48 protein-coding genes, 4 tRNA genes and 3 pseudogenes (2 of these 55 running past the window's edge) are annotated in these 57,671 nt (G+C 54.8%); 36 read left to right on the top strand and 19 right to left on the bottom strand.

What is annotated here, in order from left to right; translation table 11 throughout:
* Positions 1-775, bottom strand: partial view of an IS5-like element ISPsy2 family transposase gene (locus LJU29_RS03900; protein WP_054078085.1) — the 5' portion only. 206 nt of this gene lie to the left of the window's left edge; only the first 775 of its 981 coding nucleotides appear in the window; it begins with the start codon at positions 773-775; the stop codon falls past the left edge of the window.
* 548 nt (positions 776-1,323) lie between these two features.
* Here LJU29_RS03900 and LJU29_RS03895 point away from each other — a divergent pair.
* A pseudogene (locus tag LJU29_RS03895) lies at positions 1,324-1,836 on the top strand (helicase-related protein); the annotation flags it as partial.
* A 581-nt stretch (positions 1,837-2,417) separates the two neighbouring features.
* Here LJU29_RS03895 and LJU29_RS03890 read toward each other — a convergent pair.
* Entirely contained in the window at positions 2,418-2,816 is a 399-nt protein-coding gene (locus LJU29_RS03890; protein ID WP_257111681.1) for a type II toxin-antitoxin system death-on-curing family toxin, read from the bottom strand.
* Positions 2,817-3,523: 707 nt separating this feature from the next.
* Here LJU29_RS03890 and LJU29_RS03880 point away from each other — a divergent pair.
* The 7 genes and pseudogenes from LJU29_RS03880 to LJU29_RS03850 all read left to right on the top strand — a co-directional run bounded on the left by LJU29_RS03880 (position 3,524) and on the right by LJU29_RS03850 (position 10,451).
* Entirely contained in the window at positions 3,524-4,225 is a 702-nt protein-coding gene (locus LJU29_RS03880) for a hypothetical protein (protein ID WP_257111680.1), read from the top strand.
* A gap of 8 nt (positions 4,226-4,233) precedes the next feature.
* Positions 4,234-4,980: a TIGR03759 family integrating conjugative element protein gene (locus LJU29_RS03875; protein WP_257111679.1), complete on the top strand. Its 747-nt coding sequence runs from the start codon at positions 4,234-4,236 to the stop codon at positions 4,978-4,980.
* Positions 4,965-5,522 carry a lysozyme family protein gene (locus tag LJU29_RS03870; protein ID WP_257111678.1) on the top strand — a complete coding sequence of 186 codons (558 nt, stop codon included), beginning with the start codon at positions 4,965-4,967 and terminating at the stop codon, positions 5,520-5,522. The genes LJU29_RS03875 and LJU29_RS03870 overlap by 16 nt, the downstream gene beginning before the upstream one ends.
* A complete protein-coding gene (locus LJU29_RS03865) occupies positions 5,519-6,025 on the top strand; it encodes an integrating conjugative element protein (protein WP_054068164.1) in 507 nt (168 codons plus the stop codon). The genes LJU29_RS03870 and LJU29_RS03865 overlap by 4 nt, the downstream gene beginning before the upstream one ends.
* 11 nt (positions 6,026-6,036) lie before the next feature.
* A complete protein-coding gene (traD, locus tag LJU29_RS03860) occupies positions 6,037-8,196 on the top strand; it encodes a type IV conjugative transfer system coupling protein TraD (protein ID WP_257111677.1) in 2,160 nt (719 codons plus the stop codon).
* Between the two features lie 38 nt (positions 8,197-8,234).
* Positions 8,235-8,984 (top strand): annotated as a pseudogene (locus LJU29_RS03855) (TIGR03747 family integrating conjugative element membrane protein).
* A gap of 9 nt (positions 8,985-8,993) precedes the next feature.
* The gene (locus LJU29_RS03850; protein WP_134930870.1) at positions 8,994-10,451 is read left to right on the top strand and encodes a UvrD-helicase domain-containing protein; all 1,458 of its coding nucleotides are present in this window, start codon (positions 8,994-8,996) and stop codon (positions 10,449-10,451) included.
* 22 nt (positions 10,452-10,473) lie between these two features.
* On the opposite strand, the gene LJU29_RS03845 is transcribed toward LJU29_RS03850, so the two are convergent.
* Positions 10,474-10,905 (bottom strand): hypothetical protein, encoded by a 432-nt coding sequence (locus LJU29_RS03845; RefSeq protein ID WP_019741562.1) that lies wholly within the window; start codon positions 10,903-10,905, stop codon positions 10,474-10,476.
* Positions 10,906-11,074: 169 nt separating this feature from the next.
* Between LJU29_RS03845 and LJU29_RS03840 the strand changes: the two genes are divergently transcribed.
* From LJU29_RS03840 to LJU29_RS03780, 13 genes are all read left to right on the top strand, one after another.
* Positions 11,075-11,407 carry a DUF4177 domain-containing protein gene (locus LJU29_RS03840; protein ID WP_019741563.1) on the top strand — a complete coding sequence of 111 codons (333 nt, stop codon included), beginning with the start codon at positions 11,075-11,077 and terminating at the stop codon, positions 11,405-11,407.
* 79 nt (positions 11,408-11,486) lie between these two features.
* Complete coding sequence (locus LJU29_RS03835) at positions 11,487-11,852, top strand: integrative conjugative element protein, RAQPRD family (protein WP_074801173.1); 366 nt, start codon at positions 11,487-11,489, stop codon at positions 11,850-11,852.
* Entirely contained in the window at positions 11,849-12,088 is a 240-nt protein-coding gene (locus LJU29_RS03830) for a TIGR03758 family integrating conjugative element protein (protein WP_005740038.1), read from the top strand. The genes LJU29_RS03835 and LJU29_RS03830 overlap by 4 nt, the downstream gene beginning before the upstream one ends.
* Positions 12,089-12,107: 19 nt before the next feature.
* Entirely contained in the window at positions 12,108-12,476 is a 369-nt protein-coding gene (locus LJU29_RS03825; protein WP_003347754.1) for a TIGR03745 family integrating conjugative element membrane protein, read from the top strand.
* 15 nt (positions 12,477-12,491) lie between these two features.
* A complete protein-coding gene (locus LJU29_RS03820; RefSeq protein ID WP_004663515.1) occupies positions 12,492-12,884 on the top strand; it encodes a TIGR03750 family conjugal transfer protein in 393 nt (130 codons plus the stop codon).
* Positions 12,881-13,549, top strand: coding sequence for a PFL_4703 family integrating conjugative element protein (locus LJU29_RS03815; RefSeq protein ID WP_004663513.1), 669 nt, complete (start codon positions 12,881-12,883; stop codon positions 13,547-13,549). The genes LJU29_RS03820 and LJU29_RS03815 overlap by 4 nt, the downstream gene beginning before the upstream one ends.
* A complete protein-coding gene (locus tag LJU29_RS03810; RefSeq protein WP_257111676.1) occupies positions 13,546-14,469 on the top strand; it encodes a TIGR03749 family integrating conjugative element protein in 924 nt (307 codons plus the stop codon). Before LJU29_RS03815 ends, LJU29_RS03810 begins: the two co-directional genes overlap by 4 nt.
* On the top strand, positions 14,459-15,955 hold the full coding sequence (locus LJU29_RS03805) for a TIGR03752 family integrating conjugative element protein (protein ID WP_257111675.1): 1,497 nt from the start codon (positions 14,459-14,461) through the stop codon (positions 15,953-15,955). Before LJU29_RS03810 ends, LJU29_RS03805 begins: the two co-directional genes overlap by 11 nt.
* Complete coding sequence (locus LJU29_RS03800) at positions 15,933-16,388, top strand: TIGR03751 family conjugal transfer lipoprotein (protein ID WP_257111674.1); 456 nt, start codon at positions 15,933-15,935, stop codon at positions 16,386-16,388. Before LJU29_RS03805 ends, LJU29_RS03800 begins: the two co-directional genes overlap by 23 nt.
* On the top strand, positions 16,388-19,345 hold the full coding sequence (locus LJU29_RS03795) for a conjugative transfer ATPase (RefSeq protein ID WP_257111673.1): 2,958 nt from the start codon (positions 16,388-16,390) through the stop codon (positions 19,343-19,345). Before LJU29_RS03800 ends, LJU29_RS03795 begins: the two co-directional genes overlap by 1 nt.
* Positions 19,342-19,641, top strand: a complete 300-nt coding sequence (locus tag LJU29_RS03790; protein WP_057453723.1) for a hypothetical protein — start codon at positions 19,342-19,344, stop codon at positions 19,639-19,641. Before LJU29_RS03795 ends, LJU29_RS03790 begins: the two co-directional genes overlap by 4 nt.
* Complete coding sequence (locus tag LJU29_RS03785) at positions 19,638-20,336, top strand: DsbA family protein (protein WP_257111672.1); 699 nt, start codon at positions 19,638-19,640, stop codon at positions 20,334-20,336. Before LJU29_RS03790 ends, LJU29_RS03785 begins: the two co-directional genes overlap by 4 nt.
* 310 nt (positions 20,337-20,646) lie before the next feature.
* The gene (locus LJU29_RS03780; RefSeq protein ID WP_007247268.1) at positions 20,647-21,192 is read left to right on the top strand and encodes a hypothetical protein; all 546 of its coding nucleotides are present in this window, start codon (positions 20,647-20,649) and stop codon (positions 21,190-21,192) included.
* Between the two features lie 222 nt (positions 21,193-21,414).
* On the opposite strand, the gene LJU29_RS03775 is transcribed toward LJU29_RS03780, so the two are convergent.
* The 3 genes from LJU29_RS03775 to LJU29_RS03765 are packed head-to-tail and all read right to left on the bottom strand — an operon-like array spanning position 21,415 to position 25,593.
* Positions 21,415-22,596: a GIY-YIG nuclease family protein gene (locus LJU29_RS03775; RefSeq protein WP_019740128.1), complete on the bottom strand. Its 1,182-nt coding sequence runs from the start codon at positions 22,594-22,596 to the stop codon at positions 21,415-21,417.
* A complete protein-coding gene (locus LJU29_RS03770) occupies positions 22,589-24,709 on the bottom strand; it encodes a DEAD/DEAH box helicase (RefSeq protein WP_019740127.1) in 2,121 nt (706 codons plus the stop codon). Before LJU29_RS03770 ends, LJU29_RS03775 begins: the two co-directional genes overlap by 8 nt.
* The gene (locus LJU29_RS03765) at positions 24,706-25,593 is read right to left on the bottom strand and encodes a type IIL restriction-modification enzyme MmeI (protein WP_306459388.1); all 888 of its coding nucleotides are present in this window, start codon (positions 25,591-25,593) and stop codon (positions 24,706-24,708) included. The genes LJU29_RS03770 and LJU29_RS03765 overlap by 4 nt, the downstream gene beginning before the upstream one ends.
* Positions 25,594-26,013: 420 nt before the next feature.
* On the opposite strand from LJU29_RS03765, the gene LJU29_RS03760 reads away from it, so the two are divergent.
* From LJU29_RS03760 to LJU29_RS03750, 3 genes are read left to right on the top strand one after another with little or no spacing between them, the layout of a single operon-like run.
* Positions 26,014-28,209, top strand: a complete 2,196-nt coding sequence (locus tag LJU29_RS03760; protein ID WP_257111670.1) for a tetratricopeptide repeat protein — start codon at positions 26,014-26,016, stop codon at positions 28,207-28,209.
* 8 nt (positions 28,210-28,217) lie between these two features.
* Positions 28,218-28,574: a hypothetical protein gene (locus LJU29_RS03755; protein ID WP_257111669.1), complete on the top strand. Its 357-nt coding sequence runs from the start codon at positions 28,218-28,220 to the stop codon at positions 28,572-28,574.
* Entirely contained in the window at positions 28,571-31,072 is a 2,502-nt protein-coding gene (locus tag LJU29_RS03750) for an Hsp70 family protein (RefSeq protein WP_257111668.1), read from the top strand. Before LJU29_RS03755 ends, LJU29_RS03750 begins: the two co-directional genes overlap by 4 nt.
* Positions 31,073-31,292: 220 nt before the next feature.
* Here LJU29_RS03750 and LJU29_RS03745 read toward each other — a convergent pair whose 3' ends face one another.
* From LJU29_RS03745 to LJU29_RS03725, 5 genes and pseudogenes are all read right to left on the bottom strand, one after another.
* Complete coding sequence (locus tag LJU29_RS03745; protein ID WP_257111667.1) at positions 31,293-31,727, bottom strand: hypothetical protein; 435 nt, start codon at positions 31,725-31,727, stop codon at positions 31,293-31,295.
* Complete coding sequence (locus LJU29_RS03740) at positions 31,727-33,775, bottom strand: integrase (protein ID WP_257111666.1); 2,049 nt, start codon at positions 33,773-33,775, stop codon at positions 31,727-31,729. Before LJU29_RS03740 ends, LJU29_RS03745 begins: the two co-directional genes overlap by 1 nt.
* On the bottom strand, positions 33,772-35,706 hold the full coding sequence (locus LJU29_RS03735) for a hypothetical protein (RefSeq protein ID WP_257111665.1): 1,935 nt from the start codon (positions 35,704-35,706) through the stop codon (positions 33,772-33,774). The genes LJU29_RS03740 and LJU29_RS03735 overlap by 4 nt, the downstream gene beginning before the upstream one ends.
* Positions 35,699-37,174: a site-specific integrase gene (locus LJU29_RS03730; RefSeq protein WP_257111664.1), complete on the bottom strand. Its 1,476-nt coding sequence runs from the start codon at positions 37,172-37,174 to the stop codon at positions 35,699-35,701. The genes LJU29_RS03735 and LJU29_RS03730 overlap by 8 nt, the downstream gene beginning before the upstream one ends.
* A gap of 198 nt (positions 37,175-37,372) precedes the next feature.
* Positions 37,373-39,167: pseudogene (locus LJU29_RS03725) on the bottom strand (DNA methyltransferase); the annotation flags it as partial.
* 441 nt (positions 39,168-39,608) lie between these two features.
* Here LJU29_RS03725 and LJU29_RS03720 point away from each other — a divergent pair.
* From LJU29_RS03720 to LJU29_RS03700, 5 genes are read left to right on the top strand one after another with little or no spacing between them, the layout of a single operon-like run.
* Entirely contained in the window at positions 39,609-40,082 is a 474-nt protein-coding gene (locus tag LJU29_RS03720) for a TIGR03757 family integrating conjugative element protein (RefSeq protein WP_181135199.1), read from the top strand.
* Entirely contained in the window at positions 40,082-41,020 is a 939-nt protein-coding gene (locus LJU29_RS03715; RefSeq protein ID WP_116894603.1) for a TIGR03756 family integrating conjugative element protein, read from the top strand. Before LJU29_RS03720 ends, LJU29_RS03715 begins: the two co-directional genes overlap by 1 nt.
* Positions 41,017-42,408, top strand: coding sequence for an integrating conjugative element protein (locus tag LJU29_RS03710; RefSeq protein WP_257111663.1), 1,392 nt, complete (start codon positions 41,017-41,019; stop codon positions 42,406-42,408). The genes LJU29_RS03715 and LJU29_RS03710 overlap by 4 nt, the downstream gene beginning before the upstream one ends.
* A gap of 2 nt (positions 42,409-42,410) precedes the next feature.
* Positions 42,411-42,785, top strand: a complete 375-nt coding sequence (locus LJU29_RS03705; protein WP_257111662.1) for a hypothetical protein — start codon at positions 42,411-42,413, stop codon at positions 42,783-42,785.
* The gene (locus LJU29_RS03700) at positions 42,782-44,320 is read left to right on the top strand and encodes a conjugal transfer protein TraG N-terminal domain-containing protein (RefSeq protein WP_257111661.1); all 1,539 of its coding nucleotides are present in this window, start codon (positions 42,782-42,784) and stop codon (positions 44,318-44,320) included. Before LJU29_RS03705 ends, LJU29_RS03700 begins: the two co-directional genes overlap by 4 nt.
* 41 nt (positions 44,321-44,361) lie before the next feature.
* Here LJU29_RS03700 and LJU29_RS03695 read toward each other — a convergent pair whose 3' ends face one another.
* Positions 44,362-44,763 carry a DUF3742 family protein gene (locus tag LJU29_RS03695; RefSeq protein ID WP_122298467.1) on the bottom strand — a complete coding sequence of 134 codons (402 nt, stop codon included), beginning with the start codon at positions 44,761-44,763 and terminating at the stop codon, positions 44,362-44,364.
* Positions 44,764-44,976: 213 nt separating this feature from the next.
* Between LJU29_RS03695 and LJU29_RS03690 the strand changes: the two genes are divergently transcribed.
* From LJU29_RS03690 to LJU29_RS03680, 3 genes are all read left to right on the top strand, one after another.
* A complete protein-coding gene (locus LJU29_RS03690; RefSeq protein WP_005741488.1) occupies positions 44,977-45,108 on the top strand; it encodes a hypothetical protein in 132 nt (43 codons plus the stop codon).
* A 266-nt stretch (positions 45,109-45,374) separates the two neighbouring features.
* Positions 45,375-47,303 (top strand): MobH family relaxase, encoded by a 1,929-nt coding sequence (mobH, locus tag LJU29_RS03685; protein ID WP_257111660.1) that lies wholly within the window; start codon positions 45,375-45,377, stop codon positions 47,301-47,303.
* Positions 47,300-48,739, top strand: a complete 1,440-nt coding sequence (locus tag LJU29_RS03680) for a site-specific integrase (RefSeq protein WP_257111659.1) — start codon at positions 47,300-47,302, stop codon at positions 48,737-48,739. Before mobH ends, LJU29_RS03680 begins: the two co-directional genes overlap by 4 nt.
* A 329-nt stretch (positions 48,740-49,068) precedes the next feature.
* Here the strand turns inward: LJU29_RS03680 and LJU29_RS03675 are convergent.
* From LJU29_RS03675 to rluD, 7 genes are all read right to left on the bottom strand, one after another.
* Positions 49,069-49,145: transfer RNA gene (locus LJU29_RS03675), tRNA-Pro, on the bottom strand.
* A 95-nt stretch (positions 49,146-49,240) separates the two neighbouring features.
* Positions 49,241-49,316 (bottom strand) — tRNA-Lys (locus LJU29_RS03670).
* 5 nt (positions 49,317-49,321) lie between these two features.
* Positions 49,322-49,398, bottom strand: a tRNA-Pro gene (locus tag LJU29_RS03665).
* 29 nt (positions 49,399-49,427) lie between these two features.
* A tRNA-Asn gene (locus LJU29_RS03660) sits at positions 49,428-49,503 on the bottom strand.
* A 295-nt stretch (positions 49,504-49,798) separates the two neighbouring features.
* Positions 49,799-52,363: an ATP-dependent chaperone ClpB gene (gene clpB, locus LJU29_RS03655; protein WP_004663469.1), complete on the bottom strand. Its 2,565-nt coding sequence runs from the start codon at positions 52,361-52,363 to the stop codon at positions 49,799-49,801.
* 170 nt (positions 52,364-52,533) lie between these two features.
* Positions 52,534-53,262 carry a peptidoglycan editing factor PgeF gene (pgeF, locus tag LJU29_RS03650; protein WP_257111658.1) on the bottom strand — a complete coding sequence of 243 codons (729 nt, stop codon included), beginning with the start codon at positions 53,260-53,262 and terminating at the stop codon, positions 52,534-52,536.
* Positions 53,259-54,221 carry a 23S rRNA pseudouridine(1911/1915/1917) synthase RluD gene (gene rluD, locus LJU29_RS03645; protein ID WP_002551999.1) on the bottom strand — a complete coding sequence of 321 codons (963 nt, stop codon included), beginning with the start codon at positions 54,219-54,221 and terminating at the stop codon, positions 53,259-53,261. The genes pgeF and rluD overlap by 4 nt, the downstream gene beginning before the upstream one ends.
* A gap of 149 nt (positions 54,222-54,370) precedes the next feature.
* On the opposite strand from rluD, the gene LJU29_RS03640 reads away from it, so the two are divergent.
* From LJU29_RS03640 to LJU29_RS03625, 4 genes are all read left to right on the top strand, one after another.
* Complete coding sequence (locus tag LJU29_RS03640) at positions 54,371-55,393, top strand: outer membrane protein assembly factor BamD (protein ID WP_005733851.1); 1,023 nt, start codon at positions 54,371-54,373, stop codon at positions 55,391-55,393.
* Between the two features lie 129 nt (positions 55,394-55,522).
* Positions 55,523-55,762 (top strand): PP0621 family protein, encoded by a 240-nt coding sequence (locus LJU29_RS03635; protein ID WP_002551997.1) that lies wholly within the window; start codon positions 55,523-55,525, stop codon positions 55,760-55,762.
* Positions 55,752-57,344: a two-component system sensor histidine kinase NtrB gene (locus LJU29_RS03630; RefSeq protein ID WP_057423588.1), complete on the top strand. Its 1,593-nt coding sequence runs from the start codon at positions 55,752-55,754 to the stop codon at positions 57,342-57,344. Before LJU29_RS03635 ends, LJU29_RS03630 begins: the two co-directional genes overlap by 11 nt.
* Before the next feature lie 2 nt (positions 57,345-57,346).
* Positions 57,347-57,671, top strand: the 5' portion of a protein-coding gene (locus tag LJU29_RS03625; RefSeq protein WP_005758474.1) for a sigma-54-dependent transcriptional regulator. It continues 1,013 nt past the right edge of the window; only the first 325 of its 1,338 coding nucleotides appear in the window; the start codon lies at positions 57,347-57,349; its stop codon lies off the right edge, out of view.

Here is a 57,671-nt window from a genome sequence, read left to right as displayed (position 1 = left end):
TCGCCTTGTACAAAATACTGCGTTTTCCGTGCTTTTTGTAAGTGCTGCGGCGGGCGGCAATCTGCCAAATGACCTTGCGCCCAGCGTGTTCTTCGCGCTTCTCGACCCCGGTGTAACCTGCGTCGGCGCAGACTACGTTTTCCTCGCCGTGCAGCAGTTTGGCAACCTGCGTGACGTCTGCCACATTGGCCGCTGTTACTACCACGCTGTGCACCAGGCCTGACTCGTCGTCGGCGCCGATGTGAGCCTTGGCGCCGAAATAGTACTGGTTACCTTTCTTGGTTTGATGCATCTCAGGATCGCGTTTGCCATCCTTGTTCTTGGTCGAACTGGGCGCGTGAATCAGCGTGGCATCGACGATGGTGCCTTGACGCAACGACAAGCCACGGTCGCCCAGATAACCATTAATTACGCCGAGAATCCCGGTCGCCAACTCGTGCTTTTCCAGCAGACGACGGAAGTTGAGAATGGTGGTTTCGTCTGGAATTCGCTCCAGGCTCAGGCCTGAAAACTGACGCAGGATGGTCGTCTCATACAGCGCTTCTTCCATCGCCGGATCGCTGTAGCCGAACCAGTTCTGCATCAGATGAACACGCAGCATCGCCATCAGTGGGTAGGCGGGCCGGCCACCTTCTCCTTTTGGATAATAGGGCTCAATCAGGGCAATCAAACCTTTCCAGGGCACCACCTGATCCATCTCGATCAGGAACAATTCCTTACGGGTCTGCTTGCGCTTGCCGGCATACTCGGCGTCGGCGAAGGTCATCTGTTTCATCATCGAAAAGCTCGGCGACTGGTGTCCGGAGATTTTGCCAAATTAGGAAGTCTTTTTCAGAGTTTCCCTAACTACTCAGCGTCCGTTGAATGATACTCTTCGGACAGCGTATCGAGCGGATTACCGTGAGCGCAGGAGAGTCCTGCGGCTCCTTAAGTCGGTTCGCTGTTCCATTGCTCCCCGGCCCCCTACGTTAAGCACTGCCGACAGGAGGCATGCCTTCGCGCAACCTGGACTGTGTCCGATTGAAGCTCAACCCGGCGTCAGGCTGCTCACCAGCCCACTGTCAGACTAGGATGGTTTTGGGGAGCCAGCAGAATTCGGACAAAATCGTACGTTATGCCATCGTTTGCGGTTAGATTTTTAGCAAGATCACAATACTTTTCAGAGACTTATGGTTTTTAGGCTTGTCCGTTTGAAGTACACCTCAGCCCGGCGTCAGGCTGCTCACTGGCACCGCGTCAGACGCCGAGGCGTCTATCTCTATGCTCTTAACCTGACAGGTCGAATGCTTAACGTACGATTTTGTCCGTTTTCTCTATCGACCCCTTGCTGAAAAAGCCCGCAACCGCAAGGTTCTGGCCTACTCGGTTTACACGGGTACCAGAGACACCACGAGCCGCATGAAGCGGGTGCTCGAGCAATCGGGACTGAAGGTGGCAGTGCTGCGTGCATCGGTGGACACCGCCAGGCGTGAGGACTGGATCCTTGACCAGGTTGATCGAGGCGTCGACGTACTGATCACCAATCCGGAGCTCGTCAAAACCGGCCTGGATCTGCTCGACTTTCCGACCATTGCGTTCATGCAGACGGGTTACAACGTCTACACGGTGCAACAAGCGGCGAGGCGGTCATGGAGGATCGGACAGAAGCAGGACGTGAGAGTGATCTTTTTCGGCTACATCGGCAGCTCTCAGATCACCTGCCTGCAGCTGATGGCCAAGAAGATCGCCGTATCGCAGAGTACGTCAGGAGATGTTCCAGAGTCTGGATTGGATTCACTGAACCAGGATGGTGATTCTGTAGAGATGGCACTGGCCAGACAACTCATCAACGCTTGACCACGGCCACCTTCGGGTGGCCTTTTTGATGGGTATGGACGAAGCAACGCTGTCCAATCGATTTTCAATTTCGTGATCAATGCTGACGGGGGCTGTTCGATATGATCGGCTTGAAGCCCAATTTCACGGGCCGTACCGGCTCGATAACACAAGCCAAGGGGGCAATTTTAAGTCGGCGATTTAAAACATAGGCGGGTCAGTTTTCGGCCGACGTTGACAGTCTATGACGCACTCAGCTTGGCGTCTGACCAGTCAACACAAACCAACCATCTCCCACTCAGTTATTAATAGGCGGAAAGAGTCTATACAAATCAATATTATAATTCAGACTTAAATCAAAGAACCATGAATAATACCATGCCGAAAAATACATTATTCATGAGACCAAGCCAGCGCCTTACATAGAAATGGCAGCCGGTAGCTGATGCTCCGGGACGGGCGGGCATTAATCTCAATGGCCTTCACGGACAACTTCAGCCAGCACCTCAACTGCATATGACGGATCAGCCTGGAAAACTCTGCTATTGCCTAATCATGACTGCGGCCAATCGAGCCAGTGAATTTTACAGGCCTTCCTAGTGCTAAACCTGATTTTGAGAAGCGATGAAGCAGGAGTAAAGAATATCAGCGAAATCATGCTCGTTGATATCACCAACAACCAAGTCCCTAACGGCATCCGCTATCAAATCATTATCTAGAGTAATTTCATAATCATTGAGCGAAAGGTACTCCAAGCCAACTGCAAGTCCGGTGCGCTTGTTAGCATCAGGCAGTGCGTGGCCTTGCGCTATACTGGCAGTATACTCGGCGGCAATTTCAAATACATCGTCAAGGCCATTATAGGCGATCGCATTATCGATTCGAGCCAGCGCACCTTGCAAGGTCGGAATATTTACCGCCCCCTTCATGCCGGGCTCGGTAGTCAAGATCTGAGTGTTTATCTCAATGACACGTTCAAATGGAAAGAAGATTAATTCCATTACATGTCAGCCAACTTTTTAAAGGTCTTCTTGTGAGTCCTGAGAACGAGCTTGGTTTCTGAATAAACGATCTGCTTACCCGAGTCGCCACCCAAGTCTAGCTTCTTGATGGCTTTAACTTTAGGCCTCTCTACTATGGATACGCCATAGGTGTTCAGCTTGTGGTTCATGACTTTAGTACCCCAAACGGCTTGATCAATTCTGCCCTCAAGGTAGCACACTGAGAGGCAAGATACACCGAGCTGTGGACAGCGTCGTACGCCGCTTGCCGATTAGCATCAGTGCCACGCCAGCGCGCCACATCATCAGTTATTACTGACAGAAAAAGCTTCTACAGCGGTAGTGCGTCGATGCGTTCAATCACGCTGGCCTCAGGCGAACGCGGTAACGGCTCCGATCGGCAGACGCCATACCCGGTGCTGCATCTTGTTGTCGCACTGATAAGGGACGCTCACCCTAGCGTTTGGTGAGGGCGATCAAAGCCGACCTCTTCTGCCAATATCGCAACGACCACAGTGAATGGCTCGGATAGTGATAGCCGACAGACAGGGCGAGAATCGGGGGTGTCAATAGAGTGCGATTTACCTACAGGGAACTTTTTGGAGAAACGATCAACCCTTGAAACCCATTTCGATTGAAAAATGGTTTCCCACTGCCTCGGATCACATTTTTTGCGAACGTGCCTCACATCTTGAGTGAGGTCCTCCATGAAGCTGCCACTGCGCCCTTCTCTTTCCCGCGCTGCCATCCTGCAAATCCTGGCCTTGATCGTCCTGATCGGCATGCTGGTCTACCAGCAGTGGCAGATTTTCCACCTGAAAACAGGTTTTGAGTCAGCTGCAAACCTGGAAACCGTCAACGCCATCACCCAACGCATCAATGGCGTGGATGACCGGCTCGATGCCGCCAGCCAGCTGAAGTCCGTGACCATCGATGATTTCAGGGCCGGCCAGCAGGCACTCTCCAATCGAATCGACGCCGTCCAAGCTCTCGTCAAGCAGGCGCAGGACGCAGCCCAGCAAGCGGCGGCCACGATGCAAGAGGTTGTGGTCATGGGGGCTCGCATCGAGGAGCTGCAGGTGAAACTCCAGGACCTGCGTGCGGCTAAACCAGCATCTGTTCAAATCTCGGCAGCCAAGCCAAAGACTCCACCCCCCTCCCGCAAATCAACAGCACAAAGCAAAGTTCCGGAGGCTCCTCCACCGTTTTCGGTGGTGGGTGTGGAGTATCGCGGAGGCGAACGTTTCCTGTCAGTTGCCCCGCCTGGCAGCACTCAACTGAGTCAACTGAACCTGGTGCGCCCGGGCGACACGGTCGCGGGGAGCAACTGGCAGCTCAACAGCCTGGATGACTCGCGCGCCCTGTTCAGCATCAACGGCTCAACCCGCATTCTGCCCTTGCGCCCTTAGAGGTTCACATGACCGTTTACAACCTGCGAATGTTCACAATGACGGGAGTCATCCTGATCACAGCAGCTGGCATGGCCAACGCTGCGAACAACACCTCCGCACAGTCCACCAGTAGAGAGCACCAGAGCGCCTTGCTGGACAGCCAGTCGCAATCGAGCGACGAGATGCTGGCACGAGACTGGAACCTCAGTCCTCAGGAATGGCAGCGCTATCAAACGCTGATGCAGAGTTCACGAGGTGTGTATTCCCCCGGGCTGGATCCGCTGACTGCATTGGGTATCGAAGCCCGCAATGATGAAGAGCGCCGGCGGTATGCAGAGCTCCAGGTCAAAGCGGAGGCGCAGCGCACGGCAAAAGAGTTGGCGTATCAACGCGCATATGACGAGGCCTTCAAACGCCTCTATCCCAATCTGATGCCCATCGCCAGTTCGGCGTCCCAAGGGGCGACCGCGAGCCCTGCTAACCAGAGCAATGGCCGATTGGCAGTGTTCGTCAAGGACGATTGCCCGGAGTGCTCAGTTCGGGTTGAGGCCCTTCAAGCTCAGAAGCAGCCGTTTGACGTGTACATGGTGGGTAGCCAGAACGACGATGAGCGAATTCGCAACTGGGCCATTGTCTCGGGGATCGACCCTGTGAATGTCAGAACCCGACAAATCACCCTCAACCATGACGGTGGACGTTGGCTTGGCCTGAGCTTGGGTGGCGAGTTACCGGCCGTTGTGCGAGAGGTGAATGGGCAATGGCTGCGTCAGTGACGTGGGCAGGCCTTGCCCTGCTGTGTTTCGCGTTGACAAGCAATGCAGCCGAGCTTCCGCCGCCGGCTTATCAGCTGGCGGCCCACGCCGCGAGTATTCCATCGGAAGTGCTCTATTCAGTTGCACTGCAGGAAAGCGGGGCGAAGTTGCGTGGTCAGCTTGTGCCGTGGCCTTGGACACTGAATGTCGCCGGCGCGGGTTACCGTTTTGCAACCCGCGCAGATGCCTGCACCGCCCTACTCATCGCACTGGTTCAGGCAGGCCCAAAGCGTGTAGACGTGGGCCTGGGACAGGTGAATATGGGCTGGAACGGCCACCGCTTCCATTCCAGTAATCCGTGCGACTCGCTCAACCCCTACAAGAACCTAGATGTGACCGCGCAGATCCTGGCTGAACAGCGAGCGCTCGGCGGTGACTGGATCACCGTAGCCGGACGCTATCACCGGCCTGCCGGCGGCGCTCCAGCCGCCAATTACCGCAAGGCCTTTGCCAAACATCTCAGCCGGGTAACCGGCATCCAAATGCTGGTGACCAATCCATGACCCGATCAGTGATCCTCGGCACAGCGCTCTGCCTGCCATTTATGATCTGCCAGGCTGCAGAGCTCACAGTGGTTGAAGACAAAGGTGGTGACTCAGCGCTGCCTTACTATCGATCTCTCAATCCAGAGCCATCCTCTTCTGTCTCAAATGACCTGACCTCACACCTGAATCCTGTAGCAGCACAGGGATTGCCGGTACGCACCACTCGAATGACTCCAGGATCCGTTCAGGGCCGAATCATCAACGCGCCAGGCATGCAGCCGTTGTTCCTGATAGGGGACGATGAAACATCACGCCGATGGCTCCAGGAGCGCGGCGCGGTGCTTGAACAGATGCAGGCCGTAGGACTGGTGGTCAACGTAGCCACGCCAGAGCGACTTGCTGTAGTCAGGAGCTGGTTGCCCAACACGCTGGTATCCCCCGCCTCTGGCGATGACCTGTCTCAACGACTCGGCCTGAACCACTACCCGGTGTTGATCACCCCAACTGCCATCGAGCAATAGGAGGTTGGGTTATGGCTCATGAATACGCCATCGAATCCCTACTCAGACCCGCCGTTGAGCTGTACACCGTGTACGTGTGCGCTGCCGGTGCTTTTCTATGCGTGTTCGCGCCTTGGGCGTTCGCGCTGACTCCGCTGTTCGGCATCGTGACGGCTGCGGGCTTTCTGGCTTTGGGGTTAGTGCGCCTGAAACAGGCATGGCATGTGCTGCGCTATCGACGAAATATCCGTCGTCTGCCTCATTACACGATGACCAGTAAAGAAGTGCCGGTGAGCAATCAACGTCTATTCATTGGTCTTGGCTTTCGCTGGCAGCAACGCCATACCCAGCGACTCATGGACACTTACCTCCCGCAGTACGCCAGCTATGTGGAAGCCACTCCGTGGTTCCGGGCAGCGCGTCGTTTTGAGGAAAGAGCGGAATTTGCTCCATACCCCGTCCGGCTTCTGGCCAGAGCCACCTCATGGGACGTGCCCATCAATCCCGTTCGACCTCTGCCACCCGTCGGCGGCTTGCCAAGGCTGCACGGCATCGAGCCATACGAGGAGAACGTCTCTCTCCCTTTGAGTGAGCGGGTAGGCCATTCAATTGTTCTGGGCACCACCCGTGTCGGAAAAACGCGCCTGGCTGAATTGTTCATCACTCAGGACATCCGGCGGAAAAAGCACGGCCAGCACGAGGTCGTCATCGTCTTCGATCCGAAGGGCGATGCCGATCTGCTCAAGCGCATGTATCTGGAAGCCAAACGCGCCGGCCGCCTGAACGAATTTTATGTGTTCCACCTGGGCTGGCCGGATCACTCGGCACGCTACAACGCCGTTGGACGTTTTGGCCGGATTTCGGAGGTGGCCACCCGGATCGCTGGCCAGCTCTCGGGCGAAGGTAACTCGGCAGCATTCCGTGAATTCGCCTGGCGTTTCGTGAACATCATCGCAAGAGCCCTTGTCGCTTTGGGCCGTCGACCTGACTATCTGCAGATCCAGCAGCACGTGATCAATATCGAAGGGATCTTCCAAGAGTACGCCTCTAAATACTTTGATGAGGTTGATCCAAAGGCTTGGGAGGCGATCGTCGCCATTGAGGGCAAACTCAACGAAAGAAACGTACCGTTCAACATGAAGGGCCGGCCGTTTCGTGTGGTGGCCATTGATCAATACCTGTCTCAGACGCGCGTGGCAGATCCAGTGATGGATGGACTGCGCAGCGCGGTCCGCTACGACAAGACCTATTTCGACAAGATCGTCGCCTCGCTTCTGCCACTGCTTGAGAAGCTGACAACAGGCCGCATGGCGGAACTGATCTCGCCGGACTATCAGGACGTGAACGATCCTCGACCGATCTTTGACTGGATGCAAGTGGTCCGCAAAAAGGCCGTGGTCTATATCGGTCTGGACGCCTTGTCGGACACCGAGGTCGCCGCTGCCGTCGGCAACTCTATGTTCTCCGACCTAGTCTCGGTCGCTGGCCATATCTACAAGTTCGGTGTCGACGACGGACTACCGGGCGGCGTCCCTGGCACCAAAGTGCCTATCAACCTCCACGCCGATGAGTTCAACGAGCTGATGGGTGAGGAATTCATTCCGATGATCAACAAGGGTGGCGGTGCCGGCATGCAGGTAACTGCCTACACCCAGACCATGAGCGATATCGAAGCGAAGATCGGCAACAAAGCCAAGGCCGGCCAGGTGATCGGCAACTTCAACAACGTGTTCATGCTGCGCGTCCGCGAAACGTCCACCGCCGAGCTGCTGACAAACCAGTTGCCTAAGGTTCAGGTTTTCACATCCACCCCGGCCAGCTCGGCGAATGACAGTGCAACGGGCAATACCGCGTTCACTTCCTCCAGTCATGACCAGGTGCAGCAGGTCAGCGTGCCAATGATTGAGCCCGCGCATGTCGTGGGCCTGCCCAAGGGCCAATGCTTTGCGCTCATGGAAGGCGGCAATCTGTGGAAAATCAGAATGCCTTTGCCAGGGCATGATCCTGATGAGGTGATGCCGGCAGATCTGCAAGCCCTAGCTGAAAGCATGCGTCAGACCTATCAGGTGGGCAAGGTCAACGACACTGGTTGGTGGTCAGCGCCTGGTTATCAGACGCTCAACGAGTCGCTGCCTGCTGATCTGCTCGACGACTTCAAAAAAATTGCTGTAGCTCCCGAGGACGCGGCATGACTCCCGGCGGTTTGAGCGATCGGCAGGGGAGCATCTGAATGGCTGACGTTGCCGATCGTGCGAAACAGCAACAAGACCACGAACAGTCGTTCATAGGATCTCTCTTCACCCTGCCATTCCGATTCGCGGCAGTAATGTTTCTCTCTCTGGGGGGAGCCATCATCGTCGAATGGATCTGCATGTACTTTTTCTGGCCGGAGGCCGGTTGGCAGCACGCTCGCGCAATGCTCGATCATGAACTCAGCTGGCTCTCCAAGGGGTTCCTGCAGAGTGTGGTTGTTCAAGAGCCTGGCCGAACAGCTACATGGCTGGTCCAAACCACGTATGACTGGCTGGTGGTCAAGACTGGGCTTCAGGACTGGGTTCAACACACATCTGATTATGCTGCGACAGGACAACGATCACGCGGTTTCGATATGCGCTACATGCTCGGCGTGGGAGTCAGCAAGTTTCAGGATTATGGCCTTGCGGCTCTCTACACGACACTCGTGTTTTGCGTGCGCCTGGTGATCCTGACCCTCGCAATTCCGTTATTTGTGATGACGGCGTTCGTTGGTTTTGTGGACGGACTGGTGCGCAGAGACTTGCGGCGGTTCGGTGCCGGCCGTGAGTCCAGCTACCTGTATCACAAAGCTCGAGCAACGATGGTGCCGCTGGTGATCATCCCCTAGAGCCTATACCTGGCTTTGCCATTCAGCGTGAGCCCATTGTTGGTACTCCTGCCATGCGCAGCACTGCTTGGCCTGGCGGTCAGCATTACGGCGTCCAGCTTCAAAAAATACCTTTAGGTGCCCTCCATGCAATGGACAGAAGAACAACTGCCAGCTATTCACTCCTTCGCAAAGAAGCTACTGGTCCAGGCATTTGCCGGTACCGGGAAGACTACGACACTCGTCGGTTACGCCACGCATAACTCGTCGGTCAAAATGCTGTACCTCTGCTACAACAAAGCTGTTGAGATCGCGGCAAAGAACCGTTTTCCACGGAACGTGACCTGCAAAACAGCTCACGGCCTCGCTTACGCTGTCTATGGCAGCCAGTACAAACACAAGCAGGCTGGCAATCTGCGTTTGACCGATATCGCCAGGACAATCAATACCCAGGATTGGGAGCTGGCCAAAGACATCGTTTCGACCCTCAATGCCTTCATGGCCAGCAAGGATCTGGAGCTGCTGGAGGACCACTTTGTGCGATTCCAGAGCAACCGCACACTGACCTCGGTCCAGCAACAGTACATGAGTAAAGCGCTCAACCTGACCAGAGACGTTTGGGAGAAGATGGTCGATATCAATGATCGCTCAGTCCCCATGACACACGATGGCTATCTGAAGCTGTATCAGATGAGCCAGCCAGATCTGAGCCATCGTTTCGGTGCGATTCTGCTCGACGAAGGGCAGGACGTGAACCCGGTCATCGCGAACCTGGTCCAGATCCAAACAATAACTCAAGTCACTGTAGGTGATCGGCATCAGCAGCTGTATCGGTTCAGAGGCGCTGTGGATGCTTTAAACAGCCCAGCAATGGGAGACGCCGAGAAACACTTTCTGACTCAGAGCTTCAGATTTGGACCGGCTGTTGCCTACGTGGCCAACGTCATCCTGTCCTTCAAGGGTGAAAAGATCCCCCTCCAAGGCCTGGGACAGCCGACGTTGGTGAAACGAGCCTTACCGGACGATCTACCTCACCGTACCTACCTGCACCGCACGGTGAGTGGTGTCATCGAGAACGCGCTGCGCCTGGTCAACCAAGACCACCGCATGCAGTGGATCGGAGGGATCGACAGCTACTCCTTGCGCGATCTGGAGGACCTGTTCTATTTCAGCCGGCATATGAATGACCAGGTTCAACAGCGCAAATTGCTGAACGACTATGCCGATTACGACCAGTATGTCGTGATCGCGAAGGCCACGCAGGATCCTGAGATGCTGCGCTCAATCAAAATCATCGAAAACTACCCCGACCTGCCCAAACGAATCGAGCAGCTGCGTGCTGCTTCTGTCACCTCGGAGCTCGATGCAACCGTGACCCTCAGCACCGCGCATAGAGCCAAAGGTCTGGAGTGGGACTTCGTTGGGCTTTATGACGACTTTTCTGCGGATCCGCTCTCGCCTGACATCGACGCCGGCAAACGCGACGATGAGCTGAACCTTCTATACGTAGCTGTCACACGAGCCATGAAGATTCTGGCCGTCAACTCGCTGGTGATCGACATCATGCAACGCTTCAAGGACATGAGACAGAACTCAAAACATTGATGCGCCGCGCCCTCCCAGCCAGCTACCTTTTAAAACGTAAGTCATCTTCGGTCAGTGTGAAGAACTCGGGTACTACATCGGTATGAGCAACAACATCATCGAGGCTCATATATTCCCAATCAGGTGTATTGCTGGCATCAAGTGTGACGATGGCCCACGACCCTTCAGAAGAGATTCCAATGCCAGGCGCGTAGTGTTCGACCCAAGTAAATTGCTCAAGAACTTCGTACATCGAAGAAAACGCCTTGGGTAAAGCCCGCTCGGTATGAAGGCGATGAATCACACCGCTGATGATCTCTTCGATGTCATTCGTGACAGAGGTACCGTCATAGTCTCGCAACTGAGCGATCAAACCGAACAGCATTCCTCCATCGGTGATACCCACACGTACAAAGCAAGCCCCCGACGCGTAATCGCCCTTGTATTCAAATCTTCGATAGTCAATCGTCCGCACTGCACTTGTCCTTCTAGAACAAAATTTACGTAACGCAGCTTTTCCCCATCTTCTAACGAACATCTCACTGCAGGTTACATTTTCCAACCTTGAGGTTTATCGTTGCAACTGGCTGTTGCAGCCTGAAGACACACCTGATTCATCATTCCCTGCCTGGCATTTGGTACTTATGACTACATTTGAATACACCCAGACCTTCGTCCCCCTTCCCTATAAAACCGTGACCAGCGGCGTGCTGATGTTCAAGTCAACGGACGACACTACCGAACCGGACATCCACGGATATTTGAGCAACCCTGAAACGCTGGCCATATTGAATCGCCACGGCAGAGAAGGATGGGAGCTGGTCAGCGTTCAGCCGATCAATCGTGGCCACGAGCGTTTTGGTAATCAAAACGCCCAAGCCTGGGCGGTTGGGTATGCAATCAGTACCGGGTTCCTGTTCTTCTTTAAACGCAGCATTGTCACACCGACCCGTTTGGATAAACCCTCTCAGACCTAAAAAGGGTTTCGTACTGATTCAAACCGAGCCCTTGGTCATGCTGTGGACATAGATTCCTACAGCTTCCAGGGCCCGCGACGTGAACTTCAATCCCCCCGCGCTCAGATCAACGTCTTCACGTGTGCAGATCTGCTTGACCGCAGTCATGCTGTGCATACCCCTGCTGTTTTCCGCGCATGCCGGAGCAGCCGGCACGGCTTCTGAACAAGCCAATGTGGAAGTCATGATTCGTCAGCTCAACGCGCTCGAGGCCGTTGCGCAACGCAGTGTCGATCTTCCACAAGACCCGGCCCAACGCTATCACCTGGACTATCCCAGATTGGTCAGCGACATCGCGCGCATCCGCCAAGGTTTGCAGGACTACCTGTCGCCCTCCCGCGCACAGCCCCGCGACCCCGTAGACATTTCCGGCCAGTACAACGTCAGCGGTGATCACACGCCATGACGATGTCTTCCACCCAGACCAGTGCCTTTCAGGCCGCTGCCGGCTTTTCACCGGCCAACAGCAACACGCTGTGGACCGGAATTGCAGTGGGGATCCTCCTGCTGTGGGGCGTCTGGGTGTTTTCAAGCATTTATCGCGGCTGGGCTACCCGAAACCTGGCAGCTCCGGCGGCGGCAGTCGCTGCCGCTCGCTGGGCGGTGCTGTTCATGATCATGACTTTCATGTTGTTGAGTTGATCTTTCCAAGGAGATAAAGATGACGCTGCTTTCATTGTTCACCCAGGCACGTACCTTTTTGAAACATCGGCCTTATCCGGTCCTGCTGATGGCTGCCACCCCCGGTAGTAGTTTTGCAGCGCTACCGGGCGCCCAAGCCCCCACGCGTGGCACCGGGACCAGCTTCCTGCAGACGTTCCAAAACTATGCCTTCGACGGTTTTACTCTGCTCGGCTTATGCCTGTGCGCGTTCGGCATCATTCTGGTGGGCCGACATGCCCTGGGCGTCTATCACGAAATCCACATGGGCAAGGCCAAATGGGCCGATCTGGGCAGCACCGCTGTCGTCGGCGTCTGCTTGATTGGTGTCACGATCTACCTGGTCACCACCGCGTCCAACATCCTTTAAGGCGGTGAGGCTTGCATGTCTGAGCTCCAGCACGACCAGCATGAAGACGGCACCCTGCGTTTTCTGCCCAGTCGCTTGAACAACCAGCCCGTGGTGATCGGTGGTCTTACGGCAGACGAGATGTGGGTCACCGTATTTGGGTGTAGCGGGTTTGGATTTGTGATCGGTCTGCCGCTGGCTTTCATGATCACGCCATCCATGCCCGTGGTCTGCGCACTTATCGGAGGAACATTGGGGCTGCTCATCGCAGCTCGGGTCTTGCGACGTCTCAAACGCGGTCGACCGGAAACCTGGTTCTACCGCAAGTTGCAGTTGCAGCTCGCCACATTTGGCCCCGTGTCATTGAACAACGCCAATCTGGTCATCCAATCGGGCAACTGGACGTGCCGTCGGAGGACGCAACAATGAGCCGTTATTTAAAGCTGGCCGACTCACAACGTGCGCACATCACCAGTTTGAGGATGGCCATCGCCCTGCTGGCGCTCCTGGCCCTGGGGCTGGGTATCGGCTGGTATCGAGCACCGCAGAACATGACCATTCACGTTCCGCCCGACCTGCGTTCCGGCAGCACACGCCTTTGGTGGGACATCCCTCCTCAGTCGGTGTACGCCTTTGGCCTGTACATCTTTCAGCAAATGAACCGCTGGCCGGTCGACGGTGAACAGGATTATCAGACGAACATCACGCGCCTGGACGCTTACATTACACCGGCTTGCAAGCAATACCTGCAGAGCGATTTTGATCTGCGCAAGTCCAGCGGTGAGCTGCGCAAGCGTGTCCGCGGTGTCTACGAGATTCCCGGCCGAGGCTTTGGCGACTCGCCTGAACTGCGGACGGTGACCAACTCCATCGACGACTGGACGGTGACGCTCGACATCTCAGCCGACGAGTATTACGGCGGTCAGCTGGTCAAGCGTGCCCTCGCACGATACCCGCTTCACGTTGTACGCATGGACGTCGACCCTGAAACCAATCCCTTCGGCTTGGCATGGGACTGCTACAACGGCGCGCCACAACGCATCGAGGGCAACGTCGCAACTCCCGCAGCTCCATCGAAAGGAGTCTTCAAATGAGGATTTTGCGTGTACTCACGGGATCGGCATTACTGATGGTGTTGGTCGGCACTACACAAATCGCCTCGGCGGTCGAAATTCTCCGCTGGGAGCGTTTGCCGCTGGCCATTCCACTGCGCATCAATCAGGAACGCATCGTCTTCGTCGATCAGAATGTCCGAGTCGGGCTTCCGAGGTCTTTGACAGACAAGCTGCGCGTGCAGAGTACGGGCGGCGCGATCTACCTGTTTGCCAAGGATGCGATCGAGCCGACACGTCTCCAGCTGCAGAACGCCAAGACTGGTGAAATCATACTTGTCGACATCGCGGCTACAGAGGCCCCTACGGATCAACCGGCGCTGGAGCCGGTGAAGATTGTGGAAGGTGAGACATCATCCGCACGCTATGCAGGGGCTGCTACAGCACGCTCAGCCAAGGCCACTACAAAGCGCACGGATTCAACTAGCCGGTCGAACGATGAAGACGATGAGCCAGAGGACGTGGTCAAGCGGGAAACGCCTGTCCCAGTGGTTCTGACACGCTATGCCGCGCAGATGCTTTATGCACCGTTGCGCACCGTCGAGCCGGTGGACGGCATTGCCCCGGTGAAGATCGATCGCCGCCTGGATCTGACCACCCTGCTCCCCACTCTGCCTGTGAAGGCCACACCCTTGGGCGCTTGGCGTCTGGACGACTTCTGGGTAACTGCTGTCAAACTGCAAAACCAGACGGCGCAGCGCGTCACGCTCGACCCTCGGGAACTGATGGGTGAGTTCGCGACCGCAGCATTTCAGCACCCGTATCTCGGACCTCTTGGTGATGCCAGTGACACTACGACCTTGTACCTGGTCACGCGGGGACACGGGCTGACACAAGCGACCGTGTTCTCCGCCGCCCCCGCAGATCCGCGTGCAACCCGGGGAGCCAAGCATGAAGAGTAACCCGCTGCTCAAGTACCTGGTGGTTCCGCTTCTCCTGCTCACGGTGTTCATCGGCATCAAGATGATGAGAGGTGGACCCGAACAGCAGGCTGACAACGCACCAGCCCCAAAACTCACAGCGGAACAGGCCAAGGCTCTGGGTGTGGAAGGCGACACGCCGAGCGACACGCTGCGCACGGTCGTGGCTGAAGGGCGCGAACTCAAGCAGCAGATCACCGATGTGATGGCGCAGAACTCGGCCGTCAAGCAGGACAACGAGGCGCTCAAACAACGATTGGCGAACATCGATCAGACGGTAGAGCAGCGTCTGAAGAATGCCCAGGAGCAGTTCAAGCTCGACAGTCAGCAGCAACAGCAGAGCGTGCTGGATGGCTTGCGCAAACAGATGGATGAACTGACCCGGATGGGGCAGAACAGTGCCTCGAACTCGGACCTGCCCATCGGGCTCGGCGTTCAGCAAGGAGATGGCCAACAGTTCAAGTCCGACTCAAGCGGTTCAGACATCGTTTGGATCGATCCGCAGGACGCGACGGCCCTGGACAGCAACGGTAAACCGATCGCCGCTGGCACGAGCGTCTCTCCGAGCGGCTACAGTTTTCCTACGGCCTTCGGCGAGTCCGTAGACCGAGGCCAGAAAGCCCTGACGACAGGCGCTCAGTCTGTCCGCGATGACATGGGTGGCCAGCAACAGGAGCGTAAGAAGGTACGTCGTGCCTACACCCTGCCTCAGAACTCGACGCTGATGGGATCAGTGGCCATGTCAGCGTTGATTGGCCGGGTTCCCGTGGATGGGACGGTTAATGACCCCTACCCGTTCAAGGTGTTGATCGGTCCGGACAACCTGACGGCCAATGGCATCGATCTCCCAGACGTGGCCGGTGCCGTGGCCAGCGGTACAGCGTCCGGCGACTGGACCCTCTCATGCGTGCGGGGGCAGATCAAAAGCCTGACCTTCGTGTTCAACGATGGGACTGTCCGCACGTTACCCGCCCCAGCCCAGGGCGGTAATCAGCAGAATAATAACCAGAAGAACCAAAACAACTCTGGCGACCAACAACCCATCCAGGGTGGTCTGGGCTGGATCAGTGATCCCTACGGCATTCCGTGCATCGCCGGCGAGCGACGCAGCAATGCGCAGCAGTACATCGGTTCACAAGCCCTGATTACCGCAGCAGGTGCTGGAGCAGCCTCGTTGATCAAGACCGAGGGCAGCACCTCCTCTTACGTCTCGAACGCTTCTGGGACGCTGGGTAGCACCGGTTTGTCTGGTAACGAGGCGATGGGAAAGATCCTGACCCAAGGCGTCACGGATGTTTCGAGCTGGGTTAACAAACTCTACGGACAAGCGTTCGCGGCCATTTATGTCCTGCCTGGTGCGCAAGTCTCACTGCACATCGATCAGGAGCTGGAAATTGACTACGAACTCAAAGGCCGCAAGGTCAAATACGCCTCAGGAGCGAGCCATGCCACTGCCAACCTGGATTGATCAATTGGGGTCAGCGCGCAGCGCGCTGATGTTTTGCCTTCTCACGGCGGGCTTGCTGGCTGGATGCTCGACAAACAAAGAGCAAATGCTCCCGCATGGTCAAAACACCATGATGGATGTCTGGAACCAAGGGACGACCGGTTCGGCCGGGAGCGCTAGTGGCCGGCAATTGCTCGATGCACGCTCGGAGTTGCGCCGTCCAATCGATGTACGCGCTACCCAGCCCTTACAGGATAGCGCGGCCTACACCCGTACCGCTCAAAACGAGATCTATAGCCAGTTCAAGCGCCTGCCCAATCCGGACCTGGTCATGTACGTATTCCCTCACCTGGCGGGCTCCGATCCCGCGCCAGTACCGGGGTATACGACCGTATTTCCGCTGTATCAACGCGTGCAATACGCGATGCCCGGCGAGCGGGTGGAGGATTATTGATGGGACTTTTGAAGCGTTTGACAAAGCGTCGGGATCGAGGCACTGACACCGTGGTTGATACTCCAGTCGAGACGATCGCCGATCAGCTACGAGATGAGGCCCTCTTCGCACAGGCCAGAGAGCGTTATCTGGCTCGCCTGGCGGCTGAGGGCATACCAGAGCCTGGCGCGTGGCTAGATCCCAAGCGCAAACCTGCGACGGTCGACGATATCGAAGCCCTGTATGCCGTCAACCCGTCATTCGTCGACATGCTGCCCTGGACGGAGTACCTCCCTCAGGAGCAAGCGATGCTGCTCGAGGACGGCCAGTCACTGGCAGCATTCTATGAACTGACCCCCATAGGCACCGAAGGCCGGGACCCTGAGTGGTTACGCAAAGCGCGCGATGCTCTTGAAAATGCGCTGCAGGACAGTTTTGACGAACTGGATGAGTCGCCTTGGGTGGTGCAGTTCTACGCCAAGGATGAAACCAGTTGGGAAGATTATCTGGAGACGTTGCATGATTACGTCCAGCCTCGCGCTCAGGGTACGGCGTTTACAGAAATGTACCTGCAGCAATTCAAACATCACCTAGAGGCAATCTCCAAGCCGGGAGGTTTATTTGAAGACACCAAAGTGTCTCAACTGCCCTGGCGCGGCCAGCAACGCAGGGTTCGCATGGTCGTCTACCGGCGTTGCACCGGAGATGGACTGGTTCGTGGCCAGACGCCGTCGATGTACTTGAAAAACATTTGCGAGCGCCTGACGGGAGGACTGGCCAACGCGGGCATCAAAACCCGGCGCATGGATCGCCATGACATTCGTCACTGGCTGTTGCACTGGTTCAACCCGCATCCCGAACACTTGGGATCAAAGCGCCAGGACATCGATCGTTTCTTCGAAATCGTCAATAACCGCACGGTCGGACCACCAGAAGAGGGCACGCTGCCGCTGGCCAGCGGCGATGATTTCTCTCAGTGCCTGTTTTACAGCGAACCGCAATCGGATGCCAAGAAGGGTCTCTGGTACTTCGACTCGCGCCCTCATCGGGTCATCGTCCTCGATCGCTTACGCGATGCGCCAAAGACCGGGCACCTGACGGGTGAAAACCGTAAAGGCGGGGACGCGCTGCATGCCTTGTTCGACAAGTTGCCCGAGGACACAGTGCTCAACATCACGCTGGTGATCACTCCCCAGGATGTTCTGGAGGCCCACCTGGAAAAACTGGCACGTAAATCAGTCGGCGACAATCAAGCCTCCGCCCTGACCCGTGAAGCGGTCGACGAAGCCCGGAAACTGATCGGTCGAAAACACAAGCTGTACCGGGGCAACGTGGTTTTTTACTTGACCGGCAAGGATGAGCAACAACTGGAAAGTCGAAGCATGGAGCTTGCCAATGCCATGCTTAGCGCCGGTATGGAACCTGTCTATCCTCGTGATGAAGTCGCCCCTCTCAGCAGTTACCTGCGGTGGCTGCCCGCCAGTTTTGATGTGAACAAGAAACATGCTTTGGACTGGTACACGCAGATGATGCTCGCCCAGCATGTCGCGAACCTTTCGCCGATATGGGGGCGTGCCAGCGGCACGGGCAACCCCGGCATAACCCTGTTCAACAGGGGCGGTGCACCGCTGACGTTCGACCCATTCAACAAGCTTGATCGGCAGATGAATGCCCATCTGCTCCTGTTTGGCCCGACAGGTTCAGGTAAGTCAGCCACGGCCAACAATTTGCTGATGCAGTTAATCGCCATCTACAGGCCGCGCCTGTTCATCATTGAAGCCGGTAATAGTTTCGGCCTACTGGGAGATTTTGCCCAAAAGCTTGGGCTGACGGTCAACCGGCTCAAGTTGGCGCCAGGGTCGGGCGTGAGTCTGGCCCCCTTCACTGATGCCATTCGCCTGGTGTCAACACCTGACAAAGTCACGATCCTGGATGCCGATGACATTGAAGGATCCGATGAGCATCTGCAAACAATGCCTGAACAGGGCGAAGAGGAGCGTGATGTTTTGGGCGAAATGGAGATCGTGGCCAGACTCATGATCACCGGCGGCGAAGAGAGAGAAGAGGCTCGACTCACTCGCGCAGACCGCAGCGCCATTAGGCACTGCATTCTGACGGCAGCCAGAACATGCTTTGACGCTGAACGAGCAGTCAAGACGGAGGATGTGCGTGATGCGCTGAGTGACGCTGGCAAGGACACCACCCTTCCGGAAAAGCGCCGAGAACGCATGTTCGAGATGGCTGAAGCCATGGACATGTTCTGCATGGGGGCTGACGGTGAGATGTTCAACCGGGAGGGTACGCCTTGGCCTGAGGCCGACATCACAATCCTGGACTTGGCCACCTACGCCCGCGAGGGGTATAACGCCCAACTGTCGGTCGCCTACATCTCGCTGATCAACACCGTGAACAACATTGCAGAACGGGACCAATTCAAGGGGCGTCCGATCGTCAACTTCACTGACGAAGGTCACATCATTACGAAAAACCCCCTTCTCTCGCCCTACGTCATCAAGATCACCAAGATGTGGCGAAAACTCGGTGCCTGGTTCTGGCTTGCCACTCAGAACATCGACGACCTTCCGTCAGCAGCAGCACCGATGCTTAACATGATCGAGTGGTGGATCTGCCTGAACATGCCACCGGATGAAGTGGAGAAAATCACCACGTTCCGTAAGCTGACGCCAGCGCAAAAGTCACTGATGCTGTCAGCCCGTAAAGAGAGCGGAAAGTATACTGAAGGGGTTGTGCTTTCCAAATCGATGGAGGTTTTGTTTCGAGCCGTGCCCCCAAGCCTGCTCCTGGCATTGGCCATGACTGAGCCGGAAGAAAAAAAACAGCGGTACGATCTAATGCAGTCGTTAGGGGTAGACGAGCTGGGAGCCGCAATGGCGATCGCACACGACCTCGACCGCCTTCGCGGGATTGAACCGACAACCATTACATTCCCCTCTTCACCCTTGGAGAACCTGGCATGAGAGCCATGGATGCCCTGACTCAAAATCTGATCGACAGCCTGACTCAACTGCTCAAAAACCCACAGGAAGATGCTCTGCTGGCCTTGAAAATTTGCGCACCGGTCCTGATCGAACACCTGGAAGTCGTGAAACATGTAGCGGTTGATCGTCGAGAGATCCAGTCCCAACTGCACAAAGCGCTTGACCAGTGGCTTGAGCATCACCCACAGCCTGAAAGCGCGCAGAAGGCTCTTCTGACGTTGCTGAATCAGGAGTTACTGGCCAAACAGTTCATCGATAAAGAGGCCTCCGCATGATGCGCCCCACACGTCGCCAGATGCTGTACGGCATCGGTGCGGCAGCTTTGGCTCTCACACCTTTTCTGCTGGCAGAACTGAGGCAGAACACGCTTGGCGTCTCAGGTGGCCCCTTGGAGCAGGCAGTCGATCAGCAGAAGCAAAGTGGCGGATGGGTTTACGGGAGCCGTAGTGCCCGATTCACCATCGTCGAGTATGCAGATCTGGAATGCCCGTACTGCAAAGATTACTTCCCACGGCTCAAAGCATGGATTGATCAGCATCCAGACGTGAACCTGCAGTGGCACCATCTCCCTCTTCCCATGCACGAGCCGGCCGCGAGCTATGAAGCTCGCTGGGCTGAGTGCGCAGGGATTGAGCGCGGCAATGACGCTTTCTGGCTCGCCGTCGAACTCATTTATCAACGTACTCGGTCGAACGGTGCTGGAACTGCTGGCAATCCGCAGATCCCGGGGCTTGAGGATCGACAGCACTATATTGATAACTGCGCTTCGAGTAACCCGGCTGTCCGACAGACTGTTGTTAGCCAGGCGCACAAGGCCAGCCAGGACGGCATCACTGCCACACCGACGTTGGTCATCAAGGATAAAGTCTCTGGACGATCGATCAAGCTGCAGGGAGCACCTGACGGTAACGTGCTGCTTTCCGCAATAGACTGGCTGGCTGCTGGTTCAGTTGCCGGTGGCGACAAATGAGCGCTCAGGTTTTGAAGCGCGAGGTACTGGTCAGTTCTCGCCACCCGGCTCTTTATCTAGTTTACTGGAGCTTCGTCTGGAACCGCGACTGCAGCTCCCTGATATTATAGCTACTGATTGTTAATGCCGGACTGACCCACGTACTGACGCAAAACTATCCCATCTCCATATCGGCAGTAGGCGCAATGGTTTGCAGGGCGTCCGACTGAGTCAGCGACATCTCGGCAACAGGGTCAATTCGACCTCAGCGTCAACAGGGTAAGCGGCTGTAAGCGCCGCCAAGGATCACTGTCAACCCAAGAGGATTGGTATGGAACCCTTTGAACCGATCAGAGATTTTTTTCACCGTCGGCATGCTCACCACCTGGATAAGATATTCCCTTTTGTACGGCTGTTATTGCTGGAAACGGCTAGCCACAGGACCTACGCTTGTTACCCCTCACCTTTTATTAAAATGGCGATCATGGTCAATGCCCTTGAAGTCGGTGAAATAAGCTACACAATCAGCCCACTCCAGGATCGACTGTTCGTTTACGGAATTGAGATCTCACGCGAGTACAAGCGTCGCGGCTACGGATTGGCCGCCTTGTGGAGACTTCACCGAATGCACAGTCTGCCGATCGTTCCGGTCTCCATTATCAGTAGCAATGAAGCCCACCGTTTTTGGCATCGCTCACGCCAGATTCTTAGCGCCGCAGGTGCGTTAATCCAGCCTGACATACACCGAGGCCATGTCTACCAGGAACAGCAGAGCTGGAAGCACTTGATACCGGAGTCGTCGATTGATCGGTCTATCCGTGAACACGAAGAATGGATGGCTCGGGAGGCCATAGCGAACCGAAATGCGGCAACCTAATGGTGGCCGCCACGAGCCTCAAGTCCGTTGGCTGTTCCATTGTTGCGCAGTGATACCGGTTTCAGCGAGGATTACGGGTAGCCTCGGGTAGCCTACAGAGGAGGCCACAGAATTCGGAAAAATCGGTAAGCTCCACGCTGTTATGAAATCAGCTTAACGCACTATAAAGTCCGTTTTCTGATGTGCCCCCTCGTTGCAGTCTTCTGTGCCCCTTCAGTGGCCTTAGCTGACCAAACGAGCTGTTTGGGGGTCGTAGGCCACATCAGTAATCGATCCATCCCGAATACGCCCAACCGCTTCGTCAATCACCTGAAGCGGCACCAGGAACCACTCCCTCGGTTTCACCGGATGGCCGAAGCGGTCTTCTATGGTCAAGTCGAGCTGTGCTGCACCGAACACGCGATGGAAGATGTTTTCTAACCTGGTGCGGTTCAGGTTGTGAAGCTTGTAGGTTGCGACTACCTCCACGTCGGCTAACAGATAAGTGGCATCTTTTTCCGCGCCTGCGATGCGCGCCTCCACCTTGCCGCCGGTCACGCCGATCTTGTGTATCAGCTCGCGGTGCTCGGCGACGAAGGGGTGACTAGACAGGCTGCGCAGCACATAAATGGTTCCGCTTTCAATATCGTCAGGTTCCGGCGCATTACCAAAAAGCGGCCCCATGTCTGGGTCGGTCAGGCGACGGCCGGTGTCGTCCTTGTACAATGCTCGTTGTAGTGAGCGGCGCAGTAAATTGCTTTCCGTGCCGTTGGCGTAGATGACCCGCAGGCGAGCATCGCTTTCGCCATTGGGAGCTTTGATGGTTTCGCCGATTTCCGCCACATAGGCTAGCTGCCCACCCACGATGAAGTAGTTCCCGATTTCAATGCTGGTATCGCGTCCAAAACGCAGGGTTTTGCGAACGCCAGACTTTAGATCCCGCTCCACTTGCTCGAACAGAGGTTGGAACTGGTCAAAGTCCGCACACGGCGTACGGTCGGCTATTTCCTCGGCTGCGCGCTTTTCAGTGCTAGAACGTACATGGCGCAGCACGGTGATATCGTTCTGGTCGGCGGGCTCATCGCCAACACCCAGCTCGGCCAGTAAGGCGTCTTCGTCCATATCATCCATGTCAGTGGAGGCCGCTGCGGCAACAGATAGCAGGCCGGAGCCATCCAGCCCGGCCAGCAGGGTCTGTGCTTCTGGCAACTTGCGTAGCTGATCCAGGCGCACTGCGTAGAGGCGCTCGAAGATGTCGCCATCCTCGCCATGCAGCGGAGCGCGTCCATGGTTCTGATGAAAGCGCAGAATGTCCTCGAAGCCGGCGATGATACGTTCCTCGCGTGGAGTTCGGCTTGCGGCCTTGAGCGGTTTGACTTCTACGCCCAGAGCGTCAAGCAGTTCGTCATCGTTCATATCAGCCATTGCGGGAGTCTCCCGACGCCTGTGCCGCCTTGGCTTGAGCACGGTAACGTGCCAGCGCGGCCACGCCTTCAGCCATTCGTTTTTCCCATGCATCGGCGGAATTTATGTCTGGCAGACGACCGCGCTCGTTCTTGAACTGCAACGCGCGTTTTGCCAACTCGCGAGCTTCGTCTTCGGGGAGACTCACTTTCTTGGCCGCAATGCTGGCTTGCACTTGGCGCAGTGATTTCTCATCCATCGCTATCGCCAGCACCGCATAGGCGGCATCGAAGGGGTTGATGCGGTCGATCAGGTCAATGTCCAGGTCGCGCACGTTAACGAACTTGCGTACACCATCCAGTAATGCCGTACTGCCTTGAGGCATGCCGTCGTCGTTAGCATCGGCTTGTGCCAAGGCCAACTTGGCCTGCTGGGTAATGTTCATGGCTGCGATGGCGTGCTGGCGGATGGCTTCCTGGTCGGCCTCGCTCAAGTCCGGGTAACGCTCGCGCACGATCTTGCCCATACGCAACTGGGTCAGCTCTTCGGGCAGGGTGTTGTCCTTATCGAACAGGCCGCGCTCCAGCACGGTTTTATCCTGCAAAAAATTGGTGACGACTTCGTTCAGGTCTTCCTTACAAATGCGAGTGGCCTCCCTGCTTTGCGGCGTGGTCAGCCCATTGATCTCCACATGAATCTGGCAGGTGTCTTTGTTTACGCCGACGTTGTGGCCGTCGCTTTTGTAGCCTTCTTCACCGTAATCGAAGCCCTCTTTCGGACCAGTGTGTTTGGGGGTGAACTCATAGCGAGGGGCTAGCACCTGCTCCATCAGCAGGCTGGCGGAAATGGCTTTGAGCATGTCGTTCACCGCCTCAGCCACAGCGGCTTGTTCAGCCGCGGGCTCCGCGATCAGGTTGGTAAAGCGCGATCGTTCCTTGCCCTCGGCATCACGGGTAGCGCGGCCAATGATCTGCACGATTTCGGTCAGGCTGCTACGGTAGCCAATGGTCAGTGCATGTTCGCACCAGATCCAGTCAAAGCCTTCTTTCGCCATGCCGAGCGCGATGATGACATCCACGTTGTCACGGTTATCCTTCTGCGCCGGATCTTTCAACGCAGCGAGTACTCTGGTTCGCTTGGCCGGATCGCTGTCATCCACCAAGTCAGCCACCCTCAGTGTGCGGCCATCATTTGCCTTGATTAGATGGAAGCCCGTGGCCAGATCTACCCCTTGCCAATCCCCCAGCGCGCTCATGATTTCATTGACCTCGCGCTCCTTGTCCTTGAGGCTTTCGCGGGCGTTCACATTGGGAATATGGATGATGGTTTTCAGTGCCGGGTCCAACACCTTGACGACGGCATCAACGTAGCGGCCTGTATAGAAGAAGTAGCCGATATCCAGCGACTTGAGCCAGCGGTAGCCGTTGAGCTGCTCATAGTAGGTGTAGGTAACCGTCTCAAACTTGGCTTCATCCGCCGGGCCCAGCACCGCTTCGCTATCGCCACGGAAGTAGGAGCCAGTCATGGCAACCAGATGCACCTTGTCGCGGGTGATGAAGGTGCCCAGTTGGCTCCCCAGTTTGTTATCTGGGTTGGAAGAAACGTGGTGGAATTCGTCGATAGCGATCAGACGGTTATCGAAAGCTTCAATACCTAATTCTTCCACGGCAAAGCGAAAGGTGGCATGGGTGCATACCAGCACTTTGTCAATGCTGCCCAGGAAAGCGCGTACGGCATCTACCTTGGATTTGGCCATGCGTGGCTCATCGATGCCTGGGGCATTACATAGGTTCCACTGTGGGGCCACCTGCCAGTCCCAATTGAAGCCATGTTGACTCAGCGGTTCATCAGCAAAGCTTCCTCCGATTGAGCGCTCTGGTACTACTACAATAGCCTGCTGCAGGCCCTGGTTATTCAGCTTGTCTAGCGCGATAAACATCAGGGCGCGGGATTTCCCTGATGCGGGGGGCGATTTGATCAGCAGGTACTGCTCGCCGCGCTTGGCATAGGCGCGCTCCTGCATGGCGCGCATGCCAAACGCGTTTGCCTTGCTGGATGCGCCGGTACGCGCGGTGGTGATTGACACCGACGGCACGGTGTAGGCATTGGTCGGATTGCTGGCTGGTTCCGTCAAGTTTTCACTCCCTTTTTTGCTTTGGGTGCAGCTTTGGCCGCATCCACCGTCATCTTGGTGTAAAGGTCAAACAATTTTTCCAGCCGCTCGGTGTCGTTTTTGAAGCGGCGGCCGATGTAGATGCGCTCCAGCACTTCGTCATTGCGCTCGTGAGCGTGGCGTAAGTTGTCCGGCATAGTGTCCGGGTTGTAAAGGTCGGCGATGGTGGCGGGGAAATGTACTTCGCGGGCCAGCAGGATCGCCTCGGCGCAGGCTGTCAGGTCGGCCTTGTTCTGCTCGGTGAGCAGCGGCACGGGGAAGGTGTTCCAGCCTAAGGTATTGGAGTAGCGAAAGTCGGTTTTGAGTTTACCGCAAACCGTGCCCACCCATACTAAATGGAGGCGTGATGAGAGTAGTGCCAACAAAAAACCATCGTCTTGGTAGATCACCAGCGACGGAGCCATGGCAACAGCCGCTGCTTCGTAAACGTCGCACGGGTAGTAATTACGATTCTCGGATGATAGCTGGGCGATAATGATTTTTCGGCACGCTATAAAGCGAGATTCGTCAAAGCGATGGGGGGTTTCAGCCAATTCCTGTGTGGCCTTTTTAGTGCTTGACGCTCGCATTGTGGCAACAGCTCGTAGTCGCTCTTCGACGCCAGGCATCCTAGAGGCCTGATCGAGTTCATCGTCAGGGATCACAAGTGCGTACCGAAGTACGCCACGGATGAGTTCTTGCCCCCCTACTAATTTTCCGAGAAAACGTTGTGCGCCAGGCACACTGCTCAATAACTGGTGCCGCTCTTCTGCCGAAAGTACAAGGTTTCCGCCATCGGTCAACTTATCTCCCGAAAGCATTTCGGCTAAGCCCGCTAATTGCGTGTCCCTTGCTTTCACGATCACATCAGGGGCGTTAACCAGATATGGCTTCGCAGCATCTTGACGCCCCGATGTTTGACAGGCTCGACCCCTCGAAAAAACTGCTATTGGACACCGTTCCCTTGACAATGCTTGACTGTCAAACCTTTTGCGCAGGATTGACACAACGCGAAGGAACGCCAAGGCAAGATTGACGGAAATCCCATCGAGAATTTTCTAGAAACTCATACTGAGATTGACATAACCCTTAAGGGCAAATTGCATTGGTGCTGACCTTCGTTTGCATCCGATTTGACCAATGCACGCCGAAAAATTGACCGCCAGTGAACGGCTAAAAGCACAATTTCTACCTGCCTTCCATCGGCGCGAGGATTGCAACCATGCAACTTTAGGTGCTCCAATTATTGAGCGACAATCAACCGGCAAAGCTGTCCACGTGATCAGATGAACCCTCGCAAACTCAACTGCCAGAATCATGGCAATTTCGCCAGCGCCCCGGACGGGATTCAAAATTTTAATATGGACGTAGAAGAGTTAATAGAAAAGGCTAGAGATCAACGTAGACGCGACCGATATGAGGAGGCAGTCATTTCTGCCAAAGCCGCCACGGTCCAGGATCCTGACAATGCTGATGGCTGGTGGCTTTTGGCTCTCAACAATATTTCCCTAGGCAGGAAAGAGGCAGCCCTAGAAGCCCTCAAAGGAACCAACGACAAAGCCCCATACTTTGCCCAAGCGTGGGCAAAGCGGGGCAGCTTGGAGCTTGAACTGGGAGCTTCTAAGGAAGCAGAAAGCTCGCTCGAAATGGCACTTGACTGTGACAGCGATGAGATTGAAGCGCTACGAGGTCTTGCGCACATCTACGGGCAAAACAACGCCACGGAGAAGCGAGCGGAAGAAATCCGCGTACTCACCAAGCTCGATGAACTTGAGGGTCTCAATTCCTGGGACCTGAATCGATTAGGTATTCTCCATTTCCTTAACAAGCATGGCTTTGATGCCATCAAATACTGGTCGCGCAACGCGCACCAAAGCGATGATACCGCGTCGTTGTTCAACCTTGGCCTCGCCTACAACATGGATGACGTCTCCCAAGACGTTGATGCTGTCGACTGTTGGCGCTCAGTCATGCGCAGAGACGTGTCTCACGAAAAGGCGCCAGACTGCATCCAATCTGTCAAGACTCGACTCTTGGAGTTGGCTTGCAAGGTTCAGTCTTCCCGAAAGTCACTCTGCCAGCCGGAAGATCAGTGGTACTCGATCTACATCAACCCTTTCCAGCTCCTGAATTGCCCGAACGACTTCGATTTCGGTGATCTTGAACCCAAGGTTGTCCAGAAATGGAAAAAGACGTTACTTCAGGAAATTGAGCTTGAGGAGGGAAAACTACATTGGATGCCTGGGATAACTGTCGATCGTTCAAAGGCGATTGAGTTAGCGGAAAAGCTGTCCAACATAGAGGTCGCTTCCCATAACTGGGAAGTATATAAGTGCAAGCCTCTTCTGGAGTTTCTGTCCAAAGGCGATATCAACCATTTCCTTCTGGACGAAGAATGGTCGCCCCTCGATTTTATCGAACGCGTGAGTGTTTCCGAAGAGCTCAGGGAGTGGTTAAGCGAGCCATTTGCAGCGCAGTACGACCGCATCTTTAGCAAGGCCGTTGCCGCCAGGGATGTTCCCGTCATTGAAGCATTGCTCGATGGTCGTCGCTGGGTCATGCCCTCCTATGCCGATCGCTGCTTTGAAAACGCATTACGAGAGGCGGATTCCATATTAATCCCGCTACGGGAGCTCAAAAATCGGGCAGAGGCCATTAAAGTAACTGTCGAGCAGATCAAGGAGGTTCTGGAGACGCATAAGATCATCAGCATCCTTAATCTGCTGCCACCCTACTTCCGCAATTTGCAAAATGAAGCGGTAAATTTGGTCAGAAGCATTGCCATTGATGCGCACAACGTTCATGAAGACTCGGAACTCTCTTTGGCGATTATTGAGCAAAGTAAAGAGTTTTCCTTCAAATCGATTGAGCTCACACAGCGCTTGAAAGAAGACTTCGAAGCAATCTCGGAGATGATCAAAAAGCAACGAGAGCACGAGTCTCACTTGAGCTTCGGGAATGCTCGCCACTGGAAAGTTACGAAGGAAGGAGTTTCCGATAACGGTGACCTGTGCCCAGCAAATGAGATCCGAGCCCTACGCTGGGGAATCATGGTCGAGCAAGATGGCTCACACAACTACCTATTCTCCGCTAAGCGACGGACTGGCAAGGAGTACATGCTCGCATGGACATCTTCCGACCGCGACAAACAGGATGAGCTGTTCGAAAAGCTCGTCAATGCCGCATTCCACTACATCATTCCAGACTTGATGGAAAACCTCCTCGGCGAGTTAAAGCGTGGCGGAACCCTGACAATCGGTCCGGTCCAGGTCACCCAATCTGGCATGAGCTTCGATTCAAAATGGCTGGTTTTCACCAGCCAAAATAAAGTGCCTTGGGATCGGGTAGATATCGTGCTTCACAATGGCTCAGCCATAGTAGTAGACAAGCTCAGAGGAAAAAAGTCTCCCCCTATCAGCTTACGTGACGTTCCAAACGCCATGATGCTCCGCTTATTTCCAATGTCATTCAACCGCGATTAAGGATAGTCATGGCCATTTCCCCGCCAATTGAAATACACCGCTGGACTCTTGTTGTACTGAACAGCCTTTATGAAATAGAACGCAAGCTGGAAGTTCACGGCGACCTTGGGCACGCTAAACGCAACGTTGACCGAATCAAAGCGGAATTCGAACAGCATGAGTCCTTGGTGATCGAGGATCCGCTGGGACAGCCCTTCAAGGAGACACGCACTGACCTCGAAGCCACCATCGTCGGCGCAGGCACCGAGAACCTGATAGTGACCGAGGTCATCAAGCCTGTGATTCGACTGGTAAATGGCCCGGTCTCACGGGTCGTGCAAAAAGGGATCGTTGTAGTACAGAGCAAGGAGGAGGCATCACAATGACAAAGATGATCAATTTCGGGATTGACCTGGGAACCAGTAACTCGCTCATCGCCAAATTTGACAAAGGATCAGTCGAGGTATTCAAGAACCCCAACGGCTTCAAGGAAACGCTCCCGTCGATCGTAGGCTTCCGAAATGACCGGATCATGGTCGGTGATCAGGCTCGCACGTATGCCGAAAAGGACCCGAAGAGCGTTGCCAGTCGCTTCAAGCGAAAAATGGGCACTACAGAAACCATCAAGATTCAGTCACTGAAGGCATCCAAGACTCCGGTCGAGCTTTCTGCTTTTGTTCTCAAGGAGCTAAAGGAATTCGTACATTCCGGCGAAGCAGTCGAAGCTGCGGTAATCACCATACCCGCCTCGTTTGATACCGTGCAGTCAAACGCCACCAAGGACGCAGGAATTTCAGCCGGCTTCAAGCACGTGGTCCTGCTCCAAGAGCCGATCGCAGCCAGTTTGGCGTATGCGAACAAGGAAAAGAATGATGACCTTCGGAACAGCCAGTGGATTGTTTATGACTTGGGCGGCGGCACCTTTGACGTAGCGTTGGTCAAGATTGTCGAAGGCGAATTAACGGTGGTTGATCACGAAGGTGACAACTATTTAGGTGGATCTGACTTTGACTCGATGATCGTTGAGAAGATTCTGGTTCCGGAGATCAACCGCCGCGGAAAGTTCGAGGACCTTCTCGCCCAAATGAAAAGCGAGAAAGGCAAATACAACAAGCTTTGGACTGTCTTGCTACACAAGGCGGAGGAAGCCAAGATCGAATTGAGCACCAAGGCATCGGCGGAAATCGATCTGGGCATGATTCGTGATCTTGAGGATGACGAGGGTAATGCCATTGACACCATCCTGACCATCACTCGCTCTGAGTTCGAAAGTGTCATCAAGGACGCGGTGGACGGCACTGTCGATATGATGAAAAAGATACTGACGCGTCACTCCCTGCAATCGAGCGATCTCAAGTTCATCTTGATGGTTGGTGGCTCGACCTACAGCCCCTACGTTCGCAAGCGCGTCGAGGAGATGATGAGCATACCGGTCAATACATCGATTGATCCGACCAGCGCGATTGCCATCGGAGCTGCTTACTTTGCGGGCAGCAAGGAATTCAAGCCGGAAGGCGCTGCACCAAAAGCCCCCATGAATTCACAGATTAAGTTTCGTGCTGTTTACAACCGCAACTCCCAGGAAAGCGAAGAAACCTTTACCGCCAAGGTTGAGGGAAATACCGCCGACCTGTTCTATCGGATCTCAAATGACGACGGCTTTGATAGTGGTCTGAAGCCCCTCACGACCCGCATCGCTGAAGATCTGCCGCTGCGCGAAGGATTCTTCAATCGGTTCACTTTCAAAATTCTTGACGGCCAATCCAACATCATCGATGTCGGCTTTGACTCGATCCAGATTGCACAGGGTCGCTACAGCGTCGCCGGCCAAATGCTTCCAGAAGACATTTGCCTAGTTAGGGACGATCTTTCCACCAAGGACACACGACTCGACCTGATTTTTGCAAAAAACTGCGTACTACCTACTAAAGGGAAGCGTACCGTTGAGATCGCCAAGACCATCGTCAAAGGCTCTCGTGACGCCATCGTCACCATCATGGTCGTTGAAGGACCATCCGAAAAACATTCATCGACCAATAAGCCGATTGGAATATTGGCCATCACCGGTGAGCAAATCAGCCGTGACCTTCTTCGCGGCACAGAGGTGGATCTGACCTTCGAAATGTCAGAGTCCCGAGATTTGACGGTGTCAGCATACCTGAACGGTACGGGACAGGAGTTCTCTCAGGTCTTCAAGGGCCAGGCCCGCCACGTCGATACCCGCTTGTTGGCCACCGAGGTGCTTCAGCTCGAAACGAAGATCCAGTCCGAGATTGAGGACGCGCAGGCGAACAACAACCATGATGGCGCAGCTAAGTTGGAGAAACTGAATGACGAAATCCAGTCGCTTATCGTTGAGAGCGCATCGCTTTCTAGCGACGACGTGACCGACGATCGCTTCAAGCTCGAAGACAAGAAGTGCAAGATTGCTCAAGGGATTTTTGAGTTGACAGCATCCAAGCGGATCGATGCTGCAAAAGCAAACTATCTCAAGGTCAAGTCCGATACGGCCTCCATAGTTCAAGAGTCGGGCAACGATCGCGAGCGGCATCATCTGAAGGAAATCCTGGCGCGAGAGGAGTTGCATATCCACTCAACCAACCCAGAGCGTATCGACGCTGCGACGAGCGAATTACAGCGACTTCACTTCCAAATCCTAGCTCGCCAGCCCGACTTCCTAGTCGGTATGTTCCAGCACCTGGAAGAGATACGGCCCACCATGAACGATCAAGCGCAGGCCAAGCAACTGATCGACCATGGACGCCGGCTAGTTGCGACCAAGAACTGGGACGATTTGCGTGACGTAAATGGTCAATTGTGGATGCTTGTTCCGGATACCGAGCGCGCAGAGGAAGACGTGCGCCTCTATACTGGTATCGTTTAAGCACGCCGTTTGCGACGGGTCTTCACCGACCCGTCGCCCCGCCACGAGGCCGACTCACCGATGAAAACTAAGCATCGGCCAACCCATATCATGGCACTATGCTATGGATCAACCGGTGCCGCCGTGTTTCAAACAGGCACAAGTGCAAACCAATTGATCCAGACATACTTTAAAACAAACGGCAGACTGCGCTCAACGGGTAATCCATATCAATAAATTACTACCCCATACTTCGGTTGCTTCGACCTACTTGTTTTAGAGAGTTTCTTTGGCGCTCTGACAGTTCCAACTCCCTAACACGCTCCCACAATTGAATATTCTGCGCAAGCACCCGATCGCGTTGCGTTTGGGCGATTGAAAGCTCGCGCCCCAATAGCATTAACTTATCTTCAAGGCGCTGAATTTTTTTCCCGCTTGAGGATCCTCCGCCGTTATTAGCTTTCGCACGACATGCCTCAATTTTTGCCAATATTGGTAAGTGGGCTCTTCTCGACTTTTTCAAGTAGCCTCGGTCGAAGCCGGCTTCCAAACTAACAATGCTGGCCGTGAGCTTCGAGAAATCCAATCCCACATGCACCGCCACTACAGGTTTGCCATCCAAAAGACGCTGCAAAGCGTCCTCGCACGCTATCAGACCGCTGCTCGTAGGTTCCATTAACGCTCCACTCTGTTGATCTGACGCGCCTTAAAGTAAGACAACCGCTCAAGATCGCCCTTTGTGATTTGATACTCGCCAGTATTATCTGCATACCCAGCCAGCTCGGCAGTTGTAACTTGAATAGCATCATCGACCAGTTCAGGCTTAATTATCGCGCCCTCACAAGAGAGACACTCAGTAAAATCACCTAGCATAAAGGAGTCGCATCGTCCGACTTTTGTACACCCGCCTAAGAGTGTGTCTCGATAGCTAATACTCCCACTCTTTACCTGAACAACAGTTTCAGCCCGCACATCCTCTACACATACCTCGCCTTTTTCTACGCGAGTCTTTTGTTTCTCCATATAGGATCCAGTACCGCCAAATAAGGGGTCATCTCTAAATAGCACATCAGATAGAAGTTGATTCGCAACAGCCATGGGAATTCCCATTTGAAATTCCAAAGCAACGTGAGAAGGAGGCAATACAAACTCTTTCCTTCCAGGATCGTAGTAACCAAAAATTGTCCTGAGGTTTTCGAAACCATTGCTGTAATACCGAGACATTTCAATGGTCATATGTTTGTACTGTGACTTCAGACTGGGCAATGAGACAAACCCGCTATTGCTTGCATAAAATGCCAATGAACGGCGAAATTGATGACTGGTCAAAGGCCAGGATTGTCCAACTCCAAATTTAGACTCGTGATAAAAGTCGCGCTTAGTGTCGGTTTGAGACAACTCCTGCAAGTCAGACGATTCAATTACAAAAGATTTGAAAGCTGCAAGCCTCACATTTGAAGCAGTTAAGCTACCAACTCCAACCTCGGCTCCCTTATGCTTTAGGATAGACGGATTGAGAAATAAGGGACAGTTCGGGCCCGTTGCGATCTTGTACAATTTTGCAAGACCGCGACAGATGGCCTGTGCGATCTTCACTGCCTTGACGACATCACTTGGCGCAAACCACGACTCTGCTTTTCTGTAACCGGTAAATTTGGTCGTAGTAGAAAGTATGCTTACTGCTCTCGTCCGATCACGCACCACGCCGATATCGTCAACGGTTTCCTTTATATATATCTGCTCTGCAAGACAATTATACGGCATACGCAGCACTTCCTGATCGCGCATTCCAGTATATAGGTGAATAACCTGCTTTAACGCATACTGCATTTTTAGCAGTGACGAACTAAAATATCTTTTATGCTCACACAAAAATTCACCAGAAAAAACATCAGCCAATCCATGATGCTCAAGCGCATCAATCATAGCTGGCCTAAAGTAGGTTTTACCGCCAAACCCTGCCGCACTCTGAGTTGAGAAATTAAGCCCGTAATATTTATCATCAAACTTAGCTATGAATGATTCGAAACGACCTATACCAACGTGCATCTGATCTAATAGATCGGCCAAGCCATTTATCATCCCCAAATAAATCCGAGTAGGAATTACCGGGTGTTGATGGTAGCTACCCCTATCAAATTTAAGATCACCGCTATTAACTACTCGATAACCTAGGCGGTCCTCACCAACGAGAATCAACCCCCTAAGGATGCTGGAAACCAACCTAGCGATCAAGCAACTATCTTTATTATCCTCAAGGAATGCAGCTAAATAAATGGGGGTAGTTAGTAACTGCCGCAAAGTAAGCGAGCCAACGGCTGGTTTTTCCTTTTGTCGATCACAGAATTTAATAGCTGCACGAATTACAAACCAATAGTTTACTACTGTTCCAACGCTGAGCTTGCCGGCTCGCCCACCACCCACAAAATAGATCAGGCAGTAAATCACATACTTCGCCTCATCAATTAGCGAATACTGTTCAGAGCCATTAAACTCAAAAACCGTTTCAAAATAAAACTTATTGACCTTTTTCGAACTGAGCCTATAAGGATTAAAATCCCAAACCTGTTCTTTATAAACAGCTGTTGGAGCGCCGCTATTGTCGCGGCACAAGACAAAATCTGGGTTCGGTACAAAGGCACTAGTAATCAGGGCTTTATCCGGAGCAAAACTACCCAATCGTTCAGCACCAACAAAAAGACTACTTACGGCTGCCAAACTCAAAATACAACCCCCATTTTCTCAAAACGCTGCAAACGCCTTTCCCAAAATGGTGTTAGTACACCAAGTTCGAAAACTTTTTCTCTCGTCTCTGCAACCATTTTAGCTGTAACTTCAGAGCGAGCCGCGATTGCATCCAAAACAAATTCGATCCTGATACATAAATCTTTATATAAAGACTCTGCATGACTGCTATCACCCGCCGTATCACGCACAACGTTAATCACATAATGTAGACTAAGGACTTTATGAATATCTTCCTGATCAGAGTGACAAATATAGTGTGCGCAATACAAGCAGCCATATTGAGTTCGACAATTCGGTTCAATCACCACCGTTCCAGCATCGCATACTGCCCTCGGCAAATTGAAGACCTCGCAATGGCCGGATGCCGTGGAAGTCCCTGCTTTTAGCGCAGCTTCACTTCGTTCACGCACCATCTGCGCGGCGTGGCGCACAGACTCCCAATATGTGCCAAATTCCGTTTCCTGCTGCTCGATAGTCGCTTCAGAGTACACCGCCAAATTAACCGCTTTGGTATGGTTTAGTGACTGAGCTACAACCTCTGGATCGAAGCGTGCCGAGTGCTCGGTATTACTTTTATGTTTGCGAACTTTCCGTGACGTTATGTTGGGAAACGTCGGATCCAAAAAAACTCCCGAGATAGAACTGTAAAATGTTTGCATTGCGGTAGCCGCATAAAATCTGGAAAATACTCGACCAAATTCACCACCTTTACTACTAACAGTAAAAAACAAACTATCAACGTACTGGCCATCAAGAACCCATTCGCGAAGCTTCAGATACTCCTTGAGAATATGTAGCCCTTCTTTGCGGCCAATGACATAGCCTGCTTTCTTTCCCCCCGCGCGAAATTTAATTGCTACCAGTTCTTTTTTTAGCGAAGAACTTGCTAACTCCAGAGCATCCTCATATTTAAATTGCTCTAGTTCTGTGGGGGAGGCACCGGTTATAAGCAACATCAGGGCTGCATAGGCTTTCGCTGCCAGAACAGCCATTAGAATCCGATCATAACAACGTCGATTCGTATTAGCAGCATCAAAATTAACTTGCACTTTTTTAAGGTCAAACTTGATGTTGCCCAGGTTAACATCCCGCCTTTTTTCCACAAGACGCGAAAAATACTCATCGATAGTAGAAATACGCCGGGCGTCAGCATTATAACAAGCGGCGCATTGAGTGAATGGGCCGGACGTACCCGACTTCGAAGGAAATCGCACTACCTCATAATCTCTTATTTTCACCACGCACGGATAATGCTCATTTTTAAGGAGGAACTCGCTATAGCGACGGCCAATGGCCAAGCAAGCATCCTTAAACATTTGTACATCCGACACCCTCGGCGGTCTAGTAGAACTCCTTTCGGGAGAAATCAATACCGCACAACGTATGACGTATTTATAATCTTCTGGCAGTTGTAACTCTATAAGTTTCTGGAACGCCTTTTGAAGGGCATTCGCATGCCTAGAAGAAAACCTCTCCTTTAGAAGCAATTCATTCAGATAGTCAGTATATCCCACATATGCACTAGACGCTTGGTCAGCATCGCTGAATACTTCCATATATCCATTTTCATTCAACCAATTAACAACACCCTCAAACAACCTAAAGCGAAGTAAAACTGTTGTACCTCGAAAACCCAAAAAATAATCTAGCAGATTTATAATCAGCTTGCGGCGGCTTTTGACCAATGATGATTCCATTACCGGAATACCTTTATCTGAGTCAAGTCCGAATCCAGCGATCTTCCCGCGATTGCAATAGGCAAAACTTCCAATATCTAATGGAGATTTACGCCCTCCCGCTTCAGCGAGTTGCAAGCGCAGGCGCTCTGGGCGCAAAAACTCCGTGCCAATCTGTTCTAGCGTGATGATATCCGTGTCCCGCTGCACCATTTCTACTTCTTTATCCATCTTGTGGATCCAGCCCCAGATCAGCATAACTATTAAAAAAAAGCTTTGCCTCATAAAACTCTTGAGCAACTAGTTTCTTAGGCAGCATCTTGAATAGCTGAAGATAGTGCTCCGTCATTTCTCTCGAAACGTGGTGCATACGTTCCCTAATAAAATCAATGTCGTTCCCCGGCTGCATAATGCCGGCTTCAATGAACTCTTGCAGGCGCTGATATAGCTGGAACGCGAAAGTTGCACGCAACCAGTGATACGTAAAATCTTTTGGAAATATATGAGATACTTTCTGTAGCAGCTTGCGCTTGATAGTGTCCGTCACTTGGCCTGTAGGACGGGATTTTACAACCGGGTAACGCGGATCGTCTTTCGCCATGTAATAGCATCCGCCTTGGTCGGAGAGGAAGATATACATATCATCATCACTCATGAAAAAGCCGGGGTATTGTGTTGCCAGATGCACGCGCAACTTGGCTCGCCGCTCCTTCATCATAGAGCTGTTTGCGAGCACCAGCAATTCCTCTGCAAGCTGCTTTGGCACATGCAACCGCTGACTGCGATCCTTCTTAGTATCAATTCCCGTACCAGGGCCCGCATGCAAAAGATAAGTGCCATCGCCTTGTAATTTATCCGGCGTAAAATTCTTCAAATGCTTAATACGCATGGTCAAAACAGTCTGCTTGCGCGCCCCCGTGATTAACGCAGTAAGTAGGATAACGCGCTCCAAGGCCGACCATTCTTTACCTTTCAAAATCCCCATAAACTCCGCCAGTTCGGTATTCGAGAGCGGCCGGAGGTCTTCACCGTCCTCTCGCACATAGCCTATTGATACAAAACTGGCGGGCGCCTTCGACTTGGTCTGGCTGCGTTTCTCAGCCGAAAGCATTTTGGCCGCTCCGTAGGAATTTTTTACAAGAAACTTAATTTCCTTGACCGTATCGACTCGCTGCATATCAATATCGTGCCAATTACAACTTACGAACCTGTAAAAATTAAACACAACGCCTGTATATTGATTTATTACAGCCGCACTACGTTTCCCGCCATTAATTAAACTGGCAAAATATTTATATGTGGGCCTCAGCGCTGGACGACGGCCTGAAAAGTCTAGCCAATCAAGCCCTTCTTCCTCACAGAAGATCAGATAGTCTAGTAGCTTGCTGGCCCGACGACGAATTTCGTCGGTAGGCCTATTAGTTAATGTTTTGTCTTCAACCAAGTACCGAAGGTAAGAATTAGCTTCAAACCACGGCTTGCCGGTATTGTGAAATAGGAAAGGACAATTGTAGATATCACCTGAACCGCTTAATGCGCCAAATTCATTGACCTGATGAAGCACCTTGGAAGTAGCGCCTTCAAGCGTCGACTCAATGGATCCGCGAGGCTTTTCAGTGACATGCAAACTGGCGAAGGCATCCCGCACATGGGGGATCAGCACCAGGCGACCTTCGTGACGCGGATTGGAGTAGGACATGACTCAACCTCAGAGGAATGAGTCAATCTTATAGGTTATGTGTTGAATGTAATCCCTACTTGTCAATATTTTTCTTGTTAAGCGATTCAACCCAAGGGTCCAACTTATGGAATAGATTGATGTTGTCTGCCTCCGCCTGAATGAGTCCACTCGCGCCTTCTGAGAATAATTTCCGCTTTTTTATCAATTTTTTGGGTGCAATTCCTACGATGGCCACTGTTACTCCGGCATTGTGGCTAGCGAGGTTGGCCCACTTGAACGAGGTATGAGCAAACTCAATCTCGTAGCCTGCGCTAAAGATCAATGGCCACAGGATCGATACCTGTTGACCTTGGCAGATGGAGTTTGTTGTCACAAATGCAGCAGCAGAATTAGCACTAGCACCGTAGTCCGCAGCTTTCATGAACCAGCCTGTGACATAGTCCAGTGACTTTGAAGCGTTCGTGCGGCCTCTGAACACGGCAGAAACATCAGCCTTTTGTTCTGGTGTCTGAAATTTCGAGCCGAGATACGGCGGATTCCCACAGATATAAGTCTCACCTCCTTCGTTTTCGAAGTCGATTTCAGTCTGATCCAAGGGTGTGCTGAACAAGTCATCACCAACGACTTTCACGCCAGTACCCGAGGGCCGGCAGATGCTTAACCAATCCAATCGCAGTGCGTTGCCGCAGACGATCCAGTTCTGCGAGTCCAGCGGCAAAAATTCTGCCAGCGCATCCAGCTGTCCGCGATACAGCACGTCACACTGGAATTCGGCGATTATTAGCGCCAAGCGTGCAATCTCTGCCGGAAAATCGCGCAGCTCGATGCCGCGAAAGTTGGTCAGCGGGATTTCTGATTTATTGTTGGCTTCGCCCCGTTGGCGATTGATTTCCGCCTCGATCTCGCGCATCTGCTTGTAAGCTATGACTAGGAAGTTGCCGGAGCCACAGGCCGGATCGAACACGCGGATGCGCGCCATACGTTTGCGGAGGTTGAGCAGCTTGGCTTTGTTGTCACCGGCCGCGTCCAGTTGCGCACGCAGATCATCCAAGAACAGTGGATTCAACACCTTCAGTATATTGGGCACACTGGTGTAGTGCATACCCAGTGCGCCGCGTTCCTCATCATCGGCCACGGCCTGGATCATGCTGCCGAAGATGTCTGGATTGATTTTTTGCCAGTTTAGGTTACCGGCGTGCAGCAAGTAAGTGCGCGCCATCCGCGAGAAGCGCGGTACTCCGGCGCTACCCGAGAACAAGCCACCATTCACATAGGGAAAGCTGATGGCCCAATTGGGTAGCCGCGACTGAGCGGTGGCCCGCTCGGCCCGCTGGATGTTCATGGCGCGGAAGATTTCCGACAGCACCAGATGGGTGTTGGAGCCGTCGCGTTCGCTGTACCGCTCCACGGTGAGGGTGAACAGACTATCGCCATCAAAGATGTCGGTGTCTTCGGCAAAGAAACAGAAAATCAGCCGCGCCATAAAGTTGTTCATATCATGACGGCGTTCTGCCTTGGCCCAGTCAGGATTGTAACTCAGCAGTTCAACGAACAGCTTGTTCAGGCGGCTCGTGGCGCGCACGTCGATGGGGTTGTCCTTGATCTCCTTTATGGTGGAGATGCCGGCCAAAGGCAGGAGAAAGCCGAAGTGGTTGGGGAAGTCCGAATAAGCGCAGGTGATGGTTTCACCTCCGATCAGCTCTTCAGCCTCAAGAGTTTGGCCATCGGTGGCGAGGATGAACTTGGCTTTGGCTTTTGTGGTGGCCGGGCTAGCGCGCAATGCCTTGAGGGTTTCTACCACGGTACCGGCTTCGCATACGGCGATATGGATGTTGTTGCGCAGTAGCACGCCACCGGCCACATCCGATGCGTTGTTGTTGCCTGCACGCAGGCGCTTGAGGGCCGTGTCCTTACTGCCAAATGCGGCCAGAAAGGCGAATGGAAACTCCGCGGTGTCGAAGGGCTGGAGGGCCAGCTCCGATATTGCGGACTCAATTTCTACTGCATTCATGGTTTACCAATGTCCAGATCGCTCATGAGCGATTGCGACGACTTTAGCCGTTAATTTTGTGGGTTGTGGCTAGACCACAGTGGGCTTTTGTATTCGTGCCGGCCACGGTCGGGGATGATAACCCGGCAGCCTCAAATGAGGTGGTAACCGCCCATGTTCACAGCGGCAGCGAACGCTAGTCCCGCCTTACGTTGGTTTTCGGCTCCGTTGCTCCACAATGCCCAATATTATAATCTCGGAGCGGGCTGCCGACCAGCAAATGTCGCCCGTAACCTGGATCTCACCTCTCTCCCGAAAGTGCTACCGCGCCTGCTGCTTGATGGCGGGCGCACCATCCAAGCAGACTCCACCAAACCCCAATCGTCCCGATAACGGTTTCCTACTGACGGCTCTTCATCAATCGCGTTTCCTGTACCTGACACCATCTGCAGGTACTGCCACATGCTTCCCTCCAGAACCTTTTGCTTGAGATCCAAACGTAGCCTTTTGGGCTTCCTGAGCTTGTTCATGGCCTCCCAGGCTACCCTCACGCGCGCCGAGACGTGGGTGATTACTGACGGTAATCATCCCGTTCAGGCATCGGCACATGTCCGGCTGATTCTCCTGGACGAGCAAGAGCGGCTTGAGACTAAGCTTTCGGAAGGGCTACCAGCGAATCAGCAGCAAGCCATCGCCATCATGCAGCAACGCCTCAAGAGCAGCGATGCGCAGCGCTTGCAGCGCGACCTGGCCTTATCTCAGCAAAACCTTGTAGACGCCTGGAGCATTGGGGTCACGAAGGTCCCAGCAGTGGTGGTCGACCGCACGTTTGTTGTGTATGGCGAAACCAATGTTCTGGCGGCGGAACAGCGCATTGCCCAGTGGCGTGCTGCTGCCCACCATCAAGATGAAGCTGGCCAGGGAGATATACCGTGATGAACCTGCGCAAGCCTTCGGCATGGACGGCCTTGGCCCTGTCGATCTCGACCGGGCCAGCCGCCGCCGGTACAGTGACCTCGGCCACCCTCGCCGCCTCAACCCTGTCGCCTGACTGCCTGGAGTACAAGGTGGTCGGCATATGCTACTGGCTGCTCTGCACGCCGTTTGGCTGCAAGGTCAAGACGTCGACCAAGGTTCGACATTATGTTCCCGACGCGGTTGTATCGAGCTACTCGAACACTGGGGAAAACCCTTGGGTCGAAGTCTCTTCGCTGAGTTCACCCACTTCATTCGCCCAGGATGGCGGCGACGGAACCACCAACCACAACAACGAAGACAACCTGGCCAAATTCAAAAACACTGACGTCATTGGCCACCCCGGAGGTGCTACGTTCAGTAAGTTTGCCAGCGCTTCGGGGTATGCCTGTCAGGGTGCTGCGACCCCCTACATGCCTTACCTGCTGAGCACGCTGGACACCATCGCCTGGCGTTATGGTGTTCCAGAATCAGCCTATCCCGAAGCCCTGATTCCCAGTCAGCGAGAGGTGGGCGGTCTCACCTCGGGGGACATGTGGGGAAGCCTTTATCCCCGTAGTGGTTTTATCCATCAAGCCGACGATTACAAGGCAGCGGCCGTGATCGCGCAGCGCGCTGGTGACGTGGTCACTCGCCGCGGTCAGATTCACGTCTATCAACCCCTTCTGGCAAAGCCTCAGCCAGGCTACTGGCCTGCCGGGGAATTGATCGAGACCGACGCCACCACCGGTAAGTGGCAAGAGCTCACGCCGACCCTCAGTCAAAGCTGTGCGGTATTCCCGAACTCGCAGCCCCGTGTGCAGGCGACCGATGGCGGTTATGCCTGGGCGCTATGGCGACCCTATTCCTGCTGCAAGCGGCAAGGACAAACTTTTCTTGGCAGTACGGACTTTCAATGATGATCAAGAGGACTTCAATCATGCGCTGCGCCGCCATGTTGACTATCGCAATCATGAGCGCCCTGACGGTACACAGCGCCCTTGCCGAGACGCCAGGGATCAGTGCCAGCTCGTCCGGTAGCGTCATCGGTGACGATGTCTTGTACAGCGTCGGCGGCGGCAACGCCGTGACCATGGGAAGCGCCGGGAACATGGACAGCATCAGCATTGGCGGTGGCTGGAACAGCAACCTGGTCTGCGGAAACATGAGCCTGAACAATACACTGGAGAATCAGTTGAACGGTGCCACTTCCGGCTTTCAGACGATCATGGGCTCGATGATCTCCAACGCCACCAGCGCGGTGGCTTCATTGCCAGGGCTGATTATCCAGCGCGCCAATCCGGCGCTTTACAACCTGCTCACCAACGGCATCCTGCAAGGCCGTCTTGATTTCGACCGCTCCAAAGGCACGTGCCGCGCCATAGCGGACAAGATGCTCGATGTCGCGGGCGGACAAATGGGCTGGGACAAGATCGCCGAAGGCCAGGCCATGAGTCAGGCGGTGAAAAACGGGAATACAGATGCTGTCTCGGCCGTCGCGCAGGTCGAAAAGCAAGGTGGGAATGACGGTATCACCTGGGTGGGTGGAAGCAAGGCCGGCGGATCGGGCCAGCAACCGATCAAGGTCGTAGGCGATGTCACTCGGGCAGGATACAACCTGCTGAACGGACGTAATGCCGCTGATACAGCGTCTATCAGCCCATCGAGCTGCAACAACGGCATGGTGTGCTCTACCTGGCCTTCGCCGCAGGATGCAACCACATTCGCCAACCGTGTTCTGGGAGAGCAGCAACAGCGCACGTGTGAGGGTTGCTCCAAAACCACCTCCACTGCTGGCGTTGGACTCACGCCCCTCATTCAAGAGTCCTACGACTCAAAACTCAAGGCACTGCAGGAGCTCATTTCAGGCAACAAGTCCCTCACGCAGGAGAACCTGTCGCAAGCCAGCAGTAGCTCTCTGCCTGTGACGCGCGGCGTGGTCGAGGCCCTGCGCTCCGAACACGACCAGGACATATTGGCCAAACGCCTCGCTTCAGAGCTCGCTTTATCAGATGTGCTGGGTAAAGCGTTGCTACTTCAACGCACCCTGTTTACCGGGAGCAAGGAACCGAACATCGCCGCCAATGATGTGGCCCAGCAGGCGGTCAGTCAGCAGAACAACAACCTGCAACAGGAAATTGACAACCTGAAGACCGAGCTGGACATGCGGCGCAATCTAGCCAGCAACTCTCCGACCGCCATTCTGCAACGAGCTCAGAGCCGGCAGGAAGGCTCAAAAATCATCTTCCAGGGTGATCCCACACCGGATCGCCTCAAACAACTGCAAAGCCCGAAGAAGGAGGACTGACGATGACGTCGAGCACAGCAAAAACTGGACGATGGAGAAAAGCGGGCAAAGCTGCGCTGGCTTTTCTATCGATGTCATTACTGACGGCGCTACTGGTCGTGGCGTTTCTGACGTTCGTCAGCAAGGTGTTTGGGGATCTGGAGCAATTCAGCGAATGGCAGAGAACGCACTACGGGTACATGCTGGCCTGGCGGCTGTTGGTCTACGCAACGCTGGCCTTCGGATGGTTCAAGATCAGGAAACACGTGACACTCCGAGCGTCTCCCACCAACCCAGTCCCATCAGGGCTGAGCAGGTGCGAGATGGCAGCCTTGCTGCTGATTGCCCTGCTGGAGCTGCGGCGTGCAAGTCTGCTTGAGGGAGTCAGCACACTATGATTTTACACACCAATGATTATCTGGAGTATTACCTCACCCTGGTGGCCTGGATCATCAACAGCGGCGTCTGGAACATGATCGAGGACAGCGGACTATTCGCAGCCCCCTTTGCCGCCATCATCATCAGCGAATGGCTCAAGGCACGTGCCGAGGGGGCCGACGAAGGCAACAAAGGGGTGCTCTCACTGGCCCGAGTCGAGAACCGCTTCTACACCGCGATTCTGGTCATCATTGTCTGCTGCATGCCTTTGGTGACCGTCAGCATCGACACGCTGCGGTTTGACCGAAGCCGCTCGGAGCAGTGTCAGTATTCGGTACCCAACCCTGCCGATACGGGCTGGAACACCTCATTCAGTACCTTGAACGGAAAAAGCGCCGTTGTTCCTGCGTGGTGGCTATTCGTGCATGCGATGTCAAAAGCCGCAACCGCAGCCTCCATCGCGGCGATCCCTTGTGGTGTAGACCTGCAACAAGTTCGAATGGATGTGAACAGGGCACGTATCAACGACCCGCTGCTTGCCCAGGAGGTCGCTGACTTCACGAACGACTGCTATGCACGGGCGCGTGCAAAGCTGTTCATGACCCAGCCTACCCTGAGTAAGGATCAACTCAACGACGTCAACTGGATCGGCTCGAGGTTCTTTCTGCAGACGCCAGGGTATTACGATGATGGTTTCTCTGGATTTAGATCACACACGCCTCGAACCAAATGGCCTTATGACACAACTCGCGATGCAGGCCTGCCCCAAACCACCGGTGGCGGTGGCTTCCCTACCTGCACGCAGTGGTGGTCGGATAGCAGCATTGGCCTACGAGCCAGGCTGCTGGAGCAGGTCAGTCCAGATCTGCTGAGCAAGCTCGCTCAGTGGGCAAAATTCATGACCCCGAATGAGGTGAACGACTCGGTCATTCGCGATCTGGTTTCTCCGAGGAAGCAGAAACTGACGCAGGGACAGGTGTATACCGACTACGGAGGCCAAGTGGGTGGTTCAGTGATGAATGACTTCACACGCCTGACCGCAACCGTCGGTCAAGCAGCAGGATCGTTGGCGATGTACCCCGCTATGGACAGCGTCCGTCAGGCAGCCCCCATGGTAATGGCCTTTATGAAGATGGCTTTGATCATCTGTATTCCATTTGTCCTGGTATTCGGAATGTTTGATCTGAAGGTCGTGATGACGATCACATTCGCCGAGTTTGCATTGATCTTTGTCGACTTCTGGTTCCAACTGGCCCGGTGGGTTGACAGCACGATACTGGACGCCTTATACGGCAACGGGATCGGCAGTGACATCCCTCATTCCAATTTTGATCCAGTGTTTGGGGCCAGCAATGCACAGGGAGACCTGCTGCTGGACTTCGTGATAGGGGCAATGTTCATCGTCCTGCCAAGTTTCTGGGTAGTTGCCCTGGGCTGGACCGGAATGAAGCTTGGCTCACTTATGAGTGGACTGACCGACGGTGTTGATAGTGCGAGGCAAGCATCATCGAAAGGGGCTAATCAAATAAAAGCAGCAATAGAGAAAAAACCTTAGCATCAGCTGATTAGGGTGCCGCGCTTTACGGATTCGGCACTCTAATCAACACGAACACCACCAATATAGTTACCGAAGCCATCTACGCCATTGCGTTTCACCTTGCTGGAGGTAAGATCTTCTTCATCATCAAAATGAACGAGCTGAGAACCACGCAAAGCGCGTTCAATATCAGGGTTTGTGACGAAACCGATTGCGATTGCGATAAAGCACACAACCGCCAATACATACAGCAATCCCCACGCCACAAAGAATGCGCCAGTACCGATCACCGCCACACGGGCAGCCCACCTAACTGGTGTCACGATCAGGCCAGGCACGCCAGCTCGGCTGAGCAACAACCAGAACGCGCGCTCAACATTGAGTATTCGACGCAGACCACGACCGAGCACGTGACCAAAACGCGCTGCACCACTTAAATCCGTATTGGCATCTGGGGTCATGTGTCACCTCGCCGGTCGATTAGAGCATGTCGTATTGATATCAATTGATAACCCATTAGTGGGTATCTTCAGCTCAATCCCCCTTGAAAATCAAGCCCTCGACGAGCAGTTGCGCAACAGATACCGACCGTTGAGAGGCCCGAGTCGACAGTGCTTCGACTGAAAAGCTGTCCCAGCCATCGTGCGCTTCACCTGGAGACATGAAGCGCTGCCATGGACCTTTCACTGGATTTCAATCTTTGCCTGCCCCGGATTGTCGGCACCAAAGGGGAAAATGGGCTGAAGCAAAAGGGCAAAGCGAAGGGTTTGAATGGAATGGGGAATAAGGGTAAGTGCCTTACCTGAAAAGGCCGGCGATTCCGCCGGAAATGGACGCCGAAAGGGTTCGAAAGGCGGTCCTCCATGAAAATTGGATTTACAAAAAAACTAACCTAAACAAGCAGTTGGAGACTACATTTTCTTCGGCAAGCATGGCAACATCGGTTCGCTGACACTGTTTGGATCCCAACCATTCAGGTGGAGGCTCATGTACATAACCTTTCCAAGATGGATATGGGTTTCGACTTGTCACGCTGAGCCCTATAGAGCAAAAGGCCCACCATGACTTCATCATGGGTGCCTCAATGCTTAGTTTCTTTCAGCGAAGAAAAACATCGCCAGCCACGCCCTCCAATGCTGCAGGGTTTACCAAACCCGAGTCTGCCGACGCGTTACTGTCTACACCCCGACGGCGTCAGCTCATTGAAAACATATGGCAGCGAACGTCCCTGCCCCGCACGCAGTTCGATACGCTATACGTGCAGGCATTCAAGAGCTACGCAGCCTTGGTGCAGCATCTCCCTGCCTCTGAGAACCATCACCATGCCTACCACGGCGGCATGCTGGATCACGGGCTTGAAATCGTCGCCTACGCACTGAAGATCCGGCAGATGTACCTGCTGCCCATCGGGGCCCCGCCCGAGTCGCAGGCTGCTCAATCCGAAGCATGGTCTGCCGCATCGGCCTACGGTGCGCTCGTGCATGACCTCGGCAAGATTGCTGTGGACGTCAAGGTGGAACTGGCAGACGGCACGACCTGGCATCCATGGCATGGGCCACTGGATCAGCCATACCGATTCAAGTACGTGGAAGGTCGCGACTACCGGTTGCATGGAGCTGCTTCGTCGCTGATCTACGCCAATGTCATTCCGGCGAAGGCACTGGACTGGCTCAGCGGGTTTCCCGAGCTCTGGACCCAACTGGTGTTCGCGTTCGCAGGGCAATATGAGCATGCCGACATCCTGGGAGAAATTGTCTCACAGGCGGATCAGGCATCGGTGGCGCAAGAACTCGGCGGCAATCCAGGTCGGGCAATGTCAGCGCCTAAACAATCCATTCAGCGGCAGCTGGCCGAAGGCTTGAGGATGCTCATCTCTGAGAAGTTCAAGCTGAACCAGCCCGATGGTCCTTCAGACGGCTGGCTGACGCAGGACGGCTTGTGGCTTGTCAGCAAGCCTGCGGTAGACCAGCTCAGGGCTCATCTGCTGTCACAGGGCATTGAGCACATTCCGACGTCCAATGCCCCCATGTTCAATCTGCTCCAGGATCAGGCAATCATTCAGCCTAATGGAGAGGGAAAAGCCATTTGGAAGGCCAGCATCGACAATGGTCGAGGCTGGAAGAACACGTTCACGGTGTTGAAGATAGCGCCGGCATTGATCTGGCCGAACGCTACCGAAAGACCAGAGGCGTATACCGGCACCCTTACGGTGGAAGCCGCAGGACCGGCGGAAGAAGTCGAGCAAGCGCTTGTGGGAGCCGCCGAACCACTATCGGTAGGTAACAACAAGAAGATACCTGCCGCGGTCAATCAGACGGCTCAGCAATCCTCTCAGAAACAAGCACCGGCACCAGTAAAAGATTTTGATGCGCTGGATGAGCTGCTCGATCTATTTCCCGATCCAGTACCTGCTGCTCCAACTGCACCAGTGCAAAGTAGCCCGGAGAGCACTGACGACGATCAGATCCCCTTTTCTCCTCCAACCAAACCACCTGCACGGCTTAGTCAGCCCAAGCAGGCTGAGGCTGACATCCCCGTTTTTGAGACAACTCCAGCAACAGACACTGCCAAGAACTCGACTGACTCGGCCCCGAATCATGGCACCAACTTCTTCACCTGGCTGAAAGGCGGTGTGATCTCTCACCGGATCATCATCAATGACGCCAAAGCGCGTGTACATACCGTGGACAGCACGGCGTTTCTGGTCAGTCCGGATATCTTCAAACGTTACGCGCTTGAGCATCCGGCGATTGAGCACGAGGCGAAAGAGCGCGGTCTCGAAGCCTGGCAATTGGTCCAGCGATCTTTTGAGAAGCTGAAAAAACATCGGAAGACGCCCGCCGGCCTGAACATTTGGACATGCATGGTCAAAGGACCGCGCAAAAGCAAGCAACTGCGGGGCTATCTGCTCCTAGAGCCCACCGACGTCTTCAGTGAAGTGCCCTACGACAACCCGGTCATCAGCTTGGCGGACTTGGCAGATAAGGAACCATCTGAATGAACACAATGACACTGCCTGAGCTGACCCAGGAATACATTCTCACCCATGATTTACGGCCGGACACGGTCAAGATCTACTGGGCTGCCACAAAGTCCTATGTCAGATTCTTCGGTGACCGTCTGGCAAGCGAGACGACGCACCGGGACATGCTCGACTGGCGCAGATCCGAACTGGAGAGAATCTCAAAGCGCAGTTGGAATACGTACTCCAGCCATTTGCGCACCATCTACGGCTACGCAATCGAACACGGTCTGGTAGACATGGTTGCTAACCCATTTAAAAACACGAGTGTGGTGCCACCCAAGCGCCCAAAAAAGACAGTTGCTAACGACGCTAGCGTCCGCGCTCGTAACTGGCTCAAGGTGTTGGCAGCAGAAGAACGTGCCACTGGAAAACGGACAGAAATTACTCCGGCCTGGTTCTGGCTCACCGTGTTCGAAACCTTCTACTACACGGGGCTAAGGCTCAACGCGCTGCTGTGCCTGCGTTATGCGGATGTGTACCTGGGCGACCGGCTGATCCGAGTCAGAGGTGAAACAGAGAAAACTCACCGTGAGTTCCTGATTCCGATCCCGGATGGGCTCATGGCACAGTTGGAAACCATCATGAACGCTGCTAAAGCAGTGAGTTTTCAGCCCGAAGACCAACTGTTCAACGTAAACAGATTTTCTGGTCACTACCGTCGTCAAGAGATGAACTCTAATCAGGTGGAGGCTATGTACAAAAAGCTCACCGCGATGACCGGGGTACGCATGACTCCTCACCGGTTTCGTCACACGATCGCCAGCGAGCTGATGACGCTGCCAGAGCGCAATATCTATTTGACCAAGAAACTGCTGAACCACTCGAATATCGCAACGACGATGGATTACATAGAGCCTGACTACGAGATGATGCGAGCGGTGATGAATGAGCGAGGCAAGCGACCGGCCAAGATCAGCTACCTGGCAAAAGCAGATGCCGCGCAGCGAGCTGAAAAACATTACTCTGTAGCTGCTCCAGTGAGGGACTTGACTTCGGGATCGTCGATACACGAAAGGACAGCAGTTGCCGACAGAGCATCGGGGCACGTCTTGGGCAAAACGCCCGCCCAGACCGTGCAGTTAAAGCGCAAAAAACAAAGTGCCCCTTTGAATTCGCACTCGGGTACGACAATACAGGCTGCACCAGATATCACGTCAGGAAGTCACGAGTACATACCGTCCCCCTTGAATGAAGGCGACCCTGCTGTTAGGCAACTACCGTTAGGCTGCTCCAGCCCGGAAGATCTGTTGAGAAGCTTGGGCGAACTTACTAAGTGGGTACAACACAACATTGCCGGCGGAGGAACTGGTACTGAACCAGTGATTGAGGACAGACCTGTACCAAGCCAGGATGCTCGGCATCTACGCCCTGAAATGCTGGAAATGACCGGAAGGATAGGCAGGTCATGGTGATCCAGCTGCCATAGAGACAGTTGTAAAAATACTCAATCTGCCATTATCAGCAGATGCTTCGCACTGCAGATTATTTAGTTATGAGGCCTAATGACTGCTTCAGGCGGGCCTACGCCAGCACAGCACAGCAATTTTTTCCAAAAAAAAATGCCCCGATCACAAGCTTTCGCTTGGAACGGGGCGCTCTAATTTGACATCACCAGATGCTGGCGCTATCTTTCGCTCCAGACGGCTGCTTGCCTGGTTAAACGCACCAAGACGCTTGTCCGCTTTTTTGCAATGACCGACTACCTAAAAATCTAAAGATCGAGCTCTGTAGCAACAGTATTTGGTCGGGGTAAGGGGATTCGAACTCCTGACATCCTGCTCCCAAAGCAGGCGCGCTACCGGACTGCGCTATACCCCGGTAAATCAAGGCACCTCAACCAGCGGCCTGCGACCTGATACGAGTGGCATCAGATCTTTAAGATTCGGCTCCAAGGTGAACCTTGGAACCAAAAATGGTGGGTCGTGTGGGATTCGAACCTACGACCAATTGGTTAAAAGCCAACTGCTCTACCAACTGAGCTAACGACCCAAATATGGTCGGGGTAAGGGGATTCGAACTCCTGACATCCTGCTCCCAAAGCAGGCGCGCTACCGGACTGCGCTATACCCCGACTGAAACTGCATTGAATCTTACGAAATCTGGCTCCACGACCTGGACTCGAACCAGGGACCCAGTGATTAACAGTCACTTGCTCTACCAACTGAGCTATCGCGGAACTATCGATTTCAGATTCAACTTTACAACCTGTTGCCTTGAAACCAGCGTGCTGTTAACTCGTTGATTTCAATCTCATCGACCTTTGCGCTTCGTTTGTATCGTTGCGTTCACGTCTCTGAGGCGCGCTATTCTACAATTTTAAAAACACCTGTCAACCCTATAAATTGCTTTTTAAGACAATGATTTGCGATTTTTTCCCAGATCCCCTTTCAGGCCCGATTTTACTGCTGGCAGCATCCTCAGAAAAAAGGCCCTCGGCGAGAGGGCCCTCTATATAGAGCTGGCGAGCGCTATCAGGCAAACACGATCTCGTCGTCGACCACCTTGCCGGTGATGGTTGTACCGGGCATGAAGCTGCCCGAGAGGATCATCTGTGCCAGCGGGTTCTCGATCCAGCGCTGGATCGCCCGCTTCAGCGGCCGTGCTCCATAGACCGGGTCGTAACCGACGGCAATCAGCTTGTCCAGCGCCTCGGGGCTCAGGGTCAGCGCCAGCTCGCGTTCGGCCAGACGCTTGCGCAGGCGGCCCAGCTGGATATCGGTGATACCGGCGATCTGGTCACGCGCCAGCGGTTCGAAGATCACCACTTCGTCGATCCTGTTCACAAATTCCGGGCGGAAGTGCGTACCCACCGCATCCATCACCGCAGCACGTTGCGCCTCACGATCACCGACCAGTTCCTGGATCTGGGCCGAGCCCAGGTTGGAGGTCATGACGATCACGGTATTGCGGAAGTCCACCGTCCGTCCGTGGCTGTCAGTCAGGCGCCCGTCTTCAAGCACCTGCAACAGGATGTTGAACACGTCGGAATGTGCCTTCTCGACCTCATCGAGCAGGATCAGCGAGTACGGCTTGCGACGCACAGCTTCGGTCAGGTAGCCGCCCTCTTCGTAACCGACATAGCCCGGTGGTGCGCCGATCAGACGAGCCACGGAATGTTTCTCCATGAACTCGGACATGTCGATACGCACCATCGCCTCTTCGGTATCGAACAGGAATTCGGCAAGCGCCTTGCAGAGTTCGGTCTTACCCACACCGGTCGGACCGAGGAACATGAACGAACCGCTTGGACGATTCGGGTCGGAAAGCCCTGCACGCGAACGACGTACGGCATTGGAGACCGCGACCACCGCTTCTTCCTGACCGATTACCCGGTTGTGCAGCAGGGTTTCCATGCGCAACAGCTTCTCGCGCTCGCCTTCCAGCATTTTCGACACGGGAATACCGGTCCACTTTGACACGACTTCGGCAATTTCTTCCTCGGTCACTTTGCTGCGCAGCAATTGGTTCTCGGGTTTGCCGTGCTGATCGACCATTTGCAGGCTGCGTTCCAGGTCCGGAATGATCCCGTACTGCAACTCGGCCATGCGGTTCAGGTCGCCACGACGACGCGCCGCTTCCAGTTCCTGACGGGACTGCTCTATTTTCTGCTGGATCTGTGCAGAACCCGTTACTTCAGCTTTTTCCGAGGTCCAGATTTCTTCGAGATCGGCGTATTCCTTCTCAAGGCGCACCACTTCTTCCTGGAGTTTTTCCAAGCGCTTGATAGCCGCTTCATCCTTTTCCTTCTTGAGCGCCTGGGCTTCCACTTTCAGCTGGATCAGGCGACGCTCAAGACGATCAAGCACTTCAGGCTTGGAATCGATCTCCATACGAATGCGGCTGGCCGCTTCGTCGATCAGGTCGATGGCCTTGTCAGGCAACTGGCGATCGGTGATATAGCGATGGCTCAGCTTGGCCGCGGCGATGATCGCACCGTCAGTAATGGCGACCTTGTGGTGCACTTCATAGCGCTCTTTCAGGCCACGCAGGATTGCGATGGTGTCTTCTTCGCTCGGCTCGTCCACCAGCACTTTCTGGAAACGACGCTCAAGCGCAGCGTCCTTCTCTATATATTGGCGGTACTCGTTGAGCGTGGTGGCACCGACACAATGCAGCTCGCCGCGAGCCAACGCAGGCTTGAGCATATTGCCAGCGTCCATCGAGCCTTCGCCTTTGCCGGCGCCGACCATGGTGTGCAGTTCGTCGATGAACAGGATGATCTGGCCTTCCTGCTTGGACAGTTCGTTGAGCAGCGATTTCAGGCGCTCTTCGAACTCACCACGGTACTTGGCACCGGCAATCAATGCGCCCATGTCCAGCGACAGCAAGCGTTTGCCGCGAAGGCCATCTGGCACTTCGCCGTTGATGATGCGTTGCGCCAGGCCTTCGGCGATAGCGGTTTTACCCACGCCAGGCTCACCGATCAGCACCGGGTTGTTCTTGGTACGGCGTTGCAGCACCTGAATGGTGCGACGAATCTCGTCATCACGACCGATCACCGGGTCGAGCTTGCCCTCTTCGGCACGCTTGGTCAGGTCAACGGTGTACTTGTCCAGCGCCTGACGCGACTCTTCAACGTTAGGGTCATTCACAGCACCTTCGCCGCGCAGGTTGTTGATGGCGTTTTCCAGGGCTTTCTTGCTGACGCCCTGCCCCAGCAACAATTTGCCAAGCTTGCTGTTCTCGTCCATTGCCGCGAGCAGCACCAGCTCGCTGGAAATGAATTGGTCGCCTTTCTGCTGCGCCAGACGGTCGGCCTGGTTAAGCAGGCGCGCAAGATCCTGCGACATGTTGACGTCGCCAGTGGGGTTCTGGATTTTTGGCAGTCGGTCCAGCTCTGCGCTCAGTTCCTTGCGCAAGCTGTTGATGTCGAAGCCTACCTGCAACAGCAGAGGCTTGATGGAACCGCCCTGCTGCTCAAGCAGCGCCTGCATCAAGTGCGCAGGTTCGATGGCGGGATGGTCGAGGCCAACGGCCAGCGACTGGGAATCGGATAACGCTAACTGTAATTTGCTGGTCAATCTGTCGATACGCATTAGTCACCTTCCTTTAATGCAGGCCGGAGCAATGAACACACCTATAACGAAAACCTGCTGAATAGCCAGTTAGATGCGGACGATTCTGCGCGTTTCAAGCGTGCCGTGGTTGATACAGATCAGACGTGTGTTCGGCCAAGCCTAGCTGGCCCGCGCAAAAGAGCCTGCAATCAGGTGTGATCAATCCAGATCAGCGAGGCGAAGCGGCCAGTGCGCGCGGCACGCCTGTAGGAAAAGAAGCGCGGATCGGTGAAGGTATCCAGCCCGCCGCCGTACACGGCAGAGATACCTTGGGCTGCCAGTCGTAACCGGGCGAGCGCGTAGATGTCGGCCATGAAACGATCAGGATTCGAACTGGCGACAAACGCAGCGACTGTCTGCGGGTGGCTGGCGGTAAAGGCCTCGCGCACCTCGGGGCCGACTTCGAAAGACGGCTGGCCGATGGCCGGACCCAGCCAGACCATGATGTCTTCAGGAGCGCACTGCAAACTGTCGGCCGTCGCTTCCAGCACCCCGGCCGCCAGCCCGCGCCATCCGGCATGCGCGGCGGCGACGCGGGTGCCGTCGCGACGACAGAACAGTGCGGGCAGACAATCGGCGGTCATGATGGTGCAGGCAACGCCAGGGCTATCTGTCCAGCTGGCATCGGCTTCGACAACCCGGGACGGATCAGCAGGCACGACGTCGACGCCATGCACCTGCTTCAACCAGGCGGGCTGAGCCTTGAGACTGGCGGTCAGGCGCTGGCGATTGCTCGCCACGGCCTGCGGGCTGTCATCGACGTGATCGCCCAGATTGAAGCTGTCGAACGGGGCCAGACTGACCCCACCCGAGCGGGTGGTAACGCACGACTTGATCTGAGCTGGCGCAGGCCAGTCAGGTATCAGCCAGTCATTCACCCGATGAACGCCTCGCGATCCTGCTTGAGCAGCGACAGCAACCAGACGAAATCATCCGGCAGTGGCGACTCCCAGCTCATGCGCTTACCGGTGGTCGGATGATCCAGCTCCAGGAAGCGGGCATGCAACGCCTGCCGCGGGAAGGTCTTGAGCGAATCGACCATGGTCAGGCTGGCCGCTGGCGGAATACGGAAACGACCGCCATAGGCAGGGTCGCCGACCAACGGATAGTTGATATGCGCCATGTGCACGCGAATCTGGTGGGTACGCCCGGTTTCCAGCTTGACCCGTACATGGGTGTGCGAACGGAAGCGCTCCAGCACGCGGTAATGACTGACCGCCTGCTTGCCGCCCTCCATCACCGCCATGCGCTGGCGCTGCTGGCCGTGACGGCCGATCGGTGCGTCGATCTTGCCGCCTGCGGTCACCACGCCAATCACGATGCACTCGTAGATACGACTGACACTGCGACTCTGCAACTGGGTAACCAGTTGGGTCTGTGCCTGAATGGTCTTGGCGACCACCATCAGACCAGTGGTGTCCTTGTCCAGACGATGCACGATGCCGGCACGCGGAACATTGATGATGTCCGGCACATGGTGCAGCAAGGCATTGAGCAGCGTGCCGTCGGCATGACCGGCAGCAGGATGCACCACCAGACCCGCAGGCTTGTTGATGACGAGGATCTGGTCGTCTTCATAGATGATGTCGAGCTCGATGTCCTGAGCAACCCATTCACCCTGGGCCTCCTGCTCGGCAATCAGCTCGAGAACAGCGCCACCATGCACGATGTCGCGGGGGCGCAATACGCCTCCGTCCACAGTCAGGCGGCCGTCCTTGATCCAGGCGGAAAGGCGCGAGCGCGAGTGCTCAGCGAATAATTGTGCGGCGACTTGATCGAGGCGTTGACCGCCCAATTCGGACGGCACCTCTGCGCGGAGTTCTATATTTTCGGACATGACCAGACTAGGTGGCGGCTAGCCTTTGGTTTCGGCAGCGCGCTTGTGGTTAAATACGGCGTCTTTTGTCCCGCCGGTATCGCGGGGCGCTCATCATAACAGGACGGCCCCGCCCAAGACAGCAGGCCGTTATAGGGACGCAAGCCGCCATGCAAGTGAAACACCTGCTGCTGATCGCCATCCTCGCATTGACTGCGGCCTGTTCGTCGAAGGAAGTCATCGACGAAAACCTCAGCGAAGTCGAGCTGTACCAGCAGGCGCAGGCCGACCTGGGAAATAACAGCTATAACAGTGCCACGGAGAAACTCAAGGCGCTGGAATCACGCTATCCGTTCGGTCGCTACGCTGATCAGGCCCAGCTCGAGTTGATCTACTCGAACTACAAGAACGGTGAACCCGAAGCAGCCAAATCCGCTGCCGAGCGTTTCATCCGTCTGCATCCGCAACACCCGAACGTCGATTACGCGTATTACATGAAGGGTCTGACCTCCTTCGATCAGGACGTCGGCCTGCTGGCGCGCTTCCTGCCGCTGGACCAGACCAAACGTGACCCGGGCGCTGCCCGCGACTCGTTCAACGAGTTCGCTCAGCTGACCAGCCGCTTCCCGAACAGCCGCTATTCGCCGGATGCCAAGCAGCGCATGATCTACCTGCGCAACCTGCTGGCCTCCTACGAAATTCACGTAGCCGACTACTACCTGACCCGTCAGGCCTATGTCGCCGCCGCCAACCGTGGCCGCTATGTCGTGGAAAACTTCCAGGAGACGCCATCGGTAGGTGACGGTCTGGCCGTTATGGTCGAGTCCTATCAGCGTCTGCACCTCGACGATCTGGCAGCCACCAGCCTTGAAGTGCTCAAAACCAACTACCCGAACCACCCGCAATTGGCTGACGGCAAGTTCACCCCGCGTCAGGCCGAAGCCGACAACCGCTCGTGGCTGTCGAAAGCGACCCTTGGTCTGATCGACGGTAGCGCACCACTGCCACCGGGCCAGACCCGTGCCGATCAGGACATCAAGAAGCAGTATCAGGACGCCAAGGACGCCATTCCGAAAGAGTTGTTGCCGGAAAATCAGGCAGAGCTGGACGAGCAGGCGGAAAAAGACGCCGAAGCGAAAGGCACCAAGAGCCGTTCGTGGTTCAGCTACATGACCCTGGGTCTGTTCGACTGATCTTCACGGCATCAAGAAAGAGGCCTTCGGGCCTCTTTTTTTATGCAGCACATTTATGCGCCGCAGCCACTGTGCGCCTGACTGTACCTTGGCTACACTGCGCCATCGTCAATCACTAAGCTGGTAGTCATGGTTCGCTTACTCATGTGGGCCGCGTTGATCGCGGCGGTGATCTGGTTCGTCAAGCGCCTGATCAATCCCCCCAAGCCGAAGTCCCGTGCCGAGCCGCCTGAAATAGCGGCCACCCCAATGGTGCGCTGCGCACACTGTGGCGTTCATCTCCCTCAGGATCGCGCGCTGAGCCAGGCACAGCAATGGTATTGCAGCGAGGCACACCGCCTGGAAGGCCCTGCGGCACGTGACCGCTGACACGCCCTCGCTTGCCAGCCCACAGGCGCAAAGGATTCTGCGGCTTTACCATCTTTATCGACTGACCATCGGCGTGGTACTGGTCCTGCTGATTTCCAGCAGTCTGGAAACCGAACTGTTGCAACTGGCCAATCCAAACCTGTTCCGCTCGGGTTGCTGGCTGTATCTGGTGTTCAACATTCTGGTCGTCGTGCTGCTGGAGCGTCCCAGCCGTCAGGCGCAGCTGTTCAGTCTGGCAATGACTGACGCAATCATGCTCTCTGCGCTGTTCTACGCGGCGGGTGGCCCTTCCAGCGGCATAGGCAATCTGTTGATTGCTTCCGTAGCAATCAGCAATGTATTGCTGCGGGGCCGTATCGGTTTGCTGATCGCCGCCGTTTCTGCCATCGGCATCATCTACCTGACGTTCTATATCAGCTTCGGTACACCGTCGGTTTCCAACGACTACGTGCAGGCTGGCTCTCTGGGTGCCCTGTGCTTCGCCGCCGCACTGCTGGTGCAGGCGCTGACAGCGCGCATGCAGGTAAGCGAAGTGCTGGCCGAACAGCGTGCAGCGGATGTCGACAGCCTTGAAGAACTCAACGCGCTGATCCTGCAACGCATGCGTACCGGCATTCTGGTACTGGATGCCAACCGTCAGGTGCTGCTGGCCAATCAAGGTGCCCTGACCCTACTGGGCCACGAGCGACTGGTCGGCCAGGTTATCGACGCTTACTCGCCGCAACTGGTGGAACGCCTGCGCCAGTGGCTCGTCAACCCGATCATGGTGCCGCGTAGCGTCACGACTTCACCCATCGGGCCGGTGCTGCAACCGAGCTTTGCCGCGCTCAATCGTGGCGATCAGCGCCAGACGCTGATCTTTCTTGAAGACCTGTCGCAGATTACCCATCAGGCGCAGCAGCTCAAGCTCGCCGCACTGGGACGCCTGACCGCCGGGATTGCCCACGAGATACGCAACCCGCTGGGCGCAGTCAGCCATGCCGCACAGTTGCTCAACGAGTCGGAAGAACTCAGCGCAGCGGACCGACGCCTGGGGCAGATCATTCATGACCAGTCGGGGCGTATTGATCGGGTCATCGAAAATGTTCTGCAACTGTCACGCCGCCGTGAGTCGCAACCTGAACTGCTCGATCTGAAAACCTGGCTGGAACACTTTATCGCTGAATTTCGCAGTTCCGCTGCGCCCAATCAGTCGATTCATGTCGACATAAGCCCCGGCACGCTGACAACCCGCATGGATTCCGGGCAACTGACCCAGATCATGACCAACCTGCTACAGAACGGCCTGCGCTACAGCGGCAGAAATCATTCGTCAGCGCAGGTCTGGCTGAAGCTGCATCACGACCAACAAAGCGACTTGCCGATTCTGGAAGTGCAGGACGACGGGCCAGGGGTCAGCGAGCAACATTTGGCCAAGCTATTCGAGCCGTTTTTCACCACGGAAAGCAAAGGCACCGGTCTTGGTCTATATCTGTCACGCGAGCTGTGCGAAAGCAATCAGGCGCACCTGGAATACGTCCCGCGGCAAGGTGGCGGCAGTTGTCTGCGCATAACCTTCGCCCACCCGTTCAAAACGAGCTGAGCATGAGCCAACGGCAAAAAATCCTGATAGTCGATGACGAGCCGGATATCCGCGAACTGCTGGAGATCACTCTGGGGCGCATGAAACTCGACACCCGATGCGCCCGCAATGTTGCCGAGGCCCACGACTGGCTGGCCCGCGAGCCGTTCGATATGTGCCTGACCGACATGCGTCTGCCCGACGGCAACGGCCTTGAGCTGGTGCAGCATATTCAGCACGGCTACCCCCATGTGCCAGTGGCGATGATCACTGCCCACGGCAACCTGGACACCGCGATTAATGCGCTCAAGGCCGGGGCTTTCGATTTTGTGACCAAGCCGGTTGACC

It is taken from the genome of Pseudomonas ficuserectae (genome assembly GCF_024584585.1).
Classification (GTDB): Bacteria; Pseudomonadota; Gammaproteobacteria; order Pseudomonadales; family Pseudomonadaceae; genus Aquipseudomonas; species Aquipseudomonas amygdali.
This window is presented reverse-complemented; position numbering and strand designations above follow the sequence as displayed.

Bases quoted from the DNA above. Each gene is read 5' to 3' on its own strand.
- LJU29_RS03680 (WP_257111659.1), top strand. From the start codon at position 47,300: ATGAACACAATGACACTGCCTGAGCTGACCCAGGAATACATTCTCACC.
- LJU29_RS03820 (WP_004663515.1), top strand. From the start codon at position 12,492: ATGTCTGAGCTCCAGCACGACCAGCATGAAGACGGCACCCTGCGTTTT.
- LJU29_RS03750 (WP_257111668.1), top strand. From the start codon at position 28,571: ATGACAAAGATGATCAATTTCGGGATTGACCTGGGAACCAGTAACTCG.
- LJU29_RS03810 (WP_257111676.1), top strand. From the start codon at position 13,546: ATGAGGATTTTGCGTGTACTCACGGGATCGGCATTACTGATGGTGTTG.
- LJU29_RS03850 (WP_134930870.1), top strand. From the start codon at position 8,994: ATGCAATGGACAGAAGAACAACTGCCAGCTATTCACTCCTTCGCAAAG.
- traD (WP_257111677.1), top strand. From the start codon at position 6,037: ATGGCTCATGAATACGCCATCGAATCCCTACTCAGACCCGCCGTTGAG.
- LJU29_RS03790 (WP_057453723.1), top strand. From the start codon at position 19,342: ATGAGAGCCATGGATGCCCTGACTCAAAATCTGATCGACAGCCTGACT.
- LJU29_RS03730 (WP_257111664.1), bottom strand. From the start codon at position 37,174: ATGTCCTACTCCAATCCGCGTCACGAAGGTCGCCTGGTGCTGATCCCC.
- LJU29_RS03760 (WP_257111670.1), top strand. From the start codon at position 26,014: ATGAACCCTCGCAAACTCAACTGCCAGAATCATGGCAATTTCGCCAGC.
- LJU29_RS03875 (WP_257111679.1), top strand. From the start codon at position 4,234: ATGACCGTTTACAACCTGCGAATGTTCACAATGACGGGAGTCATCCTG.
- LJU29_RS03735 (WP_257111665.1), bottom strand. From the start codon at position 35,706: ATGGATAAAGAAGTAGAAATGGTGCAGCGGGACACGGATATCATCACG.
- rluD (WP_002551999.1), bottom strand. From the start codon at position 54,221: ATGTCCGAAAATATAGAACTCCGCGCAGAGGTGCCGTCCGAATTGGGC.
- LJU29_RS03715 (WP_116894603.1), top strand. From the start codon at position 40,082: ATGAACCTGCGCAAGCCTTCGGCATGGACGGCCTTGGCCCTGTCGATC.
- mobH (WP_257111660.1), top strand. From the start codon at position 45,375: ATGGGTGCCTCAATGCTTAGTTTCTTTCAGCGAAGAAAAACATCGCCA.
- LJU29_RS03890 (WP_257111681.1), bottom strand. From the start codon at position 2,816: ATGGAATTAATCTTCTTTCCATTTGAACGTGTCATTGAGATAAACACT.
- LJU29_RS03825 (WP_003347754.1), top strand. From the start codon at position 12,108: ATGACGCTGCTTTCATTGTTCACCCAGGCACGTACCTTTTTGAAACAT.
- LJU29_RS03805 (WP_257111675.1), top strand. From the start codon at position 14,459: ATGAAGAGTAACCCGCTGCTCAAGTACCTGGTGGTTCCGCTTCTCCTG.
- LJU29_RS03720 (WP_181135199.1), top strand. From the start codon at position 39,609: ATGCTTCCCTCCAGAACCTTTTGCTTGAGATCCAAACGTAGCCTTTTG.
- LJU29_RS03785 (WP_257111672.1), top strand. From the start codon at position 19,638: ATGATGCGCCCCACACGTCGCCAGATGCTGTACGGCATCGGTGCGGCA.
- LJU29_RS03880 (WP_257111680.1), top strand. From the start codon at position 3,524: ATGAAGCTGCCACTGCGCCCTTCTCTTTCCCGCGCTGCCATCCTGCAA.
- LJU29_RS03815 (WP_004663513.1), top strand. From the start codon at position 12,881: ATGAGCCGTTATTTAAAGCTGGCCGACTCACAACGTGCGCACATCACC.
- LJU29_RS03700 (WP_257111661.1), top strand. From the start codon at position 42,782: ATGATTTTACACACCAATGATTATCTGGAGTATTACCTCACCCTGGTG.
- LJU29_RS03640 (WP_005733851.1), top strand. From the start codon at position 54,371: ATGCAAGTGAAACACCTGCTGCTGATCGCCATCCTCGCATTGACTGCG.
- LJU29_RS03780 (WP_007247268.1), top strand. From the start codon at position 20,647: ATGGAACCCTTTGAACCGATCAGAGATTTTTTTCACCGTCGGCATGCT.
- LJU29_RS03865 (WP_054068164.1), top strand. From the start codon at position 5,519: ATGACCCGATCAGTGATCCTCGGCACAGCGCTCTGCCTGCCATTTATG.
- LJU29_RS03840 (WP_019741563.1), top strand. From the start codon at position 11,075: ATGACTACATTTGAATACACCCAGACCTTCGTCCCCCTTCCCTATAAA.
- LJU29_RS03830 (WP_005740038.1), top strand. From the start codon at position 11,849: ATGACGATGTCTTCCACCCAGACCAGTGCCTTTCAGGCCGCTGCCGGC.
- LJU29_RS03690 (WP_005741488.1), top strand. From the start codon at position 44,977: ATGGACCTTTCACTGGATTTCAATCTTTGCCTGCCCCGGATTGTCGGC.
- LJU29_RS03795 (WP_257111673.1), top strand. From the start codon at position 16,388: ATGGGACTTTTGAAGCGTTTGACAAAGCGTCGGGATCGAGGCACTGAC.
- LJU29_RS03705 (WP_257111662.1), top strand. From the start codon at position 42,411: ATGACGTCGAGCACAGCAAAAACTGGACGATGGAGAAAAGCGGGCAAA.
- LJU29_RS03710 (WP_257111663.1), top strand. From the start codon at position 41,017: ATGATGATCAAGAGGACTTCAATCATGCGCTGCGCCGCCATGTTGACT.
- LJU29_RS03775 (WP_019740128.1), bottom strand. From the start codon at position 22,596: ATGGCTGATATGAACGATGACGAACTGCTTGACGCTCTGGGCGTAGAA.
- clpB (WP_004663469.1), bottom strand. From the start codon at position 52,363: ATGCGTATCGACAGATTGACCAGCAAATTACAGTTAGCGTTATCCGAT.
- LJU29_RS03755 (WP_257111669.1), top strand. From the start codon at position 28,218: ATGGCCATTTCCCCGCCAATTGAAATACACCGCTGGACTCTTGTTGTA.
- LJU29_RS03870 (WP_257111678.1), top strand. From the start codon at position 4,965: ATGGCTGCGTCAGTGACGTGGGCAGGCCTTGCCCTGCTGTGTTTCGCG.
- LJU29_RS03745 (WP_257111667.1), bottom strand. From the start codon at position 31,727: ATGGAACCTACGAGCAGCGGTCTGATAGCGTGCGAGGACGCTTTGCAG.
- LJU29_RS03800 (WP_257111674.1), top strand. From the start codon at position 15,933: ATGCCACTGCCAACCTGGATTGATCAATTGGGGTCAGCGCGCAGCGCG.
- LJU29_RS03695 (WP_122298467.1), bottom strand. From the start codon at position 44,763: ATGACCCCAGATGCCAATACGGATTTAAGTGGTGCAGCGCGTTTTGGT.
- LJU29_RS03635 (WP_002551997.1), top strand. From the start codon at position 55,523: ATGGTTCGCTTACTCATGTGGGCCGCGTTGATCGCGGCGGTGATCTGG.